At 44.1% G+C, this 57,671-nt stretch carries 58 protein-coding genes and 1 pseudogene (2 of these 59 cut by a window edge); 19 read left to right on the forward strand and 40 right to left on the reverse strand.

The genetic code is table 11. The annotated features are described in order from the left end of the window. Both TW84_RS23900 and TW84_RS00210 read left to right on the forward strand, forming a co-directional pair. A protein-coding gene (locus tag TW84_RS23900; protein WP_084720165.1) for a substrate-binding periplasmic protein crosses the window boundary here: on the forward strand, window positions 1-679 show its 3' portion. It extends 98 nt beyond the left edge of the window; the window shows 679 of its 777 coding nt (coding positions 99-777); the start codon falls outside the window, past its left edge; its stop codon occupies window positions 677-679. 99 nt (window positions 680-778) lie between these two features. Further along, entirely contained in the window at window positions 779-1,087 is a 309-nt protein-coding gene (locus TW84_RS00210; RefSeq protein ID WP_045973495.1) for a hypothetical protein, read from the forward strand. Window positions 1,088-1,305: 218 nt separating this feature from the next. Here TW84_RS00210 and TW84_RS00215 read toward each other — a convergent pair whose 3' ends face one another. Next, window positions 1,306-1,638, reverse strand: coding sequence for a hypothetical protein (locus TW84_RS00215; protein WP_045973496.1), 333 nt, complete (start codon window positions 1,636-1,638; stop codon window positions 1,306-1,308). A gap of 255 nt (window positions 1,639-1,893) precedes the next feature. On the opposite strand from TW84_RS00215, the gene TW84_RS00220 reads away from it, so the two are divergent. Continuing rightward, entirely contained in the window at window positions 1,894-2,904 is a 1,011-nt protein-coding gene (locus TW84_RS00220; protein ID WP_045973497.1) for a substrate-binding domain-containing protein, read from the forward strand. Between the two features lie 488 nt (window positions 2,905-3,392). Here the strand turns inward: TW84_RS00220 and TW84_RS00225 are convergent, their stop codons facing one another. Next, a complete protein-coding gene (locus TW84_RS00225; protein WP_045973498.1) occupies window positions 3,393-3,716 on the reverse strand; it encodes a hypothetical protein in 324 nt (107 codons plus the stop codon). 141 nt (window positions 3,717-3,857) lie between these two features. Between TW84_RS00225 and TW84_RS23905 the strand changes: the two are divergent. Then, a pseudogene (locus TW84_RS23905) lies at window positions 3,858-4,040 on the forward strand (DUF3693 domain-containing protein); the annotation flags it as partial. A gap of 194 nt (window positions 4,041-4,234) precedes the next feature. Here TW84_RS23905 and alr read toward each other — a convergent pair. Continuing rightward, complete coding sequence (gene alr, locus TW84_RS00230) at window positions 4,235-5,452, reverse strand: alanine racemase (RefSeq protein WP_045973501.1); 1,218 nt, start codon at window positions 5,450-5,452, stop codon at window positions 4,235-4,237. 37 nt (window positions 5,453-5,489) lie between these two features. Next, entirely contained in the window at window positions 5,490-7,121 is a 1,632-nt protein-coding gene (locus TW84_RS00235; RefSeq protein WP_045973503.1) for a methyl-accepting chemotaxis protein, read from the reverse strand. 403 nt (window positions 7,122-7,524) lie between these two features. On the opposite strand from TW84_RS00235, the gene TW84_RS00240 reads away from it, so the two are divergent. The 5 genes from TW84_RS00240 to TW84_RS00260 all read left to right on the forward strand — a co-directional run bounded on the left by TW84_RS00240 (window position 7,525) and on the right by TW84_RS00260 (window position 14,996). Then, a complete protein-coding gene (locus TW84_RS00240) occupies window positions 7,525-9,366 on the forward strand; it encodes a carotenoid oxygenase family protein (protein ID WP_045973505.1) in 1,842 nt (613 codons plus the stop codon). A 65-nt stretch (window positions 9,367-9,431) separates the two neighbouring features. After that, the gene (locus TW84_RS00245; protein WP_045973507.1) at window positions 9,432-11,042 is read left to right on the forward strand and encodes an FAD-binding protein; all 1,611 of its coding nucleotides are present in this window, start codon (window positions 9,432-9,434) and stop codon (window positions 11,040-11,042) included. Between the two features lie 85 nt (window positions 11,043-11,127). Beyond that, window positions 11,128-12,180 (forward strand): hypothetical protein, encoded by a 1,053-nt coding sequence (locus TW84_RS00250; protein ID WP_045973509.1) that lies wholly within the window; start codon window positions 11,128-11,130, stop codon window positions 12,178-12,180. Window positions 12,181-13,072: 892 nt separating this feature from the next. Beyond that, window positions 13,073-13,579: a hypothetical protein gene (locus TW84_RS00255; RefSeq protein WP_045973511.1), complete on the forward strand. Its 507-nt coding sequence runs from the start codon at window positions 13,073-13,075 to the stop codon at window positions 13,577-13,579. Window position 13,580: 1 nt separating this feature from the next. Beyond that, on the forward strand, window positions 13,581-14,996 hold the full coding sequence (locus TW84_RS00260; RefSeq protein WP_045973513.1) for a leukocidin family pore-forming toxin: 1,416 nt from the start codon (window positions 13,581-13,583) through the stop codon (window positions 14,994-14,996). A 172-nt stretch (window positions 14,997-15,168) separates the two neighbouring features. Here the strand turns inward: TW84_RS00260 and TW84_RS00265 are convergent, their stop codons facing one another. The 16 genes from TW84_RS00265 to TW84_RS00340 form a co-directional block, all read right to left on the reverse strand. Continuing rightward, entirely contained in the window at window positions 15,169-16,002 is an 834-nt protein-coding gene (locus TW84_RS00265) for a hypothetical protein (protein ID WP_045973515.1), read from the reverse strand. Further along, window positions 15,986-16,441, reverse strand: coding sequence for a hypothetical protein (locus tag TW84_RS00270; protein ID WP_045973517.1), 456 nt, complete (start codon window positions 16,439-16,441; stop codon window positions 15,986-15,988). The genes TW84_RS00265 and TW84_RS00270 overlap by 17 nt, the downstream gene beginning before the upstream one ends. Then, window positions 16,434-16,826, reverse strand: coding sequence for a hypothetical protein (locus tag TW84_RS00275; RefSeq protein ID WP_045973523.1), 393 nt, complete (start codon window positions 16,824-16,826; stop codon window positions 16,434-16,436). Before TW84_RS00275 ends, TW84_RS00270 begins: the two co-directional genes overlap by 8 nt. Window positions 16,827-16,830: 4 nt before the next feature. After that, window positions 16,831-18,150, reverse strand: a complete 1,320-nt coding sequence (locus TW84_RS00280; RefSeq protein ID WP_045973525.1) for an EscN/YscN/HrcN family type III secretion system ATPase — start codon at window positions 18,148-18,150, stop codon at window positions 16,831-16,833. Next, window positions 18,134-20,179 carry an EscV/YscV/HrcV family type III secretion system export apparatus protein gene (locus tag TW84_RS00285; protein WP_045973527.1) on the reverse strand — a complete coding sequence of 682 codons (2,046 nt, stop codon included), beginning with the start codon at window positions 20,177-20,179 and terminating at the stop codon, window positions 18,134-18,136. Before TW84_RS00285 ends, TW84_RS00280 begins: the two co-directional genes overlap by 17 nt. Beyond that, the gene (locus TW84_RS00290; protein ID WP_045973529.1) at window positions 20,155-20,538 is read right to left on the reverse strand and encodes a hypothetical protein; all 384 of its coding nucleotides are present in this window, start codon (window positions 20,536-20,538) and stop codon (window positions 20,155-20,157) included. The genes TW84_RS00285 and TW84_RS00290 overlap by 25 nt, the downstream gene beginning before the upstream one ends. 106 nt (window positions 20,539-20,644) lie before the next feature. Beyond that, window positions 20,645-24,376 (reverse strand): type III secretion system effector BopA family protein, encoded by a 3,732-nt coding sequence (locus TW84_RS00295; protein WP_045973531.1) that lies wholly within the window; start codon window positions 24,374-24,376, stop codon window positions 20,645-20,647. Further along, on the reverse strand, window positions 24,366-24,797 hold the full coding sequence (gene sicP, locus TW84_RS00300) for a chaperone SicP (protein ID WP_045973533.1): 432 nt from the start codon (window positions 24,795-24,797) through the stop codon (window positions 24,366-24,368). The genes TW84_RS00295 and sicP overlap by 11 nt, the downstream gene beginning before the upstream one ends. Window positions 24,798-24,823: 26 nt before the next feature. Beyond that, a complete protein-coding gene (locus tag TW84_RS00305; protein WP_045973536.1) occupies window positions 24,824-25,837 on the reverse strand; it encodes an HrpJ domain-containing protein in 1,014 nt (337 codons plus the stop codon). Between the two features lie 12 nt (window positions 25,838-25,849). Further along, window positions 25,850-26,503, reverse strand: a complete 654-nt coding sequence (locus tag TW84_RS00310) for a type III secretion protein (protein WP_045973538.1) — start codon at window positions 26,501-26,503, stop codon at window positions 25,850-25,852. Then, window positions 26,500-27,078: a type III secretion system domain-containing protein gene (locus TW84_RS00315; RefSeq protein ID WP_045973540.1), complete on the reverse strand. Its 579-nt coding sequence runs from the start codon at window positions 27,076-27,078 to the stop codon at window positions 26,500-26,502. Before TW84_RS00315 ends, TW84_RS00310 begins: the two co-directional genes overlap by 4 nt. A 2-nt stretch (window positions 27,079-27,080) precedes the next feature. After that, the gene (sctJ, locus tag TW84_RS00320; protein WP_045973541.1) at window positions 27,081-27,809 is read right to left on the reverse strand and encodes a type III secretion system inner membrane ring lipoprotein SctJ; all 729 of its coding nucleotides are present in this window, start codon (window positions 27,807-27,809) and stop codon (window positions 27,081-27,083) included. Beyond that, on the reverse strand, window positions 27,806-28,111 hold the full coding sequence (sctI, locus tag TW84_RS00325) for a type III secretion system inner rod subunit SctI (RefSeq protein WP_045973542.1): 306 nt from the start codon (window positions 28,109-28,111) through the stop codon (window positions 27,806-27,808). The genes sctJ and sctI overlap by 4 nt, the downstream gene beginning before the upstream one ends. Further along, a complete protein-coding gene (locus tag TW84_RS00330) occupies window positions 28,089-28,406 on the reverse strand; it encodes an EscG/YscG/SsaH family type III secretion system needle protein co-chaperone (RefSeq protein WP_045973543.1) in 318 nt (105 codons plus the stop codon). The genes sctI and TW84_RS00330 overlap by 23 nt, the downstream gene beginning before the upstream one ends. Continuing rightward, window positions 28,403-28,618, reverse strand: a complete 216-nt coding sequence (gene sctF / locus TW84_RS00335) for a type III secretion system needle filament subunit SctF (protein WP_006962223.1) — start codon at window positions 28,616-28,618, stop codon at window positions 28,403-28,405. Before sctF ends, TW84_RS00330 begins: the two co-directional genes overlap by 4 nt. 9 nt (window positions 28,619-28,627) lie before the next feature. Next, on the reverse strand, window positions 28,628-29,329 hold the full coding sequence (locus TW84_RS00340; RefSeq protein ID WP_045973544.1) for a helix-turn-helix transcriptional regulator: 702 nt from the start codon (window positions 29,327-29,329) through the stop codon (window positions 28,628-28,630). A 280-nt stretch (window positions 29,330-29,609) separates the two neighbouring features. On the opposite strand from TW84_RS00340, the gene TW84_RS00345 reads away from it, so the two are divergent. The 3 genes from TW84_RS00345 (at window position 29,610) to TW84_RS00355 (ending at window position 33,319) form a co-directional block, all read left to right on the forward strand. Further along, window positions 29,610-30,632, forward strand: coding sequence for a hypothetical protein (locus TW84_RS00345; RefSeq protein WP_045973545.1), 1,023 nt, complete (start codon window positions 29,610-29,612; stop codon window positions 30,630-30,632). A gap of 254 nt (window positions 30,633-30,886) precedes the next feature. Then, a complete protein-coding gene (locus TW84_RS00350; protein WP_045973552.1) occupies window positions 30,887-32,842 on the forward strand; it encodes an alkyl/aryl-sulfatase in 1,956 nt (651 codons plus the stop codon). 9 nt (window positions 32,843-32,851) lie between these two features. Next, window positions 32,852-33,319: a hypothetical protein gene (locus TW84_RS00355; protein WP_045973554.1), complete on the forward strand. Its 468-nt coding sequence runs from the start codon at window positions 32,852-32,854 to the stop codon at window positions 33,317-33,319. Window positions 33,320-33,409: 90 nt separating this feature from the next. On the opposite strand, the gene TW84_RS00360 is transcribed toward TW84_RS00355, so the two are convergent. From TW84_RS00360 to TW84_RS00425, 14 genes are all read right to left on the reverse strand, one after another. Then, complete coding sequence (locus tag TW84_RS00360) at window positions 33,410-34,411, reverse strand: metal-dependent hydrolase (protein ID WP_045973556.1); 1,002 nt, start codon at window positions 34,409-34,411, stop codon at window positions 33,410-33,412. 67 nt (window positions 34,412-34,478) lie between these two features. Beyond that, window positions 34,479-35,330 (reverse strand): MBL fold metallo-hydrolase, encoded by an 852-nt coding sequence (locus TW84_RS00365; protein WP_045973559.1) that lies wholly within the window; start codon window positions 35,328-35,330, stop codon window positions 34,479-34,481. A 349-nt stretch (window positions 35,331-35,679) separates the two neighbouring features. Then, window positions 35,680-36,867: a hypothetical protein gene (locus TW84_RS00370; RefSeq protein WP_045973561.1), complete on the reverse strand. Its 1,188-nt coding sequence runs from the start codon at window positions 36,865-36,867 to the stop codon at window positions 35,680-35,682. Between the two features lie 20 nt (window positions 36,868-36,887). Next, window positions 36,888-37,367, reverse strand: coding sequence for a type III secretion protein (locus TW84_RS00375; RefSeq protein WP_045973563.1), 480 nt, complete (start codon window positions 37,365-37,367; stop codon window positions 36,888-36,890). Window positions 37,368-37,434: 67 nt separating this feature from the next. Beyond that, complete coding sequence (sseD, locus tag TW84_RS00380; protein WP_045973565.1) at window positions 37,435-38,025, reverse strand: type III secretion system translocon protein SseD; 591 nt, start codon at window positions 38,023-38,025, stop codon at window positions 37,435-37,437. Between the two features lie 14 nt (window positions 38,026-38,039). Further along, the gene (gene sctE, locus TW84_RS00385; RefSeq protein WP_045973567.1) at window positions 38,040-39,479 is read right to left on the reverse strand and encodes a type III secretion system translocon subunit SseC family protein; all 1,440 of its coding nucleotides are present in this window, start codon (window positions 39,477-39,479) and stop codon (window positions 38,040-38,042) included. Beyond that, a complete protein-coding gene (locus TW84_RS00390; RefSeq protein ID WP_045973569.1) occupies window positions 39,472-39,945 on the reverse strand; it encodes a SycD/LcrH family type III secretion system chaperone in 474 nt (157 codons plus the stop codon). The genes sctE and TW84_RS00390 overlap by 8 nt, the downstream gene beginning before the upstream one ends. 9 nt (window positions 39,946-39,954) lie before the next feature. Further along, window positions 39,955-40,746: a secretion protein EspA gene (locus TW84_RS00395; protein ID WP_045973571.1), complete on the reverse strand. Its 792-nt coding sequence runs from the start codon at window positions 40,744-40,746 to the stop codon at window positions 39,955-39,957. 48 nt (window positions 40,747-40,794) lie between these two features. Continuing rightward, window positions 40,795-41,370, reverse strand: a complete 576-nt coding sequence (gene sseB / locus TW84_RS00400; protein ID WP_045973573.1) for a type III secretion system translocon protein SseB — start codon at window positions 41,368-41,370, stop codon at window positions 40,795-40,797. Window positions 41,371-41,742: 372 nt separating this feature from the next. Further along, window positions 41,743-42,084, reverse strand: coding sequence for a hypothetical protein (locus tag TW84_RS00405; protein ID WP_045973575.1), 342 nt, complete (start codon window positions 42,082-42,084; stop codon window positions 41,743-41,745). A 48-nt stretch (window positions 42,085-42,132) separates the two neighbouring features. Beyond that, on the reverse strand, window positions 42,133-42,321 hold the full coding sequence (locus TW84_RS00410) for an EscE/YscE/SsaE family type III secretion system needle protein co-chaperone (protein WP_045973577.1): 189 nt from the start codon (window positions 42,319-42,321) through the stop codon (window positions 42,133-42,135). Between the two features lie 8 nt (window positions 42,322-42,329). Further along, window positions 42,330-43,535, reverse strand: a complete 1,206-nt coding sequence (gene sctD, locus TW84_RS00415) for a type III secretion system inner membrane ring subunit SctD (protein ID WP_045973579.1) — start codon at window positions 43,533-43,535, stop codon at window positions 42,330-42,332. A 12-nt stretch (window positions 43,536-43,547) separates the two neighbouring features. Further along, window positions 43,548-45,002: an EscC/YscC/HrcC family type III secretion system outer membrane ring protein gene (locus tag TW84_RS00420; protein WP_045973581.1), complete on the reverse strand. Its 1,455-nt coding sequence runs from the start codon at window positions 45,000-45,002 to the stop codon at window positions 43,548-43,550. Continuing rightward, complete coding sequence (locus TW84_RS00425) at window positions 44,999-45,388, reverse strand: hypothetical protein (protein WP_045973589.1); 390 nt, start codon at window positions 45,386-45,388, stop codon at window positions 44,999-45,001. Before TW84_RS00425 ends, TW84_RS00420 begins: the two co-directional genes overlap by 4 nt. Window positions 45,389-45,594: 206 nt before the next feature. Between TW84_RS00425 and TW84_RS00430 the strand changes: the two genes are divergently transcribed. Further along, window positions 45,595-48,375: a two component system sensor kinase gene (locus tag TW84_RS00430; RefSeq protein ID WP_045973591.1), complete on the forward strand. Its 2,781-nt coding sequence runs from the start codon at window positions 45,595-45,597 to the stop codon at window positions 48,373-48,375. 70 nt (window positions 48,376-48,445) lie between these two features. Here the strand turns inward: TW84_RS00430 and TW84_RS00435 are convergent, their stop codons facing one another. From TW84_RS00435 to TW84_RS00460, 6 genes are all read right to left on the reverse strand, one after another. Beyond that, window positions 48,446-49,090, reverse strand: a complete 645-nt coding sequence (locus tag TW84_RS00435; RefSeq protein ID WP_045973593.1) for a two component system response regulator — start codon at window positions 49,088-49,090, stop codon at window positions 48,446-48,448. A 160-nt stretch (window positions 49,091-49,250) separates the two neighbouring features. Then, on the reverse strand, window positions 49,251-50,303 hold the full coding sequence (locus TW84_RS00440; RefSeq protein WP_045973594.1) for an EscU/YscU/HrcU family type III secretion system export apparatus switch protein: 1,053 nt from the start codon (window positions 50,301-50,303) through the stop codon (window positions 49,251-49,253). A 2-nt stretch (window positions 50,304-50,305) separates the two neighbouring features. Beyond that, on the reverse strand, window positions 50,306-51,088 hold the full coding sequence (gene sctT, locus TW84_RS00445; RefSeq protein WP_045973595.1) for a type III secretion system export apparatus subunit SctT: 783 nt from the start codon (window positions 51,086-51,088) through the stop codon (window positions 50,306-50,308). Continuing rightward, the gene (locus TW84_RS00450) at window positions 51,089-51,358 is read right to left on the reverse strand and encodes an EscS/YscS/HrcS family type III secretion system export apparatus protein (protein ID WP_045973596.1); all 270 of its coding nucleotides are present in this window, start codon (window positions 51,356-51,358) and stop codon (window positions 51,089-51,091) included. It abuts the gene before it with no gap. Beyond that, entirely contained in the window at window positions 51,355-52,005 is a 651-nt protein-coding gene (sctR, locus tag TW84_RS00455; protein WP_045973597.1) for a type III secretion system export apparatus subunit SctR, read from the reverse strand. The genes TW84_RS00450 and sctR overlap by 4 nt, the downstream gene beginning before the upstream one ends. Window positions 52,006-52,195: 190 nt before the next feature. After that, window positions 52,196-52,558, reverse strand: coding sequence for a hypothetical protein (locus tag TW84_RS00460; protein WP_045973598.1), 363 nt, complete (start codon window positions 52,556-52,558; stop codon window positions 52,196-52,198). A 258-nt stretch (window positions 52,559-52,816) separates the two neighbouring features. On the opposite strand from TW84_RS00460, the gene ccoN reads away from it, so the two are divergent. From ccoN to TW84_RS00490, 6 genes are all read left to right on the forward strand, one after another. Next, window positions 52,817-54,244: a cytochrome-c oxidase, cbb3-type subunit I gene (ccoN, locus tag TW84_RS00465; protein ID WP_045973599.1), complete on the forward strand. Its 1,428-nt coding sequence runs from the start codon at window positions 52,817-52,819 to the stop codon at window positions 54,242-54,244. A 13-nt stretch (window positions 54,245-54,257) separates the two neighbouring features. Further along, complete coding sequence (gene ccoO, locus TW84_RS00470; protein ID WP_045973601.1) at window positions 54,258-54,878, forward strand: cytochrome-c oxidase, cbb3-type subunit II; 621 nt, start codon at window positions 54,258-54,260, stop codon at window positions 54,876-54,878. 15 nt (window positions 54,879-54,893) lie between these two features. After that, window positions 54,894-55,070 (forward strand): CcoQ/FixQ family Cbb3-type cytochrome c oxidase assembly chaperone, encoded by a 177-nt coding sequence (locus TW84_RS00475; protein ID WP_045973605.1) that lies wholly within the window; start codon window positions 54,894-54,896, stop codon window positions 55,068-55,070. Next, window positions 55,067-56,047, forward strand: coding sequence for a cytochrome-c oxidase, cbb3-type subunit III (gene ccoP, locus TW84_RS00480; protein WP_045973607.1), 981 nt, complete (start codon window positions 55,067-55,069; stop codon window positions 56,045-56,047). Before TW84_RS00475 ends, ccoP begins: the two co-directional genes overlap by 4 nt. An 87-nt stretch (window positions 56,048-56,134) precedes the next feature. Then, complete coding sequence (locus TW84_RS00485) at window positions 56,135-56,614, forward strand: FixH family protein (protein WP_045973608.1); 480 nt, start codon at window positions 56,135-56,137, stop codon at window positions 56,612-56,614. 9 nt (window positions 56,615-56,623) lie between these two features. Next, window positions 56,624-57,671, forward strand: partial view of a heavy metal translocating P-type ATPase gene (locus TW84_RS00490; RefSeq protein WP_045973610.1) — the 5' portion only. 1,325 nt of this gene lie beyond the right edge of the window; only the first 1,048 of its 2,373 coding nucleotides appear in the window; the start codon lies at window positions 56,624-56,626; its stop codon lies beyond the right edge, outside the window.

The following is a 57,671-nucleotide window of genomic DNA, read 5'->3' on the forward strand; positions in this document are numbered from 1 at the left end:
TGTTGAATCTTATCCGTTTCAGATGGGAAATGGCACAGAAGTCGCTGATCTTCCCGGGATAGCATTGGATGTTATCAATCGTGTCGCAGAACAGTTAGAGCTGGATGTAAAATACGTTCGTTTACCAGGGAAACGAGTTCTACAAGATATAAGCAATGGAGACGTCGATGGTGGTTTTATTTTTTCCTACAATACCCAGCGTGCACAATATGCTCACTATCCTATGAACGGAGACAAGCCCGACGGTAGCAAACGTATTGCTACTATCGGATACTACTTCTATACACTCCAAGATCATATGTTTAATTGGGACGGAGAAAGTTTAGCGGATCCAGACCAAAAGGTTGGTGCGCATTTGGGTTTTTCGATCGTTAGAGAATTAAAGAAAAAGCAGCTAAAAGTATTTGAAGTAAAAACAACAGCGCAGTTGTTTAATATGTTGCAGTTAAAGCGCTTGTCGGCAATTGCAGTCCAAGATACGATGGCAAAACAGTTCTTGAGCAAGCAGAAGATCAGTGATGTAAAGCAAGTTCAGCCAGCCATCGCAACCAAAGATTACTACTTGGTCTTAAGTCATAAATTTGTTGAAACTAATCCTGAACTGGCAAAAAAAATATGGCAAGCCATTGAAGAGTTGAGAGAGGATGTCTTTTCACAACATCAAGATAAATATCATTGATCAAAGAGTGTGTTTTCTTGTGACATCGCTGGCCAACATTTTATAAAGTCTGTTGAAAGATGGAAAACGAAGAGTAGAGAATTTTAACTAGGACCCTAAATGAAGAAACCGTATCTTGGCATCTTGCTAGTGGCCGCAGTATTTCCAACATGGGCTGCGAACAATCCAAACATTGAATTTATCACCCATATCACATGCAAAATGGGAGGTTGCACAATGGTTTGCACTTCCGCTGAAGGAAAAAAAGACGTCAAAGCCAAAGGGATTAATAGTGCAGACATCTTCACCTACAAGAGCGGTACAGTTCAGCATAATTTAGTTGTCGGTTTTCAGAAAATAGTCGTAACTTCACCTGCGGGTACTGAGTCATGTTCTTTAAACAATATTGATAAGGTTGAGAGTCAGTAAACGGAACGGAGCGTAAACCGCTTGGTTGTTGTTCACTGCAATCATTTAAATACCGTTGCTTCGGCCTCGATCTAGTGGTGTTTGAATAAGTCAGCCACCTTTGCTGAGTATCATTTTGGCCGAAAAACTGACCATGCCAATAACTCAAAATGATTGGTGCAGTGATTAAACGAGAAAGTAAGGACAATAGGGAGGGCATCACCACGGCGAATGTTGGTTTAAACGTACTCAAAGAACAACTGATTTTTGTAGTGAGTGTCGATAAGTTGTTGTATTTCTGAAACAAAGTACTCATGCTTTTTATAGAATTTATCTCCCATTAACAACGTATGCTGCATGATGTCCTTGACTAACTCTAGCCGTGAACTTGGCAGTAAAAAATGAGGTTTTTGCTGTCTAAGTTTCACTAATAAATCACCGAGCTTTTTAAGCTCAGCCATGATTTTTTTATGCTCTATGCCTTTCTTTTGCATATTGATCTCCCAAAACCAGATGATTAAATGATCTTCACAAGCTATCGCTTTGCTGTCTGGCAAGTTCATAGTGTTCATTTGAGATAAATCCGTTTTTAAATGTAGCCACAATGTATGCATTTGCTCTGCTCACATTGTGATGGGTCATGCATACTCGAACGTTATAATAGTGAACTTTATCAAAATAATTGAATATCAAAAAGTCATGCTTACATAGATTTACATTGCTGATACTGAGATGGATGACACTGAACAAAGCTCCCAAATTTTACTTTTTGAGCTAAGTTTTAAGTGTCAGGTAAAATTTTTAGTCATTCAAAGGAACAGGCCAACATGATCGGGTTTATAAGGAATGTGACTATTCTCAGCTTGCTATTCAGTACTCTTAGCGTATCTGAGTCAAAACAGCTTCGATTTGCAGTGGTTCCCAAAGAAGAGAACAACCCTTTTTTTGAGGCAAGCAAAGAAGGGTGTATGGCCGCAGCGAAAGGTTTGGACCAGGTGGAGTGTGTTTATCGAGGCCCCAAAAACGTAGACGTGCGCAAGCAGGACAAAATCATTTCTGCTCTTTTGGATGAGGGGATAGATGGTATCGCTATTGCCGTTCCTCAATCAGAATATATGCTCCAGCGTAGTATAAAAAAAGCACAACAGATGGGGGTTCCCATCATTACGTATGATGCGGATTTTTCACAAGAAGTATTGGAAAGTAATCCCACGTTAAGAGCGGCTTATATTGGCACTAACGATTTTGATTTAGGCAAAGCACTGGGTGAGCAGCTTAAATCAATGCTTCCCAATGGGGGGACTCTGATCATTCAAAGTGGCAGACCAGACTCTCCAAATTTAAATCTGAGGATAATGGGGGTTCGTTCAGCGTTGTCTGGTCAAGAGTATTTAACACCGCCCGGCGAGCGCTTGAAGGGAGCAAACGGTTGGACTGAATTTAGTGACCCTCTGTACAACTTCGGCCAATTTGAACGAGCCTTAGCCGATCTCAACAATGTCCTTAACTCATACCAAGAACGTGAAATTAACGCCATCGTGGCAGTAGGGGGATGGAGCCAATACCTGGATAGATACAAAGACGTTGTCACTCCTCACAAGCAGGCCATGATGGACCGAGAAATCATCATCATTACCGCCGATACAGCGCAGGAACAATTGGTCTATCTAAAGGACAATCTCGCCCACGGAAACGTGGGCCAAAACCCTTATGAGATGGGTAAACAAGCTATCTTAACCCTCTATAAACTGGTCAATAATCAATCCGTAGACGCAGTAATGTATACACCGATGACGCATTGTACTTCAGAGAATTATCGCACTTGCACCAAAAACTAATAGTGGTACAGGGGCTAACGAACAACAACCAGTAACACGAGCTTGTCGGCTGGCTCGTGCTATTTTCCTGTCGACTTATTCGCTTTTACTGCCTCGATTTCCTAGCCAAATTATTACTTTCGTTATCTTTATTCCAAAATTGTAGTAGAAAAGTTTTATAAAAAAGTATGTGAAGGATTAAAAAAGATTGCTGTTCAAAAGTATGACAGTGGCAATAGGTATGTCATCTAGGACATAGCTAGTATAATAATGACAAGCGCTATAGCTTGAACAACGGACTACGCTCCTACGCAAGCATTACTACCAACATCGATAGCGGCAGGTGATAAACTGTCTAATCGCGGATACTAAAGATGCCGCGATTTTACGTTCGAATATCGATCAGGCCTTTTTGCAGTTGTTGATCAACTGCTAGTTTTAGAGGAGTGCGCTTGATATGCACCATCAAGCGCAAGAATTGAGAATAAATCCAAACAGTGCGTGAGCTTTTATCTCATAATGATTCGATAAGCGTAGCAACCGGGCCCGTTATCGTACTCAACCTGTACCTGTTTACCAGCAGTTTGGGCTGTCAAAGCGATTGAGGTAAAAGATTTGTAACCATCTTCGTTTGCACCATCTGGTACAATTTTGTAGGACTGAATTATATTACCAGAACACTCATCTGCAACTCCCGTAGGAGCAATGATGAATACTGGACCGTTGTGATCTGCACCAACCTGAGTAGGTGTAAACCAACTTGATGTTACTCTGTCACCGGCAAAAGCTGATGAAGACAAAACTAAGATAAGCCCTAAAAATTTGTTTTTCATAAAACCCCAATTGATTAGTTTACAAATAACATTTGTATCATTGATCTATTTCTTGTTGATATAAGTAATGACAAATTAATTATATAAATCAATATTAACTTATTGAGAAAGTGAAATCGAACTATTAATTTACTGAAGTTTCCAATAGCTCAATTGTTAGGTTGTCACGCTGATCGCAACATCAAAGCGATGTGGGAAAGCATCGCAAAAAAGTTTAACGGGCACGGTTTACAAGGAATATCAATGGCTTGCGGTGGTTTGATGTTGTGGATTGGCAGCCCTACAGAAGCGTTAGCTAAGTGCGCATTATGTATATTATGTTAAATTAAAAACTACAAATAGAAAGCACTCTTGCACAAGTGCTTTCTTCGACTCTCTATTGGCTTAGTCATTAAACATAATGCTATTTACCATAAAATACCTAATAAACATTTAGTTTAATCAGAGATTAACCTAACTTTTATTAGGCTTTGTCCAAAGACTTAAACTACTTTGATACAAGATCACTACTGACCACACTATGGTATATAAAGTCTTGGATTGGTTGCGCCCCAAACGGTGTAGAGTTCTGGGAAAATCAACTCAGCATGTGTCTCCATTTCCGCTACCGTTATGTTCGCATTAGATTGATGACCAAACAGTGTTACTTCTTGTCCGGTAAGTACGCCTTTGATATCAGTCACATCAATCATAGTGGTGTTCATGGATGTTTTTCCAACCACCGGAGCACGTTGCCCATTGACGATGACATGCGCTCTATTCCCCATTTTTCTAGGGTAACCATCTGAGTATCCAACTGGTAGGTTGGCCAAGACACTCTCACGTTTTGTGACGTAACTGCTGTCGTAGCCTACGGTAGAGTTTGCCGGTACATTGTGTAAGGAAGCCACCCGAGTCTTAAAACTCACGATTGAAGGATATTCGGGATTGGTCGGAAGATCGCCATACAAAACGCCGCCGGGTCTGACCATATCTAGCTGTGCCTCAGGCACGTTCAATGCTGTGTATGAGTTGGACACATGAAGTAGAACATCGTCTCTTTTTAAGTTGGAGTTTTCAATTAACCACGCAGAGCTTTGGTTGAAGTTTGCGAGTTTCCTTCTAACCTCATCAGCATCATAGTTTGGAAAATGCGTCATGATCCCGACAATGTCGACACCTTGGTCATTCGCAATAGCCAATGCCTCTTGCTTGCCCTTTGCGGTGTTCATGTCAATCCCGTTTCTAGACATGCCTCCATCGTTCAGGGCTAAATGAACTTTGACCGTTTTGTCTGCATTTAACGCTTTGATCTGCTTGACTTGTTCTATGCTTCCGATCAATTCTTCAACATCAAGATCTATTGCTTGCTTTATTTCTTCAATATCCGCTGAACGAACACGAATCAACTGGCCTTCAAAGCCACTATCACGAACCGTTCTCGCTTCAGCATTGCTCGCGATGGCAATACAAGGCACATTGAACTCCAGCATCGTCGGCATCAAACCGCGTATACCATTCCCGTAAGCATCCGCCTTCATTACGACACAAAGCTTGGTTTCGCGACTGAGGTTTGAACGGAACTGCGCCATATTTTGTTTTAACTGGCCTAAACTTATTTCCAGCCAAGCGTTTGATTGCTGCACTTGATTGATTGCTGGAGGCACATCAGGCAGTGCTAAAGGAGCAGCGATGGAAATCGCTGGACTTAATACTGATGCGACGGCCATTGAAATCAGTGTTGTGCGAAAAACCATAAAACCTCCCTCTTCCACACGGCATTGGTCTAGGTCACTAGTCCAGTTTAAATTTACCCATTGCTTGCTGGAGCGAAGCGGACAAACGGCTGAGTTCCTGACACCCTTGAGCGGTACTCTCGGAACCCGCTGATACGGATTGCGCCGACATGTTAATACTCTCGATGTTCGAGCTGAGCTCCTCCGCTACACTGTCCTGTTGGTTACAGGCACTGGCGATCTGGGTACCCATATCGGCAATTTCTGTGATGAAGCTAAGAATCGTCGTCATGAGCGCTTGAGACTGATTTCCTTGCTCAACACACGTTTCGATTTGCTTGCGAGAACGGTCTGTCGTTTCTTTCGCTTGGCTCGCGATAGCCTGAAGTTTTTCTATAATGGCAGTGATTTCACTTGTGGAATCCTGTGTCCGCCCAGCAAGCGTACGCACTTCATCCGCAACAACAGCAAAGCCTCGTCCGGACTCCCCTGCTCGAGCTGCCTCAATAGCCGCGTTAAGTGCGAGTAAATTGGTTTGGTCCGCAATATCGCGAATCACATCAACGATCGTATTGACTTGATTCGACTGTTGTTCAAGTTCTGCGACGTTTTCTCCTGCTTCGCTCATGATTTTAGCGACATTTTCAATAGAGCCCACCATGACTTGGGTGTTGCGAGCCCCTTCTTGTACTTTGCCATTGGCATCATTGGCCTTTTCAGCTGAGACTTCCGTGGTGTGTGCAACATCGGCGACGGATGACTTCATCTCACTCATTGCTGTGGCAACATGGGTAACCTGTGATTGTTGGTCCTGCATTTCTTGCGCGGATTTGTTCGAGGTGTGTGTCATTTCGTCGACAGCCCGCCCGAGTTCACGAACAACGGTGACGCTCTGATTGATTAAATCTTTGAGATTATGTTGCATTCTGGTTGAGGCGTCAGCTAATTCACCTAACTCGTCGTTACCAATAGCTGATCGATCGAGCGTTCTGGACAAGTCCCCTTCCGCAATGGCATTGGCTTGTTTGACAACTACTACCAACGGCCCGCATATCAGTCGCGTCAAAAAGACAGTCATGAGAACCATGACTGCGATGATCAACGCATTGATGATCATCGCGGAACGGCTTAACCCATCAACTGACGATAGAATAGCTTCACGGTTGTTGTTCATTGCGCCTTTGAGGATGTCGACCAAACTGTTTATATCTGCTTCGATGCCTTCAAACTCACCGAGTGAGTTGGCCAAAACGGGATACGCCGTGTCCTTGTCCATATCCAACATAGCCTCATTGAACGAGTCCATTGTTGCTAAATATCCTTGCCACTTTTTATCGAGGCGATCAAACGTTTGTTGTTCTTCGCCTGGCCAGACGGTCTTGCCGTAAGCGTTTAGCCCTTCATTAATCTTCTGACGAATGTTTTCATTCTTGGATATCGTCGATTGAATTTTCGTCGCATCATTCATTGCGAAAGCGGCGAACTGCGCTCGTCGCCAAAGAGACATTTGATCTCGAATTGAGTCGACTTTTTCGACCGCAGGCATCGTGTCATCGGTGTAGTTAAGGAGCTCAGCTTTGATGTTTCTGAGCTCACTTAACATTAGAAAGCCAAACCCTAAATTCATGACGGCAATAACGACAAACGCCAAAGCGATTTTTTTGCCGATAGAAAGGTTCTTCACATGCATACCTTGGGTACCTTAAATTGCGTTAAGAGTGCCTAGTGTTTTACATCCCACTGTCGTCTGAGAAGCGAGTCTTGTCCCCTCAGAACAGCGTCAGTATTCCAGGGACGCTAATGTCCTAATACTCAATAAAGATAGGCTAGGATGATATGAATGGCGAGAGTCATGATGAAAATCTTGCGGCAATAGAGAATTACGCAATCATTAAGTGACGCCGTCACGAGTTGTAAGGTAAAAATAAAGCTACATTATTTCAGCACCTTTTTGATGCTTCACTGTGTAAATTACACAACCAATTACATCTCTTTTTTTTGCCACAATTCATAGTTTTCGAGATTCCTAAATACATTTTATAAATCCATTCTACTTTTCAATATATGCAATCAATTACTTATCAATGGATACTATGGAAAGACGTACTTTTTTAAAGGGTTTAGCAGGAGTAACTCTTGTATCAGGAGAGCTGTTTGCTTCACCAGAGGTAAACCATTCACTCTTCCCAGAATCGATAATGCGAGCTGATTTCACGGCGTCTTCGGGCAATCTCAACTTGCTCTATGGGCAGTTACCCGATGATATTATGGGCCATGTGTTCTTTGCAGAGGGCATTCCACTTGAACAAGATCATCTTAGCCCGAGTGGTCGTGGTGCACTGACCCGCTTGGATTTTTCCTCAGGCCAAGTCTCATTTATGCGCAAAATGATCGATACCCCTTCAGCTATTATGCAACAGCATATTCGCTACTGGCCTGATAGATTTAAGTTACTTGGTGGTATGGCGTATTACAGCCCTTCTATGGGGTTTGTTAATTATTGTAATACGGCGCCCAATTATCTCGGTGATAACCGTTTCGCATTAAGTTACGAGGGCGGCGTTCCTTATGAGTTTGATGCGATGACATTAGATCTCATTACACCCATAGGTCATTACCATGAATGGCGAAGCAGTCTGCCACCATGGATGGACGCCCTGACCCCAGACAAATGGCTTTTTCCTCAGGTACGTACCACTGGCCATCCATACTTTGATCTCGAATCAGATGAGTGTTTTACCATTAACTATGGCGGCAATATTTCAAATACTGGGACTAAGAACGGGTTCATCCGACTTCTGAAGTGGGATAAGAAAAGCACTATTCAGGGGTGGGAGATCATTGGACGAGACGGGCGGCCTGCGTTTATCGCTGCAACAGCACATTCACTGGGTGTCACTCGCCATCACATCCTAATCTTTGAAACGGCGGCACAAGTAGAGCCGTTACGAATGATTGGTATTCGTTCTGTTTACGCTCAACAACACCGAACACCAGTGTGGGTGATCCGCAAGAAAGACCTAGTTTCAAATCGAGACATTGTTGTAGCAGATTACATTGAGCTGAACTTCGATACCTCAGACGTTATGTGTAATTACGATGATCATGAAAACGAGATTACTCTGTATGGTCAGTACCTTGGGGCAATGGATAAATCTGAGCCGCAATATAGCAGAGATAGATTGCTTTTTGGAGGAAGAGTCCGTGATTCGCTCGCAGGCTATCCTGCCGCACCAGTGGATGTTGGTGGTCTAGTCAGAGCTCGCATTCAGGTACAATCTGATTCAGTGCGAGAAATTACGGGAGATTTCCGCTTAATACGAAATGACCAGCTTTTCTGGGATATGAACGATCCTGCCTATCGAGGTCATTTCCAATTCCCAGAGCAATTTGACCATATTTACTGGGCGGCTGTGGGTTATCGCAAAGACCATGTTGTTGAGCGTGTTTCTGACGCGTATGCGCAATATCCTAACCGCCTATATACCAATGACTCTCTGCCTCAGGAAGACCAGCCTTCCGCACTTGTCCATATGGATTGTCAACAGATGGTAGTCACAGATGCCTATCAGTTTCCAACTGACTGTGTAATGCGCACTCCTCAGTTTATGTCTAGACCCGGTAGCCACGCTCAAGATGATGGCTACCTTTTTACCGCAGTCGTTCGCAAGGAACCAACCAACACAATGGGTAATGGCAAAGAAATCTGGATTTTTGATGCGAAAAACCTCACTCAAGGTCCCCTTGCCATTTTAGGTCATCCGCAACTCAATTTTGCAACAACCAATCATGCGCTTTGGGTTCCAAATATAGGTCCAAGACCACTGGATGGATACAAAGCTAACGTTGGCGACTTCTTCCGCAGTCGAGTTTCTCAGCATAGGCGTGCCGTTCGAGATGTTATCGAACAACAAATATTGCCACGATTTGGCTGATAGAAAATTTCCATTTCGAGCTGATAAAGCTCAATGTCACGATGCTTTTAAATAAGGAATATTTAATGAGAATAACAACTCTCGCGCTCGGCGCTACCTTGATATCGGCTGCCTTAGGAACAGCCTTTGCGCTTCAGACGAGCGAACCCGAACGCGAAATCTCGAATTATCAGGGAACGTATACTTGCCACCCTGAAGCGGTTTATGATCCACAATCCATTGAAGGTGTCCAAGCTATCATCAAAGATGCATTGATACGCGACAAGAAGGTAATGACGGGCAATCGCAAGTTTGCCAGCCAAATTGATGCAGCTTGTGCGGGTGATGACCAAGTTCAGTTAACGCTAAAAAACATGAATAAGATCGTTCATTTTGACGCAGCGAATAAACGCGTCACTGTTGAAGCAGGAATGAGATTTAACGACTTAAACGACTTCCTCCGAGAACAAGGTTACGCGATTAACATGGTGACTGAGTTGGCCATATTTACGGTCGGCGGTATGCTTGGCAGCGGTACTCATGGTTCAACACTGGACAAGCCCAGCAACATGCTAGCCGACTATGTGACTGAACTAAAAGTCGTCGATGGTCAGGGAGATGTTCGAGTATTGAACGGTGATTTGCTCAATGCTGCTCGTGTAAATCTGGGCGTACTAGGTGTCGTCGTAGAGGTCACTTTAGCGATTGAAGAAGCCTTTAAAGTCAAAGCAGAAGTGACAGGGTATCGTGACGATTCTGGTCTAGAAGATGTGATCCTAGACATTGCACGTAACAACTACTCAGCCAATATTGCTTGGTTCCCGGGCCTAGGCCGTTACACTACAACGCTTTACAACCCTGTTCCATTGGAAACGCAAGGAGAAGCGTACAACGCTCAGGCGGATGTGTCTGATGCCGAAGAGTTCTTTTTCGGCTTGTTGTTTAATGCTGCTCACGAGTTCCCAGGGACTGGGCTACAGTGTTTAGCCGCTGTAGCGCGCTACAATGCAAGAGCAAAATCCTACTTTCGTGACAGTAATACCGGCAAGAAAGTAAGTGAACCTATTGGTTATTCAGATCAAATGCAGTACTTCAAATGTAAAGACCCCAACAAATGTATTTGGGACAGGCTGCCTATCGCACTTCAGGAAGTAGCGATTGACATTGAACGTTTGCCTGATTGGATTCGTGATGTACGCGACATTGTCGCGGCTCATCCAAGAACTTGCTTCCCTCTTAACGGCATTTACTTCCGCTTTGGTAAAGCGTCAGACAGCTATATTGGCATGAGTGCTGGTCGCGAAACCGCATTTGTTGGGATCGAGTACACATTACGCCAAGAAGGTAAAAAGGAGCCGAAGAATTACTTCGTGAATTTGGAGATAGAGCAGCTGTCACTGCGTAAGTACGACGCACGGCCACACTGGGGTAAAAACTCGGTTGCCATTTTTGAGGACATGCCTTCTCGATTCCCGATGTGGTCAGAATTCTTGCAAGCAAAAGCAGAGTTGGATCCTTACAACGTGTTTACCAATCCTTTCTGGGAGCGCGTGAGTGGCGACATTCCTATGGAAGACTATTTAACACCGGGGTGTAATGTTCGTGGCGAATGTTACTGTCAAACCGATGAACACTGCCAGTCTGGAACCCAGTGTCAGGACGGACTTCACTTCACCGACGCCCGCATATGTCGCTAGTGCCGCCTGTCGGCCATAGGGTTAGCGCCCTATGGCCGATGGAGCTTCACTGTTTCATCAGCATTTATTGAAAGGAAGCCAGATAATGAATCTCAGATCGATTTTATTTACCCTTGTATCGATGTTTACTCTTTCTACAACTGTTTCTGCCACTACCTTAGATGATATTCGACCACACCTGCCAAGCTCAGATAAAACCTGGGCAGAACAGTGGTTCTATAACATCGCTGTACCGGATGTCGGTTATTTCAAGATCAGTCTCCAGAGCTATATCGCGCCGGATTTTAATCAACCAACGCCCAAAGCCTATGTGCATCTTGCTTTTACCCCACTCAACGGCCAAACCGTAAAATACGATATTTTCCGCGACGAACTCATCCTGAAAGGTTTTGATGACGCAGCGCTTTTTCACTATGAAATTCCAGGGATAGTTGTCGCCAATCAAAACTCGCTTGAAGTCACCTACGATGACTTTCATTTTTCAATGCGTTGGGATGGAGAGCATGCTCATTATTGGCGAGGATTAAACCCCGGACAGACCCCTTTTGGGATAATTCCTGAATTGCCCGGTGTCGGAGGCAAATGGTTTCTCTACACAGTAGGAACGCCGGTTCAGTATAGCTTTTCAAATGGTAATGTCTCTTTATTCGGCACTGGTTATACTCAGGTTGATAAAGGCTGGTATGACAAAGAATCGAGTGCTGGCATGGTCTATAGCATGGGGTTGTCCGATGATCTCTACTACATGTTCACAGGAGCAAAGATCGGTAATTCCAATATAGAGCTTTGGGCTGGACGCTACATTTCAGACAACTATGATCTTATCTTCTACCCAGCAATTGGGAATCTGTCAGTCAAGCGTGAATATGATTCTTGTGCCGGCTACCTAAAAGTTGAAATGAACAAAATTAAATACAAAATGGTCATGGAAGCCAAATCTGATTTGGCAGATTTCTATCCTCTTGAGTTCCCATCCGTTATTATTTTTGGGGGGGAACAAAAATATATGAAGTCTATGAAAGCCGATGTAACTTTCTCTCTATATGAGTTTGGACAACTGGAGGAATCTATACATATGCCCCAAGCACTGTTAGAGTTTAGTGGTCCTTTCTACTGCGATGATGTGACAGACAAATAACCACCGTTTCTCAACTTGGCTGGACTTCGTTCAGCCAAGTTCGCGTCTTGATAAGCTACCTTCTCGTTTCCCCACGTGTCCAGTTCAGGCAATAATTTGATGGGAACTGATCGCCTTAAAAACCCATATTGACATTAAATGAACATTACTAAATTAGACTCTATTAAATTAGTTCAATTGAATATTAACTTTAACTGAATAGCATATAAAATTTAATAGTTCTAAAAACACACTATTGAATCAGATAAAGCAGGTAAAAGTAGCCTAAATATTTAAAGTTTCCTATAAGAAACCTATGTGATCTATGTTTTGGTTTTTGATTAAAATTTAAAATCCACCATGAATTTTAATTAGAGTAATTACTTTATTATTGGTATTGGCATTATCATTTTTGAGACGATCTGGTGATGAAATCATGTTTAAGATTCATTGTACAATCAATATTTACTTTATGTGAGTAAATCACTTAACAGATTGAATTTTAAATCATTTAAAATCATATACTTATAACTATATTTTTGATTTTCTCTATTTTTATTTTCATATCTTTATCGAACCAAAAATAATAACAAAAAAAACAATTAGATCATTAATGAGACATAATTTGTATTATTTTTGATCAAGGTGAAGGTGTTTTTGCACTGGGATTGAATTGACTCAAGATCACACTTTGTGCTGGTGTAATCATATAAGAATTCAAACAAATCGTCTAAAAAATCTCTTCTCAGGAATGTATTTATCATGTTAATACATAGGGAACGGGGATTGATTTGGGATATAGCTTGATTCCAAGTGGTATTTATTCTCGCTCAAGGATGACATCAAAATATCATGGAAAGTTAACTGACGTTTGAATTGTTATTAAGTAATAACTCTTTACGAGGATCTTTGTATGCACAATAACAAAACTATAGTGTTAGGGACACTTGCCCTACTCTCCTCTTTGTTTGCCGCACATGCATTTGCTGATATTCAGATACTTGGAAGTGAAAGTGAAATTTCGCAGTCAATCACTCAGCACTATCAGCAGTCAACTCAGTTGTATAACGGAAATTTGGCCGATAATGATGCACTCTATATTAATGTTGCAACGGCTTCGGATGATGATATCGCTCTGGCTAAGTCCCATGTTGTCAAAGGAGATACCGTTGTCATCGACCTCAGACAAGTCTCAGGGTATGACGCTAAGATTGACCTTAGCCAATCGCTAACAGGGCTTGGTAGTGATGCGCCTGTTGTCGTTACAGGGATATATCAAGGTGACAACATTATCAACTCCATAGTTGCAGATGTGCGCGATGAGAATGGTGATCCTGTGAACAGTCCATCGGCTGAGTTGGATAGCATTAACCAGTCTTTAGTTCATGCACTTGATCGTCTTGGTTTCGGAGGTGAATAATATGAAAACTTCTACAATTTTCACTTTTTCTTTGCTTGCGGCTTCTATCAATGCGTTCGCGGATGAATACGTCCCTGTTGTTGAAAAAGTTTATTATATCACCAGCTCAAAGCTAACGTGTAATCTATATACAAGCAAAGACTTCGACACAAAGCGAGATTGGTGTAATGCTGGTGCCTCTGTTGATATTCGAGTCAACGTTTCACAGATGCGTTCTGTCCAGTCTTCCACTTCACAGGGTTTTACACCTGACGCTAAGATCGTACGTTTCACTGTTGAGGCGGACAAGGCTGGAACGGGTTTCCATCTCGTCGATGATCTTCAGCAAGATCATAGCTGGTTCCAAAGTTGGGCGAATCGCCGCACCTACATTGGACCATTTGCGAGCAGCTATGAACTGTGGGTAAAACCTGTATCAGGTTACGTTCCTAAGAAAGTCAGTGACTTTCCTCATAACGAAAATAAAAACTACCAGCACCGCGATACACATGGCTACTCGATCGGTATTAATGGCTCAGCTGGCGCAGAAGTGGGCAAAGATGGCCCTAAAGTCAGTGCAGAAGTGAGTGGTTCATTCAGCTATAAGAACGAAAAAACACTGGTGTTTGATACCAAAGACTATCGTGTCAACAACCGTTCTTCATTAAGTGATTTTAACATTGCATTTGAGCGTGAGTTTGATGAGTGCGAAGAACTCCGCCGTGAAGAGCTTGGCTGCTACTTTACTTCAGCACACTGGGGAAGCGGCTGGGTTTTCGATAAATCGAAATTCAACCCAATTTCTTACGCTAACTTCAAGCCCAACTATGACGTTATTTATGAAGCTCCTGTTTCTCAGAACGGAACTACGGATTTTGAAATTGGCGCTAAGTTTGTCGCTAAAGCCCGTTATGGTGATGTTATCCCATCAGCACTGTTCTCGGTCTATGGCCCAGGTGGTTGGGCGACAACGGGATGGTCAATTCCACGAACGGTTCGTATAGATTGGAGCCACCCACTCTTTGAAGCAGAAGCTCATGTGACCTTGCAGTCATTGAGCAATAACGACCTATGTCTGGACGTCTATGGCATCAATGGTGATCAGAAAGCTGAGGGCGGTCAAGTTGATGGCTGGAGCTGTCATGGAAGCTGGAATCAGACTTGGGGACTAGATAGCAATGAGCGCTACCGCAGCCGTGTTGCACCAGATCGCTGCTTGACGGTTTCCGAAGATAAGAATCTGACGGTTGAGTCATGCAGCTCTAATCTTGCCCAAAAATGGTTCTGGGAAAATGATAAGTTGATTAGCCGCTATGTTGATGGCAGCGATAAGCGTTACGTGCTGAATATCTTGGATGGTCGTAACGTGGCTGTGACTCCTGAAGATCAAGCGACACACTCTAGATGGAAACCGACTCTACAGCAAATCAAACTTTAAGTTTGTAATGAACCAAAATGGAAGGCTTTGCCTTCCATTTTTTTAGTCTCTTTAGTTCGCTCGGTAAAGAAGTTATCTCCGTCTACAACGCATCACTATTCTTTGGTTGATGTATTACTTCGTCATGAGCAACTTATCTACAAATCGGCTGAGCTTCCCAATATCCTTAGTATCACGCCGCTCGAGTAATCGTATCATTCGTGTAGAAAAGCACACCATCCTGGCTGACTAAGAGTTCACCCGCGGCAATGGATTGATTGTTGAATACAAGCTTACTCGCGGTTTCGCAGGTCAGTGGCGCTTCGATGGTTTGCCCCTCCATTAATTGCAGCAAATCGGACAAATTAACTTCGAGTGAAGCTATCTGGATATAACTGACCGCTTCAGAGAATGAGTGCGGTGCGAAGACATGCTCTACAGACCATGATTCTCCTCCCTCAAACTGGACTATTGCCAGTGGCTTGTCCCACCACAAAATCGCTTTGCCCTCATCCGGATTCAGGCCCTCTCTTAGCCACACTCCATTACCTTGAGTAATTGACTCAATATCAGTTGTGTAGCCCGCTACTAAAGGCACATCCACCTTGATACTTTGTCCTGAAAAACGTGTCCAATTGGTCGTCAGGCGCTTTAGCCATGTGGCGTTAAAACCTACCAATACAAACTCATAACCCTGACATTGAACCACGGGATAAATGCCATCGAGTAAGCAACATTCTGCACTTTGAGTGTTAATGTCTTTGATAAAAGGAATACTCACGGCTGAAAACATGGCAGCAACCAATGTGGGTAGCAAATCGTCCGCAATCATGCTTAAAGATTCAATCGCGGTTATCTCAGTAACACCATGGTTCCAGTCCGAATGGCTGCACCAAATGCCGCTCTTTGAATCACTTCGATATGACCAAAACAGGCCTTCTCCCCCCACTTTCTGTAGTGACATACGACAATATTGATTCTCTAAGCCAGCGCCAATCACCTTATTCACTTCAATTAGAGCAGTCATAACGATTTACCTCTATGGTCATTTGGAGCGTGGATTCACTCAGACGATGTTTAATTTTCGGCATGATACGAGTCAGGGCGTCTCGTTGTTTTTGATTCTTCGGTTTCAAATTGATCAAAACGTCTTGTGCCATCCATTGGGCGGTGATCTCCAATCCCGACATGGGGCCGTTGAGCAATTTGAATGTGAGGCTATTTTGACCTCTGTATATTTCAGCGTTTCCCCATGTTGCCACATGATTCACTGACGATAGTTCATTTAAGATTGAAGACGGAATTCGCCCACAAACCTCCGGCTTATCGGTAGGTAAATCAACGTTCTGCCGTTTGTGGAATAGGGTCATAAATCGCTGCTTAAGTTCAGGATCTGCCTCATGACGACCTGCAACACTTTCGACACGCCATCTAGGACGTTCAATCTGCGCAATTCTGTTACTCATCCAGTACCTCTTTGAGCTTTTCCTGACCTCGTATCAACCGTGTTTTCTGAGTCCAGAGTTCCAATTTTTCGCGTTCCAGTTGCTCTATTCGTTTATGCCAATCATCGACTGATTCCGCTTTAGAACGCTCGTCCATATACTGATTCTGCTTCTCTCCCAAGAGTTGCCTCAGTTGGCGACGATCCATGACATCTTCAGTTTGTAGAGGATTGGCTAGTGTTTCCCTGGAAACAAGCCACTCCTGATACGATTTTTGCTTTTCACGCTTGCATTCATCTTGTTGCGCTTTGAGTTGGTTCCACTGAGCTTGCAATCGTTCTTCTTTTCGCTTGCGCACATGAAGCAGTTGTTCAATAAGGTCAATGTCCTGACTGGATAATTTCACTCACCTATCCTCCGTTTAGCTGATGTAACTGCTGAAGTGTATCTCTGAGTGATGACGGCTCGTTCGCTCCTTGACAAAGGAAGCGCTCGATTGAGTCAAATTTTGCAATCGCTTCGTCAGTGGCCGGATCCTGCCCTTGCTGATACTCCCCTACACGGATCAGTAACTGTACTTGCTGATAGAGAGCGAGTAATTGTCTTAAGTGCTTGGCGTCATTCTTGTGTTGGCAGGTAACAATCTGCTCCATAACGCGGCTTACACTAGCATTAACATCAATGGCTGGATAATGTCCTGCGCCAGCTAGCTTGCGTGATAACACAATGTGACCATCAAGAATTGAGCGAACTTCGTCGGCAACAGGCTCATTCATATCGTCTCCTTCTACCAGCACAGTGTAGATAGCGGTAATATTCCCAACAGGTGCAGGGCCAGCTCGTTCAAGTAGAGCAGCAAGCTGGACAAACACACTAGGCGGAAACCCGTTAGCTACGGGTGGTTCACCCGCCGCAAGGCCGATTTCACGGCCAGCCCGTGCAAAACGAGTTAATGAATCAACCATAAGTAATACATTCTTACCTTGGTCTCGAAAATACTCTGCAACTGTCGTGGCTGTTACTGCTGCCTTCATGCGTTCCAAAGGCGGCTTATCTGATGTCGCGACGATCAAAACTGTTTTTTCTTTTGCGGCAGGCGGAAGACAATATTCGATAAACTCTCGAACTTCCCTCCCTCGTTCCCCGACCAAAGCCAACACGATGACATCCGCTTCACAGTGACCAGCCAACATACCAAGCAAGGTACTTTTTCCTCCACCAGCAGCGGCAAAAATGCCAACCCGTTGGCCTATACCCAACGTAAGTGTTGAGTCAATCGCACGGACACCTGTCGGCATCACCTTGCTGATCAACTTGCGCTTTAATGGATCGGGGGCTTCGCCGTGATTGTCTCGCCATTTCCCAACCCAAGTACTATCATCCAAAGGATGACCCAACCCATCCAAGACACGTCCAAGTAATTCATCACCGACCATTACTCTATGCCCATGCCCCATGGGCTCGACCTGCATGTCAGTGCCAATACCAATTGTTGAGCGAAATGGGGATAACCACGCCTCTTCTCCATTGATGGCCACCACTTCTGCTTTAAGGTCGTGACCAATCATACAAAGCTCGCCTTGCCTAGCCCCTGGTAAGGTGGCACGAATTAGGGTCGACGTGACTTCCAAAATTTTTCCAAACCGGCGAAATGTTGGCACCAAAGGCAGTTCGGGGAACAGTTGTTGATTAAGCGCTTCGATTAAATCTGTTTTATCCGGCAATCGCATTTGGCACCTCCGCTAATGTATCAACTTGCGCGATGACTTTAATGCTTGCGTCATCGCCTATCTCTTGGAAAGACAACACAGGTGTCATCGGCATAGTTGGCTCAACAATCTTTCTCAGATATCGCCTTACGTCTAATGAAGTCAACAACACACATGGCATCCGGCTAGGCAATTTGTCTTTGATCAATGCAATGATGTGTTGTTCTTCTTCTGGCTCTAATGCACTGTATGCGCCAACCGCCGACTGACGAATGGATTCGCGAATTTGATTTTCGATACTGTCTCCAATGATCAACATTGGGATCCAGCCTTCTGCTGCCGTGAATTTCCGGCGAATGTGTCTGCGTAAAGCCACACGAACATACTCTGTCAGCATAATCGTGTCCTTCTCTTTTGAAGCCCATTCTACGAGCGTTTCGAAAATGGTTCTCAAGTCCCGAATTGAGATATTTTCTTCAACTAAACGCTGGAGAATTTCAGTGACTTTGCTGACGGGAAGCAAGCGTTGCAGCTCTTTGACTAGCTCCGCATAGCGCATTTCCATTGAGTCCATAAGGTAACGTGTTTCCTGAACACCCAAAAATTCTTTGGCGTAATGTTGGGCAACCATTTCGACTAAATGAATGGATATATCATTGCCCTGATAATAGTCATGCCCACTGAGTTGAATTGTCTCCAATGCTTCGAGTGGGTGCCAATGCAAAATTTGCTGATTAAACGCTAGTTTGCTTTGTTGACTTTCTAAGCCATCAATATCTGTCAGGGTCAATATTTGTTGCTGTGTTACATTGAGCGTTATCACGGGTTCTTGGTACAACAGTAATTCGAACTCATCTCGACGCCCATTGCGCAATACCTGCACCTGAATTTCAGGAAGAGGTAGGCCAAGCTTTTCGAACAGTTTCCACCTGAGAGCTTGTAAAGATTTACTTAGGTTCTCTTCCATTAGGTCTTGGCCAATTGCCAACATAAGCGGTACTGCTCCAGGGGTCATATCCCGCTCTCCGTTAGCTTCGACATTCTCACTGGCAACAAAACCCTGATGATCTTCGTTGTTTTTCTCTTTTCGAGTTAACCAGAAAGATGCCCCCAATACTGCTAAACCAAGCGGTCCAAATACGAACCAAGGAAAGCCGGGAATAACCGCAAACACAAACATTACTGCCGCTGCCATCTGAAGCGATGAGGGCTGACGTGAAACTTGTTGAACCAACTCATTGGCAAGGTTATTTTTAGTCTCCCCAGGAACACGAGTGACGATCAAACCGGCTGTAATAGAAATAAGTAACGAAGGTATTTGAGCAATAAGTCCATCACCGACAGATAAAATAGCGTAGGTGTTTAGTGCTTCAGAAGCCGACATATTGTGCTGAAGTACACCGACAGCAATACCCCCGAAGATATTGGTTAAGATCACAATAACGCTTGCGATCGCGTCACCTTTTACGAATTTCATCGCGCCATCCATTGCGCCGTATAGTTGGCTCTCTTTTTGAACTACTGAACGCTGGCGCTTAGCTTCTTTAGCATCAATGATTCCAGCACGCATGTCACCGTCAATACTCATCTGCTTGCCAGGCATACCATCAAGCGAGAAACGGGCGCTGACCTCAGCAACGCGCTCCGAACCTTTAGTAATGACGATAAACTGAACAATAGTGATAATAGCGAAAACGATGATACCAACAGCTAAATTGCCGCCGACGACGAAGTCCCCAAAGGTATAGACGATTTCCCCAGCGTCATGCTGAAGTAAAATCAGACGACTGGTACTTATGGTGAGTGCAAGACGATATAAGGTGGTGATTAGTAGCATCGAAGGAAATGCGGAAAACTCCAATGGATCGCGAATATAGATAGCGATCATAAGTAGGATAATCGACATACCGAGATTCACGGCGATCAGCACGTCCACCAAGGTGGTCGGTAAAGGCAGAATCATCATAAATACGGCGATTACCAGCATAGCGCTGAGTATGATGTCTTGTCTTCCGGCTACTTTTGCTAACCAACGTGTTGCGATTGACATAACGACTCTCCTCCACCTAACTGTGTTAGAAACTGACGTTGCTTCTGACACAAACGAAACCACTGATGTGCGTCAAACTGTTTAGGGCATAACGCGCTAATAAACAGTTGCTGACCAATAGGAAAAATACGTTGAGGTAATCCGCTGAAACGTTCAGGTTGATTTTGCTTGAGAGCATTCTCCAGATTGTGGCTCGAACATGCTAACAACCATGAAGTCAGCATAAGTCGATCCCCTTGTACTTCGAGTCTTAGCCCAAAAGGCTGTTGGTGTATTTCTATGATGTCCGAAACTCGAATTGCTGGCAGCCTGAGCAATGCAATCAGTTGTTCAATGTTTCTTGTGATTTGCAGATCCATAACCGTCCCATCTATTACCTATGGTTCTATCATGCGGGGATTATGCTGCGTGGGGTATCAGGTCTACACCTGAAATAAGCCCCGGATTCAACCGGGGCGGCATGTGTTAAGCGGTCTGTTTGACTAACGCTTGTTCTACTTGTTGGTAACAGTTTTCCCAGTCAATATTGCCGTTCTCATCCTTTAATAATGATTCCGGAACATAAGACTTAGCCGTTTCGATAAGTTTTGCTTTGCTCAGTGTATTCTGTTCAATCACCTGCTGTTCGCGTTCAGAGGCGATACTCGCGATTTGATAGCGAAATGACGTTTCTTGCTGATCCTCTGGTAGATGATTCAGCTGAATCAATTGTCCCGCATCTTTGAGTGAGTCACCAAGTAAATCTCCCAAACGCTGATCGTCTTTGGTTTTATTTGCAAGCCGTTGCAACGCTTCATCGATACGTTGTTGAGTCATGTTTTCTTTTGCTCTGTTATGCGCGTCATTCATGCCAAGAAAATTCGTTGAAGCAATCAAATTTAGCGCGGTTCTGGCAAGAAGAGCACCCAGTGGTGTCGCGCAGGCGCCAGCAATCGCCGCAATTGCAATAGCAATCCCTCCTGTTCCGACGATGGCAATAACACTAAGTGCTGCTATTGCCGCGGCACCAATAGAAACGGCGGCGGTCGTTGCAACGGTAAAGCTCTTAGCTTTCCAGTTCATTTCTTGCCATGTATTTTTTGCATCCTGCCACATTCGGCTCATCGCACCCGCTTTGCTGGTTTCGAAGCAATCTCTGGACAAGGTGCCGATGTCTTGAAGAGCCTGGCGTTGCATCGCATAAGACGCGATAGCTTTTGCGCGGTCATTAAAACTGCCTTGCTTATGGATACCAGCCATCAAAGCATTGACCATTACTTCAGTTGACCGATTTCGGTTTACAACGTTGGCCATTTTGCGTTCCGACCAGGTTTGGACCAGGCCACCTATCATACTCGCCATCGGCTTCATTAGTGGGGCCCCTGGAACGAGCGCCGCGACGAGTTGACTGGCTCCAGTTGCGATAACACCACTTCCGGAGGCCCCCTTCACGGCACCAGCAATGTATGGCGCACATTGCGCCAAATGAATTAACGCGATCATCTCTGCTGTCATAGACATAGATTCATGACTAGGTAAGAACTCGCGTCTTCCTTGCAGAATATCTTTCACTTGATTTTCGACACTGCCTGTTTTCCACACTGTAGAGGCCATAGCCGCGAGATCGTTGCCAAACCAACCGCTGTTCGAACTGATTATTTGATAGGCGTGTGTCAGGTTACCCGCTAGCGCTTGTGATTCCACAGGATGTGCCATGGCCCAATTATGCAATTGTCCGAGTGTGTTCATAACACCCTGATAGTTCGAGCTTACTTCACCAGACGTCAAAGTAGAATAAAGCTTTTGATAAGCCTCGGTATAGCTTTGTATACCGACTTTCGCCATTTGACGTTCCAGAATTAGAGTACTTAAATCTGGACGATAATCGCCAGACCAATGGCCAGCTACATTCTGTTTTACCCAGGCAGACCAGGATTCTAAACTGTTGCCGCTGACACCAGGGTAACCTTTTTCCTTTATCACTTCGCGATCAAAGCGAGTCAGTTCCAACATGGACTTTTCGTATTCGTCATCAAGCAGTTCGATGTCTTGCACTAAAGACGCCATACTCAACTCAAGGCGCTTCAACGTTTTCACTTCTTTTTCTGACGATATATGAGGTTGATTTCTCCAGTTTTTACCATGTAGATCAACCACATAATTTTCTTGCTTATTCAACTCAAGTTGTAGTTCTTCACGCTCCAGTATGAGTGCTCGTACCTGGTCATTGTTGGCTCTCAAAGGCGATAAGAAAGACAAAAATCCCTGCAGGTTAAGCCGTTTGGTGTTGGCGTCGACAGTTCGATCTAACATGGTATCTAGACGTGCTAGCTTATTGCCCAGCAACACTTTCGTATCTTGCGCCATCTGTACAGTCCCACACTGTTCTGCGAGGTTAGTCAGTCTTGTGAGTTGTCGCTCGGCCTCTGATCGCATAACGATTAATTGTTTAGTTACGCCGTCACAAATCATTTCCTGCGCTAAAGCATCTAACGAGGCTACATAGGCTTTTGCCGCACTGACTTTTTCATCGAGATAATCTGCGTACAACGTTAAGTTCTGAGTTATGTTGTCAGCCAGTTGTTTGCTTTCAATATCCGCGTAAATATTAATGCCAGCTCGATTATTTCGTTCATGAGTGACACTGTTCTCTCTGTCTAACCAAGAGAGACGATGTTGCGCTTGAATAACGTCTTCAGCTAACTTGCGTGTTTTGTCGCTGATATGGATTTGGTCGAGCTCATTTCTGATCTGGTCTGTAAGATCTAGGTCATCGTAATCGGTCAGTTCATCGGGCAGTAGGTTGTCACCTTTTACAACCAACCAAACGTTGCCTGTCAACGCAGCTAAAGTGGCAGAGAATTGATCTTCTACCGTTGAATCCGACTCAAAAAACTGCTGCATTTCTTTTGCAAACACAGCAGCACTGTGGCGAAGCTGATTGATTTTACTTGGTATGTCTAGGCGGGCTTCGATACCTTTTTGTTCTTCCAGTAATTCAGTACGGCTTTGCTTAAGTGCTTGTTTAATCAGATTGATGGCTCCAAGTTGCGCCTTTTGTTCCTTTTTAGGAAATGGCATAAACACATCATCTGCTAATGAGGGCACTTTTTCGGCTAACACTTCCGACAATACTCTTAAGTTAACTGTCGACATATCGGAAGCATATTGAACAAGTTTGTCTGATAGACGATTAGCTAAGGTTTCACTATCTAAACTTGGCGAGTTGTTAATGAGTTCAAAGCTTAACCTTGCTAACTCTGGAGTAAGCGTCGATTTAAGTGCAGGTGAACAAGTCTCATAAAAGGTCGAAAATGCTTTGTAATCTTCTGACTCCGACTGCCAAGCTTGGCGGTAAATATTTGCTAATGATTTTATTTTATCAAGCCTATCATTTTCTTTAAACATTGCTCGCTTTAACTGCTTAACATCGTTCTGTTGATCATTAGCTAGCTGATCAATAGCCGATTCAACGTTTGCTAAATTCTCCTTTAATTGGTCGACTTTTGCTGAGAAAGTCTCAATACTAACGGTCACTGTTTCAGACGGAAGTGGTTTCTGGAAAATCTGAGCTAGCTTATGCGCTTCTGCATCAAGCGTACATGTCTTGATTGCCTGATTATAGGCAGAGACTTCCTTTTGAAGGCGTTGCATAGTGGCCGTTTCGCTGTAAAAGAAACTACTCATGTAAGAGAGAGAGCTTGGCGAAGGCAATGGCGCTGGGCATAAATAACCAGTGATAGACTTTGCCGCTTGTTCCAATTTCGACATCGGTGTGCTTGTCGGTAACCTTGAGTCTTCCACTGCTTTGCGGTCTGCTTGAATCTGTCTATTATCTCTCTGAACTAATTGGGGTTCTTTTTTCTCAACACTCACCGAGCCCTGTGTCAACTGTTTGACCAAGCGAGATGTTAGAGGTGTCTGGCCACTAAAATCCATCTTGTTTGCTACCTTCCCAGCAAACTCTTCACCGTATTCGTGCGCAAGCGCACTCAGGAACACGCCCAGTGTTTTGAGATTTCCCTCGGTTTGTTTTTGGACAAACTCCTGAACTGCACTCAGATCACTTAGTAAAGGAATCTGGGTTAGCCATTGCATCACCTTTTCAGCAAAGCTGAACTGAGATTTGACGATAACCGGATCGCCAGAAGCATTATCACTCAATACTAGCTGGCTATTGTCGACATTGGCTGTAAATTGGTTTAATTCAATCGGCATAGCAAACGCCTCCTAAGGATGTGACATGTTTATTGAGTGGATAGCCTTGATGAAATTCGCTATGCAATTGGTCATATTGATTAACCACTTCTGTCAGTTGTTCGAAGATCTCATCACCGCTTTGAGGAGATTGAATTACAACCTGATACAGGAGCGCACGACTGCTCTCCTCAAAGAAAATATAGCCACTATCCAACTTGTTTAACTCATGGTTGAGCTTTAGTGCTTGTTTGAAGGTCTCCCTTTCATTTTCTGGTTCAACTTTGGTCAACATGCATCTCAGCACCCAATCGTCATTTTTCGGTGCAATCGACACCATAAGCTGCTCATCCCAAAGCAAAAGACATTGATTTGACTGGTCAAAGACCAGCGGTAGTCCTAATTTTTCGCCAAGACGAGCTAGCAATAGTTCATGACTCATCGTTTTTCTCCCCCTTAACGGATTGATCATTCATTCCACTGATCTAAAAGTTCCAGCATGGCTTCCTGAACATGCTCTTTTTGTTCGGGATCTCGGTAACAAGTTTCTGACATGACTGCCATCAGCTCTTTCCACCGCCGTAAAAATATAACTCGACGCTCATCCACCAGCGCTAATCGGCCGATGATCAATGACAAGGCGTCGGGATAAATCCAAGATTGCTCTAACAGCTCTATCGTGGCAGACATCACCGATTGCGGTTCCAACGCCATGGCCTTAGCCAGCGAAACGCAGTGGTCTTCAAACGTGAGAAAAAGTAGTAATCGTTTAAGATCATTAATGGTTGCCACCACTTTGGTCATATCATCCGTTCTCTGTCCTTCATCAAGGGGCTCCGCCATCGAGCGAATTAGAATTCGAATATATTGTCGGCGATTTTCATGGCGCTCCAAGAGTTCAAACCAATGAGCCAAGCCCTTCTCACCACGTTTCGCATGCTGATACAGTTGGCGTACCGCACGTAAGCCTTTCTTATCAACATTCATTCCTTGTGCCGCAGCGATAATTTCTAGCTCTATTTCTTCCTCGGCGAGCAAAGTCATAAGACGTTTCTTAATCTGCTTTTTTATTTCGGGATCTAGACCTTTGAAACCAAGCAGTGAGGTCAAAACCAGTGCCATTTTCCCTTTGTCTAAACCCGATTTTTCTAGCGCAGTGAAAATCTGAGAAGCATCTTTCATTTGTGATAGTTGCTCTGAGATCCGATTTATGGATTGGCGTGCTAGCTTATCCATTTGTTGAAGCAGCTTCTCTATTCCATTCATCATTGGATCTTGTGCTTTTGATGCAAGGTTCATACGCTTCATCATGCTACTAAGTCCAAGGCTTAACCCCTCCATGGTTTCCTCCATAGCTTCCGCCCTTACTTCGGCTAGTGCCGCGCTTGCCAAAGTCGCAGTAGACTCATTGGCTGGTGCCGCCGAGGCGGTACTTTGCGGAAATGCATGAAATTCAGTATTGGTGTTTCCTTCAACTCTCATTGCAAAACTCTCTCAAGCGGTTGACTGTTGATCTGAAGCCTTTGAAAACGAATCAAGCAATATCTGTAATTGCTGATCCAGATCGATTCGAATTACCAGACAGTCAGACGTGAGCTCAGCTTGTGCTTGGTTAAGTTCGGCTTTAATCTGCACATTCAACTGCTCACCAAATTCTTTTTTTAATCTCGAATAGTGTGCTTGTGGTACAAACAGGGTCAGGTTTTCTTTATCTACCTGATAGGCAATTTGGTCGCTTATCCTCTTAACCAAGAACTGACAAATGTCTTGCTCTGTGGACCACTGCTCAAGCACTTTGCGAACTTGCTGACGGATGCGTCCTGTAAGGTTTTCTATTAAACTCCGTTCAAGTTCGCCTTGGTCTACAAGCCAACTAACGGACTCACTCACAGCTTTTTTCTGCGCTTGCTCTCGCCATGCGGTTTCCAATTGTTCCGATTTTTCACGAGCTGTCTGAAGTATGTGCTCTGCTTGTTGACGAGCTTCATCTCTTTTCGAACGTGCATGGCGAACGATGGCGGCAATGCGCTGACGCGCTTTCAATTCACAATGATTTCTGCGAATGGCATTATCTACTTGCTGCTTTGACACCGTATTGCCACACTTATCTAGCTCACAATGTGTTACTGATATAGTGAATGGCTTCATAGAAAACGCTCCAATCTAAATATCCAACTTTCGACCTTCTCAGTATCCTCCTGAGTAAGTGTTATCGGGGTATCGAGCACTGGTAAGCTCAGGCGAAGTAGCAACCAAAAAGGTTGATCCTTCCAAATGGAGTAAATAGCGCTGGTACTAAAACGCTCTGCCTGTTCCAGTACATTGCTCGCAGACCATGCTGGTGGCTCAGAGCCTGCTGGCCATAGTGCGATTAATTGTTCAATTTGAGTCTGAGTAAATGTCTGCAATAGGACTCGTCGATACGTGCTATCCCACAAGTAATCTGGGCAGTTTTGCGACAATAGTCCGGCAGCTGTTGCCAATAGAGAAATCCTTGGTAATACAGGCAGCCACTTTTTCATTTCCTCTGAGCACTCTTCTAACCAAATCGATTGGCACTCGACGCGGCTTAGGATGGCACTATCAAGACGCTGACGCACCAACGGGTTGCGCTCCGGAATGGATTGCCAAGGCTCTAAATTCAGCTTCGTCCACCATTGCGCATGCAATCTTGAGCTGACTTGCCTCAGTGTTTTGTTTAGTGATAGCGTATCAATAGACATGATCAGCTCTCTTTCCTTCGGCTAAGCCCCAACCCAGCAACGCCAGCAATGAGTACACTGCCTAAACCAACGGTCACTGGGGTTTTGTTTGCTACCACCCAGTTCTGAACATCATCCCAGTCTGAGCTAGATTCTACGACTGGCTGATAACGGAAGTCTGCGGGCTGTAAGAATAGGCTGATGTTTTCATATTGCAGATCTGGGACTGCATTTTTGATCAAATTCCGAATCTGAGACTCTGAATTGCCTAAGTTCGCCTCCGGTGAATACTTGATGTAAACAGCCGCCGATTTGTCACTCGGTACCGTTCGCCCTGTAGACGCATTTTTGTCACTTTGAGCAATAGAGACCCGTGCACTGATGACACCATCCATACTAGATAGCGTTCTCTCCAATTGCTGCTCTTTTAAATAACTCATTTTGGCCTCTTCCTGAGCGGGAGAAGAGACAAGCTGGCCTGAAGGAAATAGCTGTTCAATACCGACATATTCGGCCTTCGGGTAACCATTTTGTCTTAATAATTCGACTGCATTAATGAATTGATCTTTTTCGATCTTAAGCGTTACCTTGCCCGTTTTTGCGTCAGTTTCTGAACTTGCGTCAATATGATTGAGCATGAGCAATGCCACCATTTGGTTGGCTTCAGACTGCGGCAGGTTCTGGTAGAGTTCGACTTTACAACCTGTCAACAGCAAAGCCATCACTAAGGCTAGCCATCTGAACTTTTTCATTGCATTGTCACCAGTTTATTAATCGATTGAGATAGGCTCCCGGCTGTTTTCGCTGCCAGATCGACTTCCACTAGCGCTCTTGTCACCATGGTTTGGCTTTGAATGGCCTGATCGGGTGAAATTCCCATTGGCGCATTGGAGTTAGGCATTGGGCCGACAATATCATTGAGCTTGGATGTTTCCTGCGTATTCTGTTGCATCAATTGACTGAACTTATCAACCATGGCTTTGTCCGGATTGATTGTCTCTGTCTGTGTCTCCAGAGCCGAATATGTTGCCTTAGCTATTGCACTCAGTTCCATGTGAACCTCCGGTTATCAATGAACAAATTTTTTGCGTGTCTGCACTTTCAGCGGTTGAGGAGTACAAAAAGCGCAGTCCTTCAGCTTGAGGGGTATCTAACCCATTAAGGGAACGTATCGCCTGAGCTCTTTTGTCCAAAGCAAAGTAGATCAAGCTTGCACAAATACGTCTATCTCCTTCATCTTCAATCAGCGATGAAAATGCATTGAGTATGCTAAGTGCTTGCTTTTCGAGTCCGTGGTTTGCGGCCGCCAACGCAGCTTCAACAAGCAGCTGTTTGTCTGAACTTTTCATATCTTCGCTATGATCCCCTGCACCATATCTTTCACGGCTTTGATCAAAGCACTCTCATACCCCAGAAAATTAGAGTATTGCTGAACCGAAAATTGAGCTTGTAGCATTTGATCAGGGTTATTCGGGTCCGCTTGTGCCATTTTTGTTTTAATGTCTTGAGCAGATTGAGCTGACATTTGGGACAATTGATTGATAATTGCATTAAGATCCATGATGACCTCCTATCTTTTACCGGCGCGTAAATCTGATGGGCTGCATTGATAACGCTTTTTGAATGCACCGATAAAATGAGAATGACTGCTAAAACCCGCATCAAAAGCGACGTCAGCTATTTTTCGATTTGTTTCTAGAATCACCTGTTTCGCATAGCTTAAGCGTTGTTCGGTCAGCCAAGCTTTGGTTGATTGACCATAGTATTTGTAGAAAGCTGTATTGAGCTTTGTCACTTCCATTCCAAGTTGCTCTGCGTAGCGGGATACTGACCATTGCTCATAAAGATGCTTGTTTACGAAATCAAATACTTTGTCATTTGGGTCTGCGTATTGGTTAAGCAACTCTGAAAAATATGGCTTGTTCATCTCAAGACAGTAGGTAAAAACAAAGCGCAGCATGACTTCTTTGTTTACTTTATGAAGCTGCTGAATGACGTTAACAAGCTCATCAAAGACTGGGACAGTTTCTATTTCACCGTTGATTGTTCGTAGTCCAGTATGATTATGTGTTATCAGCTCAGTCAGTAATGGATAAACCTGACAAATCTCACCAGGATAGAAAAACACACTCATCCAATCACTGCGACTCGCTGCGTGTATTTCAGCTTCTTCTCCGATCATAACGAGCTGATTTCCCGCCACCTCTGTTCGTTTTCCTTGATAATCGATATGACCTGGCTTAAGGAACAAGACCACCTGTAATGCTTTCATATCAACGACCTTCTTTTCGTTTTGTTGTGTTTAGTCTGCTTGGATCAAGCTCAGGTAGGTATCAGGTGAACACCTGAATTCATTGTTGTAAGGTCATGAGGGGTTGCCCCTAGCTATCGATTTGTAAACCGCGTTCCTTGTATTAGCTAAACTGGTTAACAGATAAGTAATATTGATCACTGCCTAAAAATCACCCCTACAAATAGATTTGTTAGTTACAAGGTTCTACAATTTGTGAATACCCTATTTTTCATAGATATAACTGCACAGGTGCCGTCGCATGTTCAATAAAAAAGTCATCAGTACACAACATCAATACGATCACCTGAAAGAAGTTACGCTACAACCGGGTGATGTGATTATTGCTAAAATGTTTCCTGGACACGCTTCAAAACCAACAGAAGTTTTGATTCCTATGATGCAAGATTCTTTCATTCATAAGAAATCTTTAGACGAGAAAGCAGGGATGCAGTTACAAGGCTCAGGAACGTCCGAACACGCTGCTTTAGCGATATCGAAAGATGAAATTGCTGAAGCGAGCGGAGAAGGTGTCGTAAGGTCTATGGCCCTAACCAGTAAACGAAAGAATGGCTGGGTTGTATTTAGATGTTCCGACAAGGTGTTAGCCAACGGCGCGAGCAAGATAGCCGCTGCTTTGTGTAAACACAATGTGAATACTAGAGACAAAGACTTCTTGTATAAAAACAATATCACCGGTGGTAAATATGACAAAATTGGCTCTATCTCATCACTTTTAAAGAAAAGAAACTTCAACTCTGGGACCAATCAGTATATTCAAGACATTCTAGATTTCGTTTATGGGATAAGTAAACGAGCTCCCAACATGTTCTGTTCAGAATTAAGTGCATCGGTATATGAGTGCGCGTCGGTCGCTCAATACGGAAAAACCTGTTTTGGCTCCGATCCAAGAGCCGTTACCCCTAAATATTTAGAGCACTTAGTTAATACAAGTAGCCTGTTTAATTTGGTCGGTAAAGTGCCGCCTAGTCCGCTGTTCTCTCACACTCATATGGCGGCAATGAAATATCAATCCGCGCTCAAATTTAGACAGAGCAAGGCGTCAAAAACACTCTTGGTTTGTATGTTGGATCTGATCAAGATCGGAACGTTTGGTGAATTATTGTATTTCTATGAGGAGTGTTTTGGATTTAGAGTTAATCCCGCTTACAGGGACAGCATTGAGCCGTTTATTATCTCAGGCAACTTACGAGCAAAAAGAAGCGGCAGACTCTACAATATTGTTTTCAAAGAGATAGGCACTATGAGTTACTTTCGCCGGTGACACGAAAACGTGCCTCAATTTAATTGAGCTCTATTCTACCATGCCAGCTTTAGCCTAAGGTCTTACCTGCGGCCAAGCTGGTCATTTTTAGTTTATTGTTTCTAATAGCAAAATCTTTAATACCAATAAAAACAATAACAATTAATAACTCAAGTCTCATTAAAATCCACCTAAACCTCTAATTATTAAGACAATATTTGCACTCCATCATTTCTATCCTAACCTTAGAGCATACAACATGCAGGAGAGCCTCGATGAAGGAAATAGCAACGTTAGGACTGGCGTTATTGGTGATGAATAGTGCGAATGCATCTGAGCCCAAAGACGCCTCTGATGTCACCAAAGAAGTGAATAATCAAATTAAACAAGATCTGCCGTTTAACGACAAACGTGATTTCAAAGATGCTCAAAGAGGCTTTGTTGCCAAGCAAGAAGTCGTCACAATCACGAATGAAAATGGTGATATTGTTTGGGATCTGGAGGCCTATAAAGATTACATTAGCTTAGATAAACCCTCGCCAGATACCGTCAATCCAAGTTTATGGCGTAATGCTCAGCTAAATATGATCAACGGCTTGTTTGAAGTCACTGAAGGCATTTATCAAGTTCGTGGTTATGATTTGTCAAACATCACCTTCATTAAAGGTGATACAGGCTGGATAGTCTTTGATCCACTCATATCACAAGAAACAGCCAAGGCGGCGCTTAATTTTATTAACCAAGAACTGGGAGAAAGACCAGTAACGGGTGTCTTCTACAGCCATAGCCATATCGATCACTTCGGGGGCGTACGAGGCGTGGTGGATGAAAAAGACGTCATTTCAGGTAAGGTGCCTATTGTCGCTTCATACGGTTTTACTGAACATGCCGTCTCAGAAAATGTGATCGCGGGTAACGCTATGGGTAGACGTGCAGTCTATATGTATGGTGCACTTCTACCAAGAAATGAAAAAGGTGGCGTAAATGGTGGTTTGGGCCAGACGACGTCAACTGGTATTGCGACAATGATTAAACCAACGGACATCATCAAAGAAACGGGAGAGAAACGGACGATTGATGGCGTTAAAATGGTTTTTCAGTACACGCCCGGCTCAGAAGCTCCTACTGAAATGAATATCTGGTTCCCAGACAAAAAAGCGCTTTGGATGGCAGAAAACACGACCAACACGATGCACAACATTCTTACTCTGCGAGGTGCTCAAGTACGGGACGCCCTAAAGTGGTCGAGCTACCTGCAGGAAACCATTGATTTGTGGGGAGATGAAGTGCAAGTCAAATTCCAAAGTCATCACTGGCCCATGTGGGGGCAAAAAGATATTGTTGAGTACTTTAAAACACAAAGAGACATGTATAAGTACACACACGATCAAACAGTACGCCTAATGAATCAAGGTTATATTGGTTCAGAAATTTCTGAAATGATCGAATTTCCGGATGAAATTGGTAATACTTGGAGTTCAAGAGGCTATTACGGCACCTTACGCCATAACAGCAGAGCTGTGTATCAGCGCTATATGGGCTGGTACAACGGCAATCCATCCGATCTAAATAACCTGCCCCCTGCCGATGCTGCAGAGAAATATGTCGAATACATGGGGGGCGAACAACAAGCGCTCAAAAAAGCAAAAGCAGATTTTGACAAAGGCCATTATCGCTGGGTTGCCGAGGTACTCAAACATGTTGTGTTCGCCAATCCAGAAAGTAAAAAGGGTAAAGAACTTCTGGCAGATACCTATGAACAGCTGGGTTATCAGGCAGAATCAGGCCCTTGGCGCTCAGTTTATCTACAAGGTGCGTACGAGTTAAGGAATGGCACTCCAAGCACTGGTGGGACGAATGTTGCTTCTCCAGATATCATCAAAAATATGCCGCCAGAGATGTTGTTTGATTACTTAGCCGTGCGTATTTTACCGGAAAAAGCGGCAGGTAAAACTTTATCGATGAATATTAATTTCACCGATCTCGATGAGCAATACGCACTCTATGTCGAAAACTCCGTGTTAAATCACACCAAGAAACTCGCTAAAAACCCTGGGGTCTCTCTGGCGCTAACCAAAACGACACTCGATGATGTGCAACTAGGGAAACTTACGTTAGAACAAGCGATTGCCGATGGTTCTATCCAAATTGAAGGCGACCCACAACAGCTCAAAGACTTTGTTACTATGCTGGATAGCTTTAACTTTTGGTTTAATATCGTCATCCCATAGGAATCTCTTATGAAGCAGCAAATTGTCTCGTGTATTGCTTCTGTGACTCTCGGATTAGCAAGCTCAATTAGTTGGGCTTGCTCATATGATGGACTGTTTACCAACCCATTTAGCGAGAGCTACCCAGGGGCACTGGATGTATCGATTGCTACTCAGCTAGCCATCCGGTCTCAGAAGTTGCCATCGATAGAGAAAATAGAAGGCTCCGCAGGCCTACAAAGAACTCGATGGTGGCTAAACTTATTGGTCAAAGTGAATGGCGATTGGCCAAAGAATACATATGTTTACGTTGTCGATCGTCGGTTGTGGTCGCGAATCCGTCAGGCTGGAACTTCTATTGATATACACGTCTCTCCTCCCCCTCATGAAGCCGATGTTTGGCAGCTGTCAGAAGCGGCACTGCATAGTTTGATCTCAAAGGCACTGACTATAGATCAAGCAATAAACCTTGGCGTGTTAAGCAGGAGTGAGACATAAGACGACAACAAAGATTAGCGTGACGACTGAGCGTTAAAATCGCCACGAACATTTGCATTAGTCAATGCTTTGTCTCGACCCGCAGTACCCTTAAAAGTCGAACAACATACTCCAAAAGCGTTGTCTTGTTTCTGATGAAGTATTTCTGTGTGTCACGTATTGAGCATGAACGTTTTTCGCCGCCGATGGAGAAAGTTTAATCCCCCAAAGTGGAGCAAACTGATTGGGCACTACGGAATAGCGGACGTCAATCACACCCAGTTTGTCATTGGGATCTATGGCTAGATAACCGTCTGAAAAGCGTCGAAAGCGTTCAAGGTCTTTAGCCTGTTGTGAATGCATATCAAGCCAGGGAAGATCTCTTTCGAGATCTATTCTTGAAATCGATTCACCGGCATAAACTTTGGTTGTTCGACCTAACCTTACCGCATCTACATGGTAGTAATTATCCGTTTCATAAAGCACTTTCCAAACTAGTAAATTGGCAAAACTCGGCTTAACCACCAATCGGTTTGGGGCGTGGTTTCGCACTTGAGCCAATTGCCACCCCTCATGATAAGCTCTTTCCTTTTGTATTACTCCTAGGGATAAGTAGGATAACCCCCAAAGCAAAGCGACTCTCGCTCCCCATGGTGTCCTCTTGCGTAGCGTAACGGCAATACCGATCAAAAGCGGTGCAGTAAAAACTGGGTCCACGATAGACACTATGTTCCATGCATATCGTTTATCAGTGACAGGCCAAAGCAATTGCGTGCCATAAGAGGTGCAGGCATCCAGCAAGGCATGGGTAGCGAAGCCAAGTGCACAATACAACCAACTTTGACTAAATTTAAGCCCAAATCTTCGAGCAAACCACCAATGTAAGACTAAACTGCAAACCAAGCTACCTAGCGGTATGAATAGAAGAGAATGGGTAAATTGTCGGTGGTACTCAAGGAACAACAACGGGTCGTGAGAAGAGCGAATGAACACGTCTAGATCTGGTGACATGCCAGCCAACATACCTAAGCCTCCGGCAACAAGTATGTGTTTTTTATCACTGACTGCTTGGGGTAAAGCCGCCCCTATTAGCCCTTGCGTTAACGGGTCCATCCTTTTTTTCTCCCACACGTTGCATCATAAAACCTTCGAGCCTGTTTGACGTCACATTGATTCAGGCTTAATCAACACTTGGTTCACTCGGCTTATACTGTTCCTTGGTGGCTAACTCAACTTGTTGATCAATGAAGTTAAAAAAGTTGTCTTGGTTAATAAACGGGTTACTGGCACTTCCTTCCCTCATTCTATCTCGGTTAGAGAACAGGTTGTTTTTATGAGGATGATTAGACAAGTTTACCGTCACCATAGGGCTACTGTTTGCTATTTGTTTCACTCTTTTCATGCTCGCGAAATATTGCTTTACGAGCTCAGGGTTTTGGAAATTAATACCATGCCCACCGACAACAAAAGCTCGATACGCTTTTCCGTCATCTTCCACTAAAAAGTCAATCGATAAGTCGCCTTCAGTGTGCCCCGGCGTGATGTAAAACTTAAACTTTGTATTGCCTAGTAAAACTTCGGATTCATCTTCAGCAAATTTGAACACACTTGGTGGAATGAACTTATTCTCACCTTTACTCTTTTGTGACTGTTTTTTTGTGAGTTCTAACCCTTTTTTTGTCATGATCACCTTAGCATTGTAGGTGGACTGAAGAAATTCTGCCCCACCGACGTGATCAGAATGCCCATGCGTAACAATAATGTGACTCACCGTTTTGTCGCCTAATCCCAATTTCCGTAGGTTCTCTGGAATCCATTTGCTATATGGAAAGTCTAGAGTGTCGATAATCACCAGACCAGATGATGTTTCTATCGCATAAGAAGACACCCATTTGTCTCCGATGTAATAGACGTTGTCGAACATCTTAAATGGCTCAACATAGCCATTTTCAACACTCATCTTAGGTATATCCGTGTGTGAAAGTGTAGATGCCGAAAAAAACAAAGTGATAAGACATAGAGTTAAACGCATTCCTTTCTCCATCATGCAAATATGTACCAAAAGTTCCCTCGACTCAGCCTTTTGAAGCATATCAATAAGACTTAGGGCGCGTAAGACTACCACATTTTATGAAATCATATGTCTATTTGCACATATCAGGCGGTCTGCGCTTTGGTGGGCGAAGAAAGAGAGTGCGTCGTTGCTTGCGTCAAACCAGAAAGGTTCTTCTTAGGACTCTAATCGAAAAGGGACCTGTCCGTGTCGACAGGCCCTAGAGCAATCTATATTTGAGTTGTGTTCGATGGCGACATGTTTAGATCGATACTAATCGGCAGTATCTTCAAATTTGATACTAGTTAACAGTACGAGCTCAAGGCTTTCACACAATGACAGGCGATAACTTTTTTACATCCTCACCCGCACCACCTGAGTTCATAAACGCTTCTAGTTTCAGCTTGAGATCGTTCAGTAGTTGATCTTTCTTGGCAAGTTCTTCTCTGAGCATAGCTTCGCGAAGTTTAGCAGCGTTTTGGGCAGCGAGAAGAATCGCCTGAGATTGCTCCTGCTGTTTAGCCTTCTCGCTCGCTAGATGGAGCTGTTCATCTTTGCCTTGGATTTCATGGGTAAGTTCGTTTCGTACTTGCTTCGCTGAACTGAGTTCATCAGACAAACCAGATACTTTTTTAGACAACCCTGACAATTTGGTCGACATGTCTGCTGTTCTCATCGACATAGCAACGGACATGACTTCGTCTGTAAGTTGAGATTTTAGTTTCTGTTTATGCGCTCTGAGTTCACTGTCTGCTTTCTCTTGTACTTTTTTGTTGTTGTCTAAGCTAAATCCGAGAGCTTTGTCTCCGGCTGCACCAACCCCAAGTTTTGCAAGCTTGGTTGTGGAGATCACACTGCCAGCGGCTCCAAGGGCTGACGGTACTGAGACAGTCCCTGCATATAGAGTACCTATCGTAAGGCCTAATCTAAGTAGTGCAGAGTTTGCTTTCGCCCAATACTGTGCTCTATCATCACTCATCCCCATCTTTTCAAGCAGTTTATAAGTAAGATTTGAAATGGTATCCGCCCCCATTTTAAGCCCTTCACCTCCATGCGCTTTACTGTACCAATTGGCGGCAGCACAGCCAGCATCAGAAACCGCCAATGCGAACGCGACGCCAGCTGCTGCTACAAGTGGAACACCAAGCCCACCACTAAAAACCGTAGCTGCGATAGCAAGCCCTAAACCAATTCCCGCTATTGCAACATTGAACAGCTCTTTAAAAAAGGTGCTTTTTGCGACGTCCACCCCTGCTTTTTGCGCCTGATCGTAAAGGCGGGTTGAGTTTTCGATTAACTGTTTTGATTCTGTTGTTGAGGTTTTATGTGTACTTAAATAGTGACTTTGCGCTGGTGTAACTGCAAGGTCCAAATGGTTAACCGTATTCATCTGGTCTTTGAGTGGCACCTGTGAAATATCGAACTTTCTTGCTTCAAGTTTTGATGTCGATTTCGGCATTTCTAAATCTAAATAGCTGAGGTTTGCCAGTCGCTGGGCAGAAATCTCTGTTGGCATGTAAGCTCTCCTAATACGAGTTAATCAGTAATGTCATCAAGTAACGATTGTGCAATTGAACGAATCTCGGGTTGCTCAGGGGGAATGTAACTTTGTTCGATACTGGTTTGTAATGCATCAATAGCTTCAAGTTGTTTTTTCAGTGATAAATAACACTGCCCTATTCTGAAGGTAACGCCAGCGTCACAGGCATTCATCAAAGTGGCATACCCATAAAAGGTCAATGCATGTTCAAATTGATCTAGAGCGTGAAGAGTGGAAGCCATACCGAACATGTATTCACGACGCCAAGGATTATTCATTACTAGATAGGTAAAATGAGTCAGAGCTCCGGACATATCTTGTTCTTGATATCGCTCCAGAGCACTTTGATAGGCCTGTTCTAATTCTGATTGTTTCACACCATTGAGCTGCGCCAGAGTTTTATGACCGCTGACTACATCCTGAATGGATTCTGCGACTTGATTGATGTCGACTGGTAGGAAATTTGTGTTTGTCATGAGATATTCCATCATCTGCAGAGCACCTAAGAACGGCACTCTGCACTAGGTTTATGTAAAGAAGAGATCAGTTATGGACAGCGGACGCAATGCGACCGTGAAGTTCAACTAACTCTTTGACCAGTGAACGCATCTGCTCTGATATTTGACGTGCTTTATCACTCAGTTCGTTGACATTTTTGGCATAGTTCTGAGCGTTCAACGCTTTGAATTCACCATCCACTTTTTCCATTTCAGCGTCCTTGGAGATTGACGCCGATACCATGGAGCCTGCACCATCGACGCCTTTGCCCAATGCTTGACCGAGATGGGTGGCTCCTTCACCAAACTTACTCGTTGCACCAACGCCCACCATACCAATAGCACCTGACAGAATTTGTAGCCCACCAGACCATGCAGCAGACTCAAACGCACTTTTGATTGCGTCACGTTTAGTGTCCATCGACGCTTTTTGCACATCCCAACCTAACAGTTGTTGTTTTTGGTTGTATTCCTGGAGCACATTGCGCAGTTTCTTGAAGATCTCAGCCAGTTTTATGATCAGCTCGTTGAGCTGTGAGATCGCATCCATTGCTTCACTTCCAGAAACATCTAAATCATAACCAGCGTGACTTGACGCGTTTACTGGAGCATTGTTTGATACTTGTACTTCACTCATAACTTCCCCCTTAGCTACACTGCTGACGTAGCAATGCGTGCTTGTAACATACCCGTTTCATTGATGACTTTGCTTGCACCGTCTAAGGTGTCCCCTTGTTTATCCACCAAATCTTTGATGGTTTTGGATTGCTGCTCTTTAGCTTTGTCGTACCAGTCGTAGCAGAATTCCATTAGGTTTTGCTTGAGGATCAACTCTTCAATTTGTTTTTGAAGTTTCGCTTTCTCTTCAGTCACGATACCGCTAGTAATAGCTTTTCCAGAACCCGCTGAAGCGCGAAGTAAATCAAGTGAGGTATAGGTACATGCTTTAATGACAGTTTTGATAACTTCATTGCGCACCATAGTTGTCACTTGTTTGGTGATCTCCTGAGCAGTGATCTGAGCTCCTTTCTCGATGGCAGCAGTCGCTGCTTTTTCTACCGATTTAGTCACGATTTGCTGTATCGCTTCTTCACTGAACGCTTTGCCCAGAGACTTAGCAATTTGACCGCCGCGCTCTGCTACTTGCTCTACGCCCTTACTGACACCACTCATCAATTGCTTGCTAACCTGCTCTGCGACTTGCTCAGAGACTTGTTTACCCACTTGCTGCGCGATGTTGGTTACTTCTTGTGCAGAGCCTTTACCTATGCTTTCGACTAGTTTCGGGGCCGCCTCTTTCATGGCGGTTTCAGTGCCTTTGGCAATCGAGCGTGTGGCTGAAATGGCTCGACCTGCCTGGAAGATATCTAAGGCCATACCGACAATTTCTGCACCTAGTTGAACTTTTCCCGCTACATCAATCACTTGCTGGCACTTCTCTTTATCCGCCCCGCAAAGAATCGCCGTTTCTGCAGCGGCTTTGACCATGCCAGCAATGCCTGCTGTGAGGTAAGCTGCACCACTCGCCATATCCAATGCCCCGCCAGCCACATCTCCAACAGCTATCCGCGCAGCGCCTTCAATCAACTTGAATACGCCGACAACTGCTTCCACCGCTCCAACAATCCAGTCGAAGATCGCACCGAAAATGCCGCCTTTATGGGCTTTCTCAGATTGTTCTATTCGCTTAGCGAGTTGCTCCTGAAACTCTTTGACTTGCTGATCACGCAGTACGGCTTGAGTGTCCGTCATCAGTCTACTGGCTTTAGCAGCGGCATTCGCTGTGTCGCCAAAGGTCTTTAGTCCTAGGTTGGCAGCCATGAGAACCATATCGTTCATGGAAGCTTTTTCTAGTTGACTAACTGTAACGTTGTCACCCTTGTGAAAAGCAGATAGCACACGCTGTAATGCCTGACTTGCTGCGTCTGAGCCAACCACACGCGTTTTTGTTTCGCGGTCAATGACATCAACAAGACCACCAGGTGTTCCAGATGAAGGCATACGCGCCTTGGTTTCGTTACTTTTATCAAGATGCTCAGTTTCCGATGTGCCCGTTACTGACATTTGGGTATTGAAGCTAACACTAGTCATGGTGAACCTCCTGAGTAAATTGAGCTAAAGCTTTGTTCGCTTTCTCTGCTATCTCGTCCCACACTCCGTCAGGGTGACAATCGCATACACGCAATGCCGCTTGGTAGGATTTCATCGCATATTCTTTATTGCCTACGGCTAGGTAATTGTTACCTGCAAAGTAAGGACAACGAGGGTCATCTACTTTGACAATACCAGCACGACCAAAACAGAAAATCGCTTCTTCATATTGTTTGAGCTGCTGGCAACATGTTCCTAGTGCAAAGAAGTATTCAAAGTTCCATTGGTCAATTTTCATTAATAGATAGAAGATCCGTTTCGCACCTTGGTAATCGCCATAGTTCATAAGTTGAGTACCATACTGGTACAGAAGATCTAGATCTTTCTGTTCTACGTCTGCCAGCATTTTGAGTGATCCACCCTGCTGCAAGAATGACTGCAAGGTTTCAAAGTCTTTCTCTACCATAACGACCCCTTATCTAATGTTTTGTGCAATGGACTTGTTCATCTCTGCTAGCATAGTTTGCATGCTGTTCAGCAGACTCACGGTCACGTTGTAGGTTTGCATGATTTTTTGCAGCTGAAGTTGTGACTGAGAAACAAAGTCAGATGCACGGTTAGATACAGTATCAAGTGCTGCTTTGACCGCTTTTAGTTTACCTTGGTCAAGACCACCCGATGCTTGTAGGGTATCGGCGATGTGCTGCATGTGTGCCTTGCTAATGCGCTGGCCAGACATATAGCCCACTTCAGGCAAACTCCAGATATAATCACATGCCCGCTTTCCATCAACCTTAATACCGTGTTGATCCATGTAAGTGACAACATCCTGCCAACTGTATGACTGCATGCCTTCTGGACCACATGCGTTAATCTTTGCTTTGAGCTTGTCGAGATATTTTGCCGATGGATCATTGGTTTTGAGATACTCGCTAATAGACATACCATCAACCGAGAAGCCATTGTCCTGCATATACTTGACGACTTCAGGTGGTAGTTGACCCGTTGCTTTGTCACCCTCTTTTGCAACTCTGGCAATCACCTCGTCAACGCGGTTAGCCATGTCTTGAGCGGTGCGAGATACATCCGCTTTTGCTTGCATCTGTCCGTACTTAGCATCGGCTAATTCAGACAAAAGATTCATGAATAAATACAATACCGCTACGCCACCCGACAATACGCTATCGCCATTAATCGCATTTTCTATTTCAACTTTGTCATTTTCTTTCGACAAAGGAGCGCTCACGCCGTTATCAATTTGAAGCATAACAACTCCTTTTTTATAAATTATTGAACAGATTTATATTAATAATAATTAACGGATATTCTGGGCAATAGACTTATTCATTTCAGCCAACATAGTTTGCATGCTATTTAAAAGACTGACGGTCACGTTGTATGTCTGCATTAATTTTTGCAATTGAAGTTGCGATTGTGAAACAAAGTCCGACGCTCGATTCGATACGGTTTCTAACGAAGCTTTGACCGCTTTTAGTTTACCCTGGTCAAGACTATTGCCATTTTCTTGGAGATATTTGTCGATCGATTTTCCATCGACAGTAAAACCGTTATCTCTCATGTAGGTCACAACATCCGAAGGCAGAGTTCGCGTTGCTTTATCGCCCTCTTTTGCAGCTTCCGCCACTTTTTCGTCAACCCGGTTTGCCATATCCTGTGCAGTGCGTGACACTTCTGATTTTTTCTGCATCTGAGAATATTTTGCATCGGCCATTTCAGACAATAAGTTCATGAACATATAAAGAACCGCAATACCACCAGAAAGCACCGAGTCACCCCTTGCTGCGATGGTATTTTGAATATCTTCACTTTGTTGAGAGTTGATGATGCTAGTACCTTGAGTACCTGATGTATCATTAAGATTAACAGCCATAATATTTTCCTCGTATAGATAGGTTTACTACTACAAGCTGGGTTCTAAATTGGAAAGTCACCATTTAGCATCTCAGTTTGTAGTTCCATATTACCGCTGGTATCTTTTTTTTATTTCAAATATCAAAAAATCATCATTAAAGGTGGTTTGACCAGTTTATTAAAATGTATTTTAAATATCTAAAATTATAATAGAATCAACCATGTTTCTACATAAATTCATGCCAATCATGAAACCTATTGTCGTACCCTGCAGACTTTAATTCCAACTGTACTTATAACGAATCTGAGTATAAAAAAACCGGTACAACAATTTCGCTATACCGGTAAGGGACCATAATGGTCATTGACGAATAAATAAGACTTTTGAAATCTACATGTATTTCTTGAGCACTCTTTTCTTTGGCTTAGATGGCTCTGGCTTTTGAACATCAGAGTCTCCAAGGGTTTTGAACCCATCTTCTAACCGTTTGAAATTGTCTTCCAGCTGAGTCACTTTCGACATGATGGCTTGCTGGGAGTGGTTAAAACCTTGGGGAAATGCCTGATTCAGCTTTTCTAGTTTCCTACGAGCCTCAGGGTCATGCGCTGATTTTTCCACCAGGACCTGAATTTCACTCTGCAATTGCTCAAATTCTTTCATCTGTTCTGCAAGCATACTACGACGGATGTTTAGATCATCCATTACGGATTTAATGTCGTTGAAGGTATCCATAGTTTTCTCCGGTTTACAAAATAATACATAAAGTAGGTGATGTATTTTTTACTGGTAGCGCTTTGCCAAAATACTGATCACATCCTGAGCGGCGTCAATCGCCTGATAAAGACTCTCTGAGGCAGGGCTGTTGCCCTTATTCAATTCACGACGTGCATTTTTCAACTGCACAATAAAGTCGTCCTTTGTGTTCGGTTCTCGTTTTAGTGTCGATTCAAGTTGAGTAATTCGCGCCATAACGCCTCCTATAAAATAAAAGGTATATGTATAAGTTCACCATCTCGGCTAAGATCTAACCCTTTCAGGTCGATATGACTTACCACATAACCACTATCAAGTTTGCTGTTTAATATCAGCCGAGTGCCATTACTTAACTCGACAAAAGGATGGCTACTGTTACCGCCAAAACTGACGATTTGCCCAGATAGATAACGAGATAGATTGTCTCTCACTGGAATGTTCTCAAATCGAATATCGATGTTCTGGCCAGTGTGCGCCATTAACTGGGTACCTACCTGACGTATCTGAGAGCGCACTTTGTTTTGAAAGTGTCCTGTTACCATGATGCTGTCCTGACGACGTTCAACCATCAGACCGTTAAGCAGACCTTTTTCACGTAGAGCCTCAATGAATTTTTGAACATAACCACCAATATCATTGGCCACTTGCCAGTGTTTAAGACCCTGAACTTGTTCTAATTCACGAGTTACTTTGTCCCACTTCTCTCCTGATTGGATCGCACCAGAAATTCTAACGACTCCCATTCTTCTTGATGGCATAACGTTGATGTTCTGATATCCATTTGCGCTCAGCACTGATTCCACGTTGCCAATCAGAGTGTCAGTGCAAACGGCCTTATTTGTAAAACGAATAGAGTGCTGTTTTAATCCTTCTTTTAACTTAGCCATCGCTGTTGAGTTATCGCAATAACCTGTCATTGTCACTACACCATCCACTCCCCAATTGGCATTGACCTGATGCAATGCGGGTACACTGAGCTGATTTTGCAACCACAGCTGCGGATCGAAGACAGGTGTCGCTTTCTCGGGTAGCATCAAAGTCAGAGCCATCAGAGCGGCAGTGAATAATGTCAGTGTCAGAAGTACGACCTTTGCCGCCCGGCTATGCTTGGTTTGGGCATGTCTAGGGAGCTTTTGCCATTCCAATGCATGATCAGCTTGACCAAGTACCAGACCCACACCACAGACTTCGATTGGCACCCCCATTGGTAACGCCTCTTGGGTATTTATAAGGTTGCCGTTTGCCCACACTTGGACTGTGTCTGTTACAAACACACTCTTGTCTTCAACCCTAATGTGTAATCGTTCACGTTCAGCGAGTGGCACCATAATGTCGCCGCTAGGTCCCATTGAGAGCTCACCCTGAGGTAGTTTCAACTCTCTACCCTGCATTGGGCCTGTCAGCCATAAAAGCTTGGTACTGTTTTCCATAGCTACTCCCATTTATTGATTGACGGGTTCTGCCTTGATCAAGAACAGACGCATAACACTTTGCTTACTATGGTCTGTACTACGGAAAAGTCCCCCTAATAGCGGGATATCACCCAACAATGGAATTTTATTTTCTACGGTATGGTCTTTCTCTTGAACGAAGCCACCAAGCAACAGACTCTCACCAGTTTTCAGTGTCGCTTGGGTAGCAATCTCTGAGTTCTCCACTTGAGGCAATGGATCTTTACTGCTGACGGGCTTGGATTGTTGGCCATCTTGAATATTTAGTGACAGCATCACTTTCTTATAGTGGTTCTCAGTGACCAGTCTTGGCGTCACTCTCAAAAGAGAACCTGTTGTTACAGACTCCAATTTCGCGACTTTTTCCCCTTCAATCTTGGTGTAAAAGGTAACGTTTTTATCTAACACAGCCTGCACATTGTTTAGCGTTACGACAGAAGGTCTCGAAAGAACTTTTGCTTTCGAATTCTGCTCTAGTGCATTGAGCCGAACCATAAAGTTTCCAGTATTACCAATCACAGTCGAGAAATTATCACTACTTAAGCTGCCCTGATTAAACGTAATACTACCACCTCCGATTTTAGCCGCTGCTGACCAGTCGATACCTAATTGGTTAAAATCTGATGTATCGACATCGATGATGGTTACCGAGACTTCAATCATGGTCGGGGTAATATCGAGTTGCTTGATCAGAGAAGCGTACATTGCCATGTCCATTTTATTGGTACGAATGATCACAGCGTTCTGACGGGAATCGGCAGAAAAGCTGGTCGAGGTCTGGTTGCTTTCATCAGGCCCTTGATCTTGCTCTATTTGTTTAAGTACAGAGACAACACCTGGTACGGTGACATCTTGGCTTCGATAGCTATAAACCGTATCTGTAGCTGATGCATATTTAAGCGGAAAGATCTTGACGGACTTCTGGGATTGAGCGTGCTGTTTCGAATCATTGTCCAACTGCTGGACAAACTTACTTACCGTACTTACGCATGCTGGTACGCCGTTTACCTGTACTGCATGAAGCCCTGAAATTGGTGTCACTTCACATGCAACTTTATCCATGAATCCAGCTTTCGCGATGTAACGCGTCGCCTCCTGATTGGACAAAGAGGACAGTGAAATTACTTCGTTGGTCACTTCTCTTGCTTTGTTTACATGCAACAAATCGCCGTCATAGTACCAGACTAAGCCGTATTGTTGAGCTAGCATCTTCAGTATCTGCTTTGGTGTCTGACCCTCAATTTGACCACTGAAAGTGTCTTTTACCTGATCGCTCACTTCCATAGGAATACCATAGTTTTTACCTACATCTTCAATGACAGATTTTAACGGTGTCCCTCGGCTATAAAATACAAACGGCTCACCATGCCACTGGACAGCAGATATTGGTGCAGCATGGGCAAAGTTGATCGTAAATAGAAGTAACCAGCATAGTAATTTCTTCATAGTTTTCTCCTCCAAATACGAGGCTTGCTAAGAGCTGTGGGTTTCAACATTTCTTGCTCAAGATACCTGCCTAGAGCCAGTTGCATCTTGAAAGAAGAAACCAACTCTTGGTCGTCGAGATCACTGGGGTAATAACGCCACAGCACCCACTCCTGATTGTTGTGATCTAAGCTACATTCCCACCCCTCTTCACAAGCGGCGAGCACCAGAGAAGCTTGTATCGACCATACTCGATCGCTTGGCGGTTCTATCTGTATTCCTATCGTCACGCAATGCTCTGATTTCAACCAGCGGATTCGTCTACTCGCACATTGACCCTGCCATTGGCTATCATCTTGTAGGTTATCTGTAACTAGATAGCCCATCGCAATTAAACGTTCGATCATTGGAAACCTCTTTCTCCGATTTCGCATTCAGTATGTATCGCGAGGTGATGGTGCGGTATCAGGTGAACACCTTAGTCTCTCGTAGGCTGAAAAGTTTTATCATCTATATCAGGGAAAGATGGATCTTACGTGATGCTTCACGCTAAGGTAGAAAGAACGAATCTCAGAAGTGATTGCGTTAAAAATCAATGACTACAGGAGTAGACATGAAAACTCGTTGGAATTCTTCATTGGTCACCAAGCTCACCATAGCCTTTATTTCGGTGTTTATGGGCTTGTGGGTACTCATTCAGATCAATGCATTCGACAACACCTACAACAGTACGTTAAATCAAACACTAAAGAGCTATAACCAGATTAGTGAGATTCGAGCGCAGATGAATCGCAGCCTTTTTGCTCAAGCTATGGATGATACTCAACAATTCGAGCAACGTCTTCAACGGTTCCAGACCATGAAAGTGGACCCAAATGTGGAGTTAGTTGCTCATCAGTTCAATATTGGCAAAACCTCACCGCACATAGAGCGGAAACAACTTTGGGCGCTTCAAACGTTTGGCATCGCAGGCCAACAACGCTACGTTGATAGCTTTATTATTGAACCAGGACGACAAGTGTCCATTTATGCCGCATCTGAGGTCGAACGCTCCCATCTCGATCAGCGACTCGATGAAATTGTCGAATTATCGCAACTTCCAACTGAAGATGGTTTTCGCTGGAGCGAGCCAAAATATGATACCGCTAGAGATAGTACCTACCTGCTGCTTAGCTACACATTAAACCCAGAGGATGAGAGAGCTCGTCAAGTCGGATTTGCTATTGATATCAAGGACGTCGTTACTGTATCCAACGTTTATTCCAAAGGCGATCAGAATTTATTTCTCACACCTAAAGGGGTGATTCCATTTCATGGACAGGACAAACCCAATTCACAAACTCAAGCCCAACTCAATAGCCACATCATTCACTCAGGAGGGATTGAAAATGTAGAAGAGTTATTTGAAGTCGCTGATTATTACGTCGTAAGCAAATTCATAGATGGACCTGATTGGCTCCAGATTTCAATGGTCCCTAAGTTGAGAATTGAACGAATAGCTTACACCCCATTTTATAGCGAGCTAAAGTGGTCGTTAATCTCTTTTGCTGTGATGATCTTGGTGATGCTTTGGATCCTATGGAAGTCACTGGCAGAGACGATCCGCAACTTTGTAGGCATCATCAAAAGTGACCGTCAGCCGACTTTCGCTCGTCGTTTGCCCGAATCACGAAAAGATGAACTTGGTGATATTGCTCGCGCATATAACATGTTGCTCGACACCATTAAGTCAAGCTATGACGAACTAGAATCGAAAGTAGAACAACGTACGGTTGAGCTCGCTCATGCCAAACAACTTGCTGAAAAAGCGACGGCGCGAAAAAGCGAACACCTCACCAATATTAGCCACGAGTTGCGTACACCTCTTAATGGCATTACAGGCTCACTTGAGTTGTTGCGCAATACTCAGATGAATGAACAACAAGCCGATTTAAGAAACACTGCGTATACCTGTGCTAAGTCTTTGCTTAGCATCATTAACAACCTACTCGATTTTTCAAGAATTGAAGCGGATCAGATAGAGTTAAATCTAGCCAACAATCCACTACTTAAGGTGGTTGATGAAGCCATGCTGACCATTCAATCAAATGTCGTCAACAAGCCTATTGAATTAAAAACTCTGGTCGCAGACAATGTGCCAGAAAGCTGCACATTTGATCCTATTCGTGTCAGACAGGTACTGGTCAACTTACTGGGCAACGCAGCTAAGTTCACTGAGCAAGGTCACATCTTTCTCTATATCGAAGTCAAAGACGACACGCTTTGTTTCACGGTCGAAGATACAGGGCCAGGTATTGCCGCCCACAAACTGGATGAAGTGTTTGAACCCTTCAGACAATCTTCTTCACATCAGGTTGGAACTGGCCTCGGATTACCAATTTCCCGGAAGCTCGCGACCATTATGGGGGGGAATCTAACCTTAAAAAGTGAACTTGGTACAGGTTCAACTTTTATTTTCTCTTTGCCTATGACGGAGCCCGGAATGCGATTACTCCTTAAACAAGGCGTCATTGATGCACCAGAAAATTTACACACACAAATTTCACTTTGGGGTGGTGAGTGTGTCGACAACCACTCTGATTCACTTCAAAACCAAGAACTGAATTATTTGCCTTGGCGACTTTGGAAGCGTCTATACGAAATTCAGCATGGGATTTCAACCGAGAAAACCCTAGTTCCCGCGAAGGAAATGTTACCCTGGAAATTAAAGATACTCCTAGTGGATGACGTGGAAACCAATCGCGATATCATCACCAAGATGTTGACTGAGCTCGGTCAAGAAGTGATTTGCGTAGAGAGCGGTGAGTTCGCCTTACAGTCTGGCGAACGCCATATCTTCGATTTAGTATTGATGGATATACGAATGCCTGGTTTAGATGGTTACCAAGCAACGCAACTTTGGCGTGATAGCGAGTCTATCCTTGATACCGAATGTCCTATTATGGCGTTAACGGCCAACGCCAATCATTCTGAACACGATAAGTCTATGCACCTGATGAACGGTTATCTCACCAAACCGGTTTCATTAAAGGAGCTGGCAAAAGCGCTTGATATTGCGGCAGAAATTCAAATAGATCGCGACATGCAGCCCGATATCAATATCGATTCAAATGCCCCGATTATGGATTTCACTGAAGAGGAATTTACTCAACGTCTCGCCAATCATTTCCAAGATATGGCGCAGGCAGCCAAAGAAAGTTTTGCCGATCACAATTGGCAGGAACTGAGAGATATATTACACAATGTTAAGGGAAGTGCAGGTCTCGCAGGTGTAAATCTTGTGTCTGAAGCGGCAGCAGAGTTAGAAAAGCAATTAGAGCTAACCAACCATATTAACGCGAAAGAACTCGAGCCTCTGCTTCGAGCCTTGAAAAACTATCAAACGCAGTCTTAGCTAACCGAGCCCCAGGGAAAACGGCGATCCTGTTGGACACAGCATTCGCCGTTTGAATACAGCGGTTAAATTAAATGCCCATTCTATGAGCCCATTTCATCAAATCGGCCACATTGTGAGCATCGAGCTTGCGCATGATGTTCATTCGGTGTGTTTCTACTGTTTTTAGACCAATCAGTAGTACTTCTGCAATGTCACGATTACGTTTGCCTTCGAAGATCAATTTGAGCACCTGTTTCTCACGTGGTGTTAAAACAGGAATATCCCCTTCCTCGACACCGCTCAATGCTTCAATATGTTTAGCATCGAGAGCAGGATCAAGAAAACTCTTGCCTCGAGTAACACTCTTGATCGCCGCAAGTAAGGTGCTTTTCGACCCATTCTTCAACACATAGCCGTTTGAGCCTGCATCTAACGCCTCTCTTGCCTTTCGCTCTTCTTCCGAAGCTGTAAGAACAATAATCATCATATCTGGCCAGCGCTTGCGTAACTGCCTAATCGCCTCAACACCGGACATGCCAGGAAGATTTAGGTCCATGAAGACCATATCTGGCTTCAGCTTGAGACATTCCTCATATACCCCTAACCCATCTGTAACAAAGCCGACCAGCTCTAGATTTGGGTATGGAGAAAGGCAACTTTTTAAACCATCGAATATAAGGTCGTGATCATCCACAACCAAGATTTTTAAATGTGAATACTCGCCAAATGTCATCGTCATTCTCCACGTCAGAAACCGATGCGTATAAGGTTCAATATAACCAAACTGCTACGAATTTATTGTTGTTATTGTTATTCAATCTATCATTCGACGTGAAGTTATCAAGGTTGTTTGTCATTTAAGTGACATAGGTTCTCATAACTCGGGAACTTTTTTAGTCCTCGCCATCATCATAAGACACATTCATTACAACTCGCAGCAACTCTGCTACGGGTTCGAATAGTGATTCAGGGATCACTTGTCCCGACTCTACTTGATGGTACAAAGCACGAGCAAGGGGAATATTTTCAATCAGAGGAATACTATTTTTCTCTGCCATTTCAACTATATGAAGCGCCATATGCTCTTGAGCCTTGTCTAAGACCAAAGGCAATGGTGTTTCATCAGGCTGATAATACAAGCATACGGCAATGTGGGTCGGATTGCGGACAATTACTGTCGATTTCTTCACGTTGGAGGCGAGCGAACCGTTCGCGGTCTCTCTTTGTAATTCGCGACGTTTCTGTTTGACTTCGGGGTTACCTTCGGTTTCTTTATATTCCTGTTTGGTATCTTCTTTCGACATTTTTAGCTGTTTCATAGTCTGGAAATGAACGAATGCGTAGTCACCCGCAGAAAAAACGAGGTAGCAGACAAGAAACGCTCCCCATAGCCATTTGATCAAGGTAAAGATTATATCGACACCGCAATCCACACCACATGTCGGTAAATATTGGAACATATTGACGTGTTGATGCAGGAGATAATAGAAGACCAAGCTGAGAACCAATATCTTGAGCATGTTTTTGCCCAATTCAAACAAGCTTTTCATTGAAAAGATATTCTTGGCATTGTTGATGACATTGACTTTGTTGAAACTTGGCTTAAGGCTTTCTGATGCCCAAACTGGACCTGTTTGAACCATACAGCTAAAAGCGACAGTAATGATCAGAATAAAGACTAATCCAGCAATAAAACGAATTAGAATGTAAACAAACGCAGCCATTACGGTTTCAGCCGCCACTTTAAGCGGTAAATTGATGGAAGTGATTGCGATATCTATCATTTTCCATATCGCTTCCATCATGTTGTGCCCTTCAACAATAAAATAACCAAGAATCACGGCCATCTGAAAGCCAGTGACAATCTCGTTGCTTTTAACAACCTGACCTTTTTTACGAGCATCACGGAGTCGTTTGGGAGTGGGCTTTTCCGTTTTCTCTGCCATGGCTACTCCTTGAGTAGTTGAAACAGTGTTGAGATATTGCTTTCAAATTGATTGATTTGATTGAGGTAATGAGTCAGCGCAAAATGCATACTCACCAAAAGCAAAAAAACCACCAAGATGCTTTTTATTGGCATGGAAAGAAAAAACACATTGAGTTGCTCAACAGAGCGGTTGACCAAACCAAGCGCCACATCGACCATGATCATGACCACCATCGCAGGTAGTGCGAAACTCAAGCACATATCTGACATCATTTGCCACTGTTGGCTGATAAAGGCCAGCAAATCGTCATTAAATGACAAAGCGGAGTCAGGCGGTAAAAAGGTATAGGATTGGTATAGCGCTGCAAGTAAAGCATTAAACCCACCCGAAACCAGAAACAGTACGCTCAGAATTTGTGTGAAGAACATACCGAACACTGAAGACTGAAGCCCCATTAGAGGATTGAGTACCGTTGACATCGATGCCCCACGCATTGTGTCAATAACAAAACCGGCCATATCAATCGCCCAGAATGGAATAGCGGCACAGAAGCCAACAATCAAGCCGATGAGAAGTTCTTCCCCATATATTAATGTGAGTTCTGTCAGAGGCTTGGCCGAAAAATCGACAGGATGCGCTTGCATCATTGGAATAATGGGTAACGCAAACATCAGTACAAGCGTATTGCGAATCAAGCCACTTCCCATCGCCCCACCTTTGAAAAGTGGTAGCATTATCATCATCCCCAGAGGTCTCATCATACAGAGTGCTAACATCGGAATGTATTGCATCAGGGTCGCCATTTAGCCCCCTATATGTCCGATTTGATCGAAAGCCAAGCCAGCGTAGTTGAGTAAAGTGCTCCCCATCCAGTGATAACTCACAGCAAGTGTGATGCACACTGCAACCAACTTAATTAGAAATTGCAAAGACTGGTCTTGTATCTGAGTCAACGCTTGAAACAGACTGACCAAAATACCTACCGCAGATGCAACGACAACCACAGGCAAAGAAAGGATCAGCACCAACCAAAGCAACTCTGAAGTAAAATGTATGATGACCGCTTCATTCATGAGAAAGACCCCATCAGCTGACCAATCAGTCTGTCCCAACCACCCATTAGGATAAAAATGAGTAGTTTGAATGGCAGGGCTATCGTCATTGGTGACACCATCATCATACCCATTGCCAATAGAATGTTGGACACGATCAAGTCGATGGCAACAAATGGAAGATAAAGCAGGAAACCGATTTTGAACGCTTCGATCAATTGACTCATGGCAAAAGCAGGTACCATAACAAGCAGTGAATCTTTGGATAATTCGCTCTGGTATTGCTCCGGCCATATTTTATGCCCAATCTCAGAGAAAAACTGAATCTGGGTATCACTGGTATTGTGGCTGAGAAATTGATGATAAGGCGCAATAATTTGATCACTGATCTGGGAAAAAACGTCGGGAGACGCCCAATCAACGGGGTGTGCAGCTAAGTTATCTTTAATAGCAAGACCGACAGGGGCCATCGTAAACATAGTGAGGATGAGAGCCAAACCATAGATGGCCATATTGGGCGGAATCTGCTGAATACCCAGAGCATTTCGTAACATTGACAACACAATGGAAAGCTTTAAAAAAGAGGTCCCCATAACAGCAAACAACGGCAGTAAAGACATAAAAAACAATACTGCGATCAGTTGAATTGGATTGTCCAGTAAGGCCATAAGCGACTCCCAAGTTTGGTGACATGTAGAGTTTGCGCTAAATCGCCATTGGGTCATATCAGGTCAGGACCTGATATGACGAAAACAAACATTATTCACGGATAAAAAAGCAAGAAAGGTGCTCCAAAACGGTAACGGTTGATATGTTTAGTCGAATGCTTCATCTAAGGTTATACGCCTGTTTTCTGCCTTATAGACGAAACTTAACACCAATAATGTTAGCCTCTTCCAGATCTTGAAGTGTCAGTTCGAAGTCGTCATTTGAAGAAAGCTCAACCTGCCAATTTTCTCCTTTAGATTCGATTTTTAACTGTGGATTTTCGCTAATTAACTGCCAATTTCCCGACGGTCTCTCGACCACAAGTTTTGAGCCTTGCAAAGACGCACTGATAGAACTATTTTTAACATTAAAGGTACAACTTGGTTTCAACTCACATTCGATATTTCCATGCTCATTATGTGTCATTGTTCGCCAAATAAACGCTGCAATTAAAAGGGTTAACATGATGATTATTTGAGCAAAACGGGCGCGTGTGAGTTTTTCGGCTGCCATTCTGTAGGGTTCTCCGTGTAACAAACTTCAAAGTTTTAAAATAAAAGGTCAAAACCTGACCGACTGTAAGGTTACTACCCTGTCATTGAATTGTTAAATGCAGTATAGTTGGCGGCTGAAAATGCCACTTTTTTACTAAAATCGGCAAGAAAGTTTAACCGACTGTTTCGGCATCATTTTCTTTAAGGTTTGGGTGGCATTACGACATGTGTCGTGTTGGAAGTAAAGTGTAGTTAATTAGAAATTGGAAGCATGCAAATGAGCCAAGAAAAGCAGCTTGAACAAAACTACAACTATACGGTCGTCCGTCAGTTCACCCTAGTAACCATTCTATGGGGTATTGTCGGTATGGGCGTTGGTGTTTTGATTGCCGCTCAATTAGTTTGGCCACAGCTAAACTTTGATACGCCGTGGTTGACGTACAGTCGTTTACGTCCCCTGCATACTAATGCGGTTATTTTTGCGTTTGGTACAAGTGCTCTGTTCGCAACGTCTTACTACGTTGTGCAGCGTACCTGTCAAACTCGTTTATTTGGTGGCCCTCTTGTTGCCTTTACCTTTTGGGGGTGGCAAGCAGTCATTTTAGCCGCAGCGATTACTCTACCTTTGGGGATGACCTCAGGTAAAGAATACGCTGAACTGGAATGGCCGATCGATATTGCTATCGCAGTGGTTTGGGTATCTTATGCCATCGTGTTCTTTGGGACTTTGGTCAAGCGTAATACCTCTCACATCTATGTGGCAAACTGGTTCTTCGGAGCCTTCATCATCACAGTGGCAGTTCTTCATATTGTCAACAGCATGGCCATCCCTGTATCAATGAGCAAATCCTACTCGATTTACTCTGGTGCCGTGGACGCTATGGTTCAATGGTGGTACGGACATAACGCAGTAGGTTTCCTACTCACTGCGGGTTTCCTAGGTATGATGTACTACTTTGTTCCTAAGCAAGCTGAACGCCCTGTTTATTCTTACCGTCTGTCTATTGTTCACTTCTGGGCGCTGATCTCACTATACATTTGGGCAGGTCCTCACCACCTCCACTACACTGCGCTTCCTGATTGGACACAGTCTGTCGGTATGGTGATGTCTTTGGTTCTGTTTGCACCTTCTTGGGGTGGTATGATTAACGGTATCATGACGCTATCTGGTGCTTGGCATAAGCTTCGTTATGACCCTATTCTACGCTTCCTAATCGTATCTCTATCTTTCTATGGTATGTCTACGTTTGAAGGTCCAATGATGTCGATTAAGACAGTAAATGCACTGTCTCATTACACTGACTGGACTATCGGCCACGTACACTCTGGTGCACTTGGTTGGGTTGCAATGGTTTCTATCGGTTCTGTCTACCACCTAGTCCCTCGCCTGTTTGGTCAAGAGCGTATGTACTCTGTGAGCATGATCAACGCGCACTTCTGGTTGGCTACAATCGGTACGGTTCTCTACATCGTTGCAATGTGGATCTCTGGTGTAATGCAAGGTCTGATGTGGCGCGCAGTCAACTCTGACGGTACGTTAACTTACAGCTTCGTTGAGTCGGTACAGGCTTCTTACCCATTCTACTTCGTGCGTTTCCTAGGTGGAGCAATCTTCCTAACAGGTATGTTCTTAATGGCATACAACACGTACAAGACTGTATCAGCGCCTAAAGATAGCTTAAAAGCTATCCCACAACCGGCATAAGGAGCTTAAAAGAATGAGTTCTAATTCTAACAATCGCCACGAAATTGTTGAGCGCAATGTCGGTTTGCTTGCGATTCTTATTGTTTTTGCAATTAGCCTGGGGGCTCTTGTAGAGATCACTCCACTTATTTTCCAAAAACAAACCACCGAGCCTGTTGACAATCTACGTCCATACACTGCTCTTGAGATGGAAGGTCGTGACATATACACCCGTGAAGGTTGTAACGTTTGTCATAGCCAGATGGTTCGCCCTTTCCGTTCTGAAACTGAGCGTTACGGTCACTACTCTGTCGCTGGTGAAAGTGTTTGGGAGCACCCATTCCTATGGGGTTCTAAGCGCACAGGTCCTGACCTAGCACGCGTTGGCGGTCGTTACTCTGATGAGTGGCATCGCGTTCACCTAATGGACCCGCGTGAGCTTGTTCCTGAGTCAAACATGCCAGGTTTCCCATGGCTGGCTGACAATGTTCTTGATGGTAAGAACACTCAGAAGAAGCTAACCATCTTCCGCGATCAGTTTGGCGTTCCATACACTGATGAGCAAATCGCAAACGCGTCTAAAGATGTAGAAGGTAAAACTGAGATGGATGCCATCATCGCTTACCTTCAGTCTCTTGGTCACGCAATGAAGTAATAAAGGGGTGAAATTATGGATATCGGTACTATTCATGGTATTTGGACCATAGTGCTTTTCGTGTGCTTTATAGGTGTAGTTTGGTGGGCCTACGGTAAGAGCCGTAAAGCTCGCTTTGATGAAGCTGCGAACCTTGTTTTTGCCGATGAAGAGCAAACGCCCTCAAAAGAACAAGGAGTGACTAAGCAATGACTACATTTTGGAGTCTTTGGATAATCATCATTACAGTCGGTACACTGGTCGGCTGTGCTGCGCTACTTTTTTGGTGCCTTAAAGATAAAATGGGCGTTGAAGAAGGGGCAGATATGGGTCATGAATACGACGGTATTCGTGAGCTAAACAATCCATTGCCTAAATGGTGGACGTATCTGTTCGTAAGTACATTCGTATTTGCGGCCATATACTTCACACTGTATCCGGGCTTGGGTAGTTTCAAAGGCATATTGGGTTGGCAGAGTTCTGATCAACTGGTAACAACGCTCGAGGAATCAAAAGCTTCCATCGCGAGAGCTCAAGAAAACAAACAGCTTGTGCAATACGCAAAAGAGCTAGCTGATGCAGACACTTACTTCGGTGAAGCCTTCAATCGTCTGGCTTATGTGGAAGGTTCTTCTGAACTGCGCCCTATCCCAGAGATTGCTGCTGATCAAGAGGCAATTAAAGTAGGACAACGTTTGTTTCTACAAAACTGCTCGCAGTGTCACGGTTCAGATGCTCGTGGTCAGAAAGGCTTCCCTAATCTGACTGATGACGCATGGCTGTATGGCGGAGAACCTGAAGCTATTGTTACGACCCTAATGCATGGCCGTGTTGGTCAGATGCCAGCATGGAAAGACGCACTAGGCGAACAAGGTGTTAAAGAAGTTGTTAGTTATACGCTGAGCCTTTCTGGACGTTCTGTAAACGCCCGAGAAGCCGAAGCTGGTAAAGCTCGCTTCGTTGTGTGTGCTGCGTGTCATGGTACTGACGGTAAGGGTAACCCTGCTGTTGGTGCACCAGATCTAACCGATAAGGACTGGTTGTTCGGCGGTTCACGCGCAGATGTAACTGAAACAGTAATGAATGGTCGTTCTGGTGTTATGCCAGCATGGAAGGACATACTGGGCGAAGAGAAAATCCAACTGGTTGCCTCTTATGTGTGGAGCCTAAGCAACTCGGATAATAAGTAACATTTCAATAACGGCCCCTTTTGAAGGGGCCGTCTTTCCTTTACATTTAAAGCCCTAATTTATTTAATTTTTATTGAGAACTTTTATATGGAAAAGCCTTGGTATAAGCAGTTTTGGCCGTGGTTTATACTCTCCTTAACAGTAGGAGTGTCTATATTAACTTTGGTTCGAGTTGCAATACTTACCAACCACTCAATTCACTTAGTGACTGAGGACTATTACAAAAAAGGTAAAGGTATTAACGTCGACATCTCTAGAGTCAAAGTAACAAGAGAGTTAGGCCTTGAAGCCACAGTTCGTTCAGAAGGCGATACTGTGCTGATTGAGTTTGATAAAGGCCAGCTAAAGCATTACCCTGCGATCACCGCTATGTTTGCTCACCGTACCCTACCTGACCATGATTTCACGAAGCTGGTTACATCAGACGCCAGTGGTCAATACCGAATTAAGCTTGATAGTGAACTTCAAGGTCCATGGTTTCTTGAGCTAACCCCACACGACGAAAAATGGCTAATCCAAGGCCGTGTAGAATTCCCAACATCGTCAGCAGTCCAACTAACCAATTAAGAAGCGTCTATGTGCAAATCCTGTTATCACTGTGGTGAAGATGTACCAGCCAACACGGATTTCACAGTCGAGATTTTGGGCAAACCACGTGATATGTGCTGCCCAGGCTGTGAGACAGTAGCTCAGACTATCGTCGATAGCGGACTGGTTTCCTACTACCAATATCGAACAGCCCCTGCAGAAAAAGCCGATTTAGTGCCTGAACAACTTCAGGCACTGATTCATTATGACAACGAAGAAGTTCAATCTGAGTTTGTAAGAAGCGCTGAAGACAGAGCCGAAGTTACCTTGTCACTAGAAGGCGTTTCATGTGCCGCGTGTGCATGGTTGATAGAGAAACAAGTTTCCACTCGCACTGGTGTTCTTTCTATCCGAGTCAACACTACGACCAATCGAGCAATTCTAGCATGGGACAAAACTCAAACTAAACTCAGCGAACTGCTCTCTAGCATTCATCAGCTCGGTTACAGAGCGGCACCTTTTGAAGCAGACAAACAAGAAGCAGCTTATCATGAGTCCATGAAGCAATACCTTTATCGACTCGGGATTGCTGGTTTGGCAACCATGCAAGTGATGATGCTGGCCGTCGCACTTTACCTTGAAGTGTTTGGTGACTTGGAGCCTGAATTTAAAAGCTACTTTCGTTGGGTGAGTTTAATCTTCGCAACGCCAGTGATGCTTTACTCTGCCCTTCCATTCTACCTCAACGCATGGCGAAGTATTCGCAGTCGAACACTAGGTATGGATGTGCCCGTCTCGTTGGCGATGATCTTCGCGTACTTTGCCAGTTTGGTAGCAACCGTCACCGAGCAAGGTGAAGTCTTCTTTGAATCCATTTCTATGTTTGCGTTCTTCCTCCTCGTAGGTCGCTTTCTTGAAATGCGTGCTCGACGCAAAGCTGCAGCGGCAAGCGGTAACTTACTCAAACTTATCCCTGCCATTGCAACTAAGCTAGATGGCGATCAGGTTCCTGTTAAAACGCTTAAACTCGGTGACCAAATACGCGTCCTTCCGGGCGAGCATGTTCCTGCAGACGGGAAGATCATCAAAGGGCGAG

It is taken from the genome of Vibrio neptunius (assembly GCF_000967495.1).
GTDB classification, from domain to species: Bacteria; Pseudomonadota; Gammaproteobacteria; order Enterobacterales; family Vibrionaceae; genus Vibrio; species Vibrio neptunius.

Coding starts and splice junctions, on each gene's coding strand:
- TW84_RS00210 (WP_045973495.1), top strand. CDS start 779: ATGAAGAAACCGTATCTTGGCATCTTGCTAGTGGCCGCAGTATTTCCA.
- TW84_RS00215 (WP_045973496.1), bottom strand. CDS start 1,638: ATGAACACTATGAACTTGCCAGACAGCAAAGCGATAGCTTGTGAAGAT.
- TW84_RS00220 (WP_045973497.1), top strand. CDS start 1,894: ATGATCGGGTTTATAAGGAATGTGACTATTCTCAGCTTGCTATTCAGT.
- TW84_RS00225 (WP_045973498.1), bottom strand. CDS start 3,716: ATGAAAAACAAATTTTTAGGGCTTATCTTAGTTTTGTCTTCATCAGCT.
- alr (WP_045973501.1), bottom strand. CDS start 5,452: ATGGTTTTTCGCACAACACTGATTTCAATGGCCGTCGCATCAGTATTA.
- TW84_RS00235 (WP_045973503.1), bottom strand. CDS start 7,121: ATGCATGTGAAGAACCTTTCTATCGGCAAAAAAATCGCTTTGGCGTTT.
- TW84_RS00240 (WP_045973505.1), top strand. CDS start 7,525: ATGGAAAGACGTACTTTTTTAAAGGGTTTAGCAGGAGTAACTCTTGTA.
- TW84_RS00245 (WP_045973507.1), top strand. CDS start 9,432: ATGAGAATAACAACTCTCGCGCTCGGCGCTACCTTGATATCGGCTGCC.
- TW84_RS00250 (WP_045973509.1), top strand. CDS start 11,128: ATGAATCTCAGATCGATTTTATTTACCCTTGTATCGATGTTTACTCTT.
- TW84_RS00255 (WP_045973511.1), top strand. CDS start 13,073: ATGCACAATAACAAAACTATAGTGTTAGGGACACTTGCCCTACTCTCC.
- TW84_RS00260 (WP_045973513.1), top strand. CDS start 13,581: ATGAAAACTTCTACAATTTTCACTTTTTCTTTGCTTGCGGCTTCTATC.
- TW84_RS00265 (WP_045973515.1), bottom strand. CDS start 16,002: ATGACTGCTCTAATTGAAGTGAATAAGGTGATTGGCGCTGGCTTAGAG.
- TW84_RS00270 (WP_045973517.1), bottom strand. CDS start 16,441: ATGAGTAACAGAATTGCGCAGATTGAACGTCCTAGATGGCGTGTCGAA.
- TW84_RS00280 (WP_045973525.1), bottom strand. CDS start 18,150: ATGCGATTGCCGGATAAAACAGATTTAATCGAAGCGCTTAATCAACAA.
- TW84_RS00285 (WP_045973527.1), bottom strand. CDS start 20,179: ATGTCAATCGCAACACGTTGGTTAGCAAAAGTAGCCGGAAGACAAGAC.
- TW84_RS00290 (WP_045973529.1), bottom strand. CDS start 20,538: ATGGATCTGCAAATCACAAGAAACATTGAACAACTGATTGCATTGCTC.
- TW84_RS00295 (WP_045973531.1), bottom strand. CDS start 24,376: ATGCCGATTGAATTAAACCAATTTACAGCCAATGTCGACAATAGCCAG.
- sicP (WP_045973533.1), bottom strand. CDS start 24,797: ATGAGTCATGAACTATTGCTAGCTCGTCTTGGCGAAAAATTAGGACTA.
- TW84_RS00305 (WP_045973536.1), bottom strand. CDS start 25,837: ATGAGAGTTGAAGGAAACACCAATACTGAATTTCATGCATTTCCGCAA.
- TW84_RS00310 (WP_045973538.1), bottom strand. CDS start 26,503: ATGAAGCCATTCACTATATCAGTAACACATTGTGAGCTAGATAAGTGT.
- TW84_RS00315 (WP_045973540.1), bottom strand. CDS start 27,078: ATGTCTATTGATACGCTATCACTAAACAAAACACTGAGGCAAGTCAGC.
- sctJ (WP_045973541.1), bottom strand. CDS start 27,809: ATGAAAAAGTTCAGATGGCTAGCCTTAGTGATGGCTTTGCTGTTGACA.
- sctI (WP_045973542.1), bottom strand. CDS start 28,111: ATGGAACTGAGTGCAATAGCTAAGGCAACATATTCGGCTCTGGAGACA.
- TW84_RS00330 (WP_045973543.1), bottom strand. CDS start 28,406: ATGAAAAGTTCAGACAAACAGCTGCTTGTTGAAGCTGCGTTGGCGGCC.
- sctF (WP_006962223.1), bottom strand. CDS start 28,618: ATGGATCTTAATGCAATTATCAATCAATTGTCCCAAATGTCAGCTCAA.
- TW84_RS00340 (WP_045973544.1), bottom strand. CDS start 29,329: ATGAAAGCATTACAGGTGGTCTTGTTCCTTAAGCCAGGTCATATCGAT.
- TW84_RS00345 (WP_045973545.1), top strand. CDS start 29,610: ATGTTCAATAAAAAAGTCATCAGTACACAACATCAATACGATCACCTG.
- TW84_RS00350 (WP_045973552.1), top strand. CDS start 30,887: ATGAAGGAAATAGCAACGTTAGGACTGGCGTTATTGGTGATGAATAGT.
- TW84_RS00355 (WP_045973554.1), top strand. CDS start 32,852: ATGAAGCAGCAAATTGTCTCGTGTATTGCTTCTGTGACTCTCGGATTA.
- TW84_RS00360 (WP_045973556.1), bottom strand. CDS start 34,411: ATGGACCCGTTAACGCAAGGGCTAATAGGGGCGGCTTTACCCCAAGCA.
- TW84_RS00365 (WP_045973559.1), bottom strand. CDS start 35,330: ATGCGTTTAACTCTATGTCTTATCACTTTGTTTTTTTCGGCATCTACA.
- TW84_RS00370 (WP_045973561.1), bottom strand. CDS start 36,867: ATGCCAACAGAGATTTCTGCCCAGCGACTGGCAAACCTCAGCTATTTA.
- TW84_RS00375 (WP_045973563.1), bottom strand. CDS start 37,367: ATGACAAACACAAATTTCCTACCAGTCGACATCAATCAAGTCGCAGAA.
- sseD (WP_045973565.1), bottom strand. CDS start 38,025: ATGAGTGAAGTACAAGTATCAAACAATGCTCCAGTAAACGCGTCAAGT.
- sctE (WP_045973567.1), bottom strand. CDS start 39,479: ATGACTAGTGTTAGCTTCAATACCCAAATGTCAGTAACGGGCACATCG.
- TW84_RS00390 (WP_045973569.1), bottom strand. CDS start 39,945: ATGGTAGAGAAAGACTTTGAAACCTTGCAGTCATTCTTGCAGCAGGGT.
- TW84_RS00395 (WP_045973571.1), bottom strand. CDS start 40,746: ATGCTTCAAATTGATAACGGCGTGAGCGCTCCTTTGTCGAAAGAAAAT.
- sseB (WP_045973573.1), bottom strand. CDS start 41,370: ATGGCTGTTAATCTTAATGATACATCAGGTACTCAAGGTACTAGCATC.
- TW84_RS00405 (WP_045973575.1), bottom strand. CDS start 42,084: ATGGATACCTTCAACGACATTAAATCCGTAATGGATGATCTAAACATC.
- TW84_RS00410 (WP_045973577.1), bottom strand. CDS start 42,321: ATGGCGCGAATTACTCAACTTGAATCGACACTAAAACGAGAACCGAAC.
- sctD (WP_045973579.1), bottom strand. CDS start 43,535: ATGGAAAACAGTACCAAGCTTTTATGGCTGACAGGCCCAATGCAGGGT.
- TW84_RS00420 (WP_045973581.1), bottom strand. CDS start 45,002: ATGAAGAAATTACTATGCTGGTTACTTCTATTTACGATCAACTTTGCC.
- TW84_RS00425 (WP_045973589.1), bottom strand. CDS start 45,388: ATGATCGAACGTTTAATTGCGATGGGCTATCTAGTTACAGATAACCTA.
- TW84_RS00430 (WP_045973591.1), top strand. CDS start 45,595: ATGAAAACTCGTTGGAATTCTTCATTGGTCACCAAGCTCACCATAGCC.
- TW84_RS00435 (WP_045973593.1), bottom strand. CDS start 49,090: ATGACATTTGGCGAGTATTCACATTTAAAAATCTTGGTTGTGGATGAT.
- TW84_RS00440 (WP_045973594.1), bottom strand. CDS start 50,303: ATGGCAGAGAAAACGGAAAAGCCCACTCCCAAACGACTCCGTGATGCT.
- sctT (WP_045973595.1), bottom strand. CDS start 51,088: ATGGCGACCCTGATGCAATACATTCCGATGTTAGCACTCTGTATGATG.
- TW84_RS00450 (WP_045973596.1), bottom strand. CDS start 51,358: ATGAATGAAGCGGTCATCATACATTTTACTTCAGAGTTGCTTTGGTTG.
- sctR (WP_045973597.1), bottom strand. CDS start 52,005: ATGGCCTTACTGGACAATCCAATTCAACTGATCGCAGTATTGTTTTTT.
- TW84_RS00460 (WP_045973598.1), bottom strand. CDS start 52,558: ATGGCAGCCGAAAAACTCACACGCGCCCGTTTTGCTCAAATAATCATC.
- ccoN (WP_045973599.1), top strand. CDS start 52,817: ATGAGCCAAGAAAAGCAGCTTGAACAAAACTACAACTATACGGTCGTC.
- ccoO (WP_045973601.1), top strand. CDS start 54,258: ATGAGTTCTAATTCTAACAATCGCCACGAAATTGTTGAGCGCAATGTC.
- TW84_RS00475 (WP_045973605.1), top strand. CDS start 54,894: ATGGATATCGGTACTATTCATGGTATTTGGACCATAGTGCTTTTCGTG.
- ccoP (WP_045973607.1), top strand. CDS start 55,067: ATGACTACATTTTGGAGTCTTTGGATAATCATCATTACAGTCGGTACA.
- TW84_RS00485 (WP_045973608.1), top strand. CDS start 56,135: ATGGAAAAGCCTTGGTATAAGCAGTTTTGGCCGTGGTTTATACTCTCC.